Here is a 57,671-nt window from a genome sequence, read left to right on the forward strand (position 1 = left end):
CTTCTATTCTCTTTCTTCTATTCTCTTTCTTCTATTCTCTTTCTTCTATTCTCTTTCTTCTATTCTCTTTCTTCTATTCTCTTTCTTCTATTCTCTTTCTTCTATTCTCTATCCTCCCAAAAAAACTTACTTAAAATTCCCAATCCCTTCATTCAGCCATTGCAAATATTCCTCTACTCCCACATAACTAATCGTAGGTTTTGAAGTATTTAAATTCTTACCTTCCAGATCCGTTATCACATATAAAGGCTGTGTATTCGTTTTATATTTTGAGATCATAAAATCGGTCCATTTATCGCCAACCGTAATAATTTCATCCCCTGAAGCGGTTTTAGTTTGTTCGTTTTTTGGCAATTCTCTTTTATCATCTACATACAGAGAAATCAATACCACATCATTTTTTAATATGGGTAAAATTCTCTCGTCCGACCAGACATTGTTTTCCATTTTGCGACAGTTCACACACGCATAACCCGTAAAATCCAGCATAATGGGCTTGTTTACAGATTTTGCAAAAGCGAGCCCGTCTTCATAATCATGAAAAACCATTATGCCATGTGGCCCTAATTCTGCACCTTTCGGTAATCCTTCTTGTGAACCTGCATTTGAAACACCTGATCCTCCTACACCAAACGGACTTTCACTGTATTGCGGAGGTGGCGGGAATGCACTGATCAATTTCAAAGGCGCTCCCCATAATCCTGGAATCAGATACACCGTAAAAACCAGCGTAAGCAATCCAAGATATAATCTTCCTACAGAAATATGCTGTAGCGGACTATCGTGCGGTAAAGTAATTTTTCCGAATAAATACAGCGTCAGAGCGGCAAATATCGCGATCCAGATCGCTATAAATACTTCTCTTTCCAGGAAATGCAATTGTAAAACTAAATCGGCATTGGATAAGAATTTGAAAGCCAGAGCCAGTTCTAAAAATCCTAAAACCACTTTTACCGTATTCAGCCAGCCACCGGATTTTGGTAATGAATTCAACCAGCCCGGAAACATGGCAAACAACATAAAAGGCAATGCCAAGGCTAATGAAAATCCTAACATTCCGATTACCGGGGCAATTCCGCCATTGGAAGCCGCTTCTACTAATAAAGTTCCGACAATTGGGCCTGTACAGGAAAAAGAAACAATAGCCAGTGCTAAAGCCATAAACAATATTCCTACTAGTCCGCCTCTGTCTGCCTGCTGATCTACTTTGTTCCCCCATGAATTCGGAAGCATGATTTCAAAAGCGCCCAAAAATGAAGTAGCAAAGATGATGAGTATAACAAAAAATATCAGGTTAAACCAGACATCTGTAGACAACGCATTTAAGGCGTCAGCCCCAAATATTTTGGTTACAATTAAACCTAATATTACATAAATAGCAATAATGGAAAGGCCGTAAATAATAGCATTTCGGATTCCCTTTGCCCTGCTTTTACTTTGTTTGGTAAAGAAACTCACCGTCATTGGGATCATCGGAAATACGCAAGGCGTCAACAATGCCGCGAAACCGGACAAAAATGCAATGAAAAATATAGACCATAAACTTCTCTGTGGAGCCGGAGCGGGAATTTCTTCTTTGTCTAATGTCTGCGCAACTTCCGCTTTTGGTTTTTCTGCTGAGGGAGCAACAACTGTGTTCTCTATCGTATCTACAACTAAACCCGGTCTTTTTGTTTCATCCAGTTTCACTCCTGAAACGGTAGCAATAGCATCCATTTTAAATGATGACGGAACGGCAATGGAGAATTTTTTATTGGAATTGATACAAACTTCTTTACAAACCTGAAAGTCAAAATCTACATCAACTGTTTTTAAGTTTGGATTTATGATCGTGATTTCCTGTTCGATATGGGCTTTCCCTTCAAAGAAAGTTTCATTCACACCAAAAATATCATTAAAGGCCGTTTTGGTTTTTCCTTCTTTGGCTTTTCCTACTAAATTATAATTCCCTTTTTGGTTTTTAAACACAATTTCCAAAGGAAGCGGGCCTCCATCCGGCGTAAATTGCGAGTACATATGCCACTCTTTTTCTATCGTTCCGTCAAAAATCAAAACAGCATTGCTTCCTGATTTCTTTTCGATTTTAGCAGTCCATTTTACGGGTTCAAGAATTTGGGCATTACCTTTTGCAAAAGCAAAAATGAAAAATAACAAAAATACAATGGTTTTATTCCAAACATTTTTTGATATAATCGCTTGACGGGATTGATTAAAGTTCATTATTGTAATTCTATTTTAAGTATTCTGTTTGTAGTTTTTTCTATTTTGAAACGTTCATCCTGACGAATTCCGACAACCCAGACAATCTGGTCATCAGAACACAAAATCCAGGTTTTTTCTTTGTCTAAAAGGGATAATTTTTCATCTTTAAAAAGTTTACTTATCTTTTTAGATTTGCCCTGCATGCCAAAAGGATAAAAAACATCTCCTTCATTCCATTTACGTAAAATCAAAGGAAAGCGGATTTTTTCTGCGTCCACAAAGATAGCTTTATTTGAATCTATTGTAATGTCATCTACCTGACAAAGCTTCAATTTTAAGGGAAAATTAACGTCTGAATCATTTGCATTAATCTGATATTCTTCTTTTTCATCCGCTTCCAAAACCGGGCTTAAAATCAACACCTCTCTGTTTTTTAACAACCTGAATTCTTCGGCAAACACTTGTTTTCCGGACTGTCCGTCAACCAAATCATAAATATCATTCCACGCCAAAAATCCAAATTCATTCAGCCATTGGTACAAATACGATTTATAATTGGGCAATTTTTTAAGCTGATTCAAATCGAAATGAATATCCTCACCTTCTTCTTTCGCCACCTGCTGATAAATCATAATCGATGCATCTTCGACCATTTCCTGTGCTTCCTGCAAAAAAGACTGTGTTTTTTGAAACGCGTTCAGAAAATTGGGACTGATCTCTTTTAAAATCGGGACTAAATCATGGCGGATTTTATTCCGAAGATATTTATTGGACGCATTACTGCTGTCTTCTCTCCATTCTATATTATTTTCCGAGGCATATTGGAGAATTTCATCTCTCGAAAAAGGCAAAAGCGGACGAATAATTTTATCATTCTGTTCCGGAATTCCCGTCAGACCATCCAGCCCGGTGCCTCTGGTTAAATTGATAAGGAAAGTTTCCAGATTATCATCGGCATGATGTGCTGTTAAAACATAATCGAAATTATGGGTTTCTAAAAGCTCATAAAACCAGCTGTAGCGCAATTCACGGGCAGCAACCTGAGTAGAGAGTTTATAATCTTTCGCAAAAGCTTCCGTGTCAAACTGAGTGATAAAAACCTTAATATTATTTTCATCGCAATACTGTTGAACAAAGCTTTGGTCATCGAAACTTTCTATTCCGCGAAGTTGAAAATTGCAATGCAAAACAGCTATTTCATAGGGCAATTGCTGTAATAAATGCAACAAAACCATACTGTCCAAGCCTCCGCTAACAGCCAGAAATAGTTTTTTTTCTACCAAAAAGGGAAATCCTGAAACGAGATGATTTTGAAATTTTGAAAACATTCGATAAATGTAAAAAATTAAATTTGATCTATTTTTAAATGAAATGTTAAGCGTTGTATTTTTTTTTGCCACGAATTGCACGAATTTGCGCTAATTATTTATTCCCGCAGATTCTGCAGATTGGGCAGATTTTTTTTAATCCTTTTAATCCTGTAATCTGCGGCAAAAGATCTGCTCAATCTGCTCCAGTAACCATCGGGAGTGGCAAAAAATTCGTGGCAATTCGTGCAATTCGTGGCAACCTTTTACTGCAATACCTCATGCATTGCCTTAGCTTTCAGCAGACATTCTTCGTATTCTTTTTCAGGAACAGACTGGGATGTAATAGCACTTCCTACCGAAAAAGAAATATATTGATTTTCCTGATTGTACAGAATACTCCTGATCACCACATTAAAATCAAAATCGCCGTCCGGTGTAAAATAACCCACGGCACCACTGTATAAGCCACGTTTTGTTTCTTCGAGGTTTTCAATAATTTTCATTACCGAAATTTTTGGTGCGCCTGTCATACTTCCCATTGGGAAAGTCGTTTTTAAAACATCAACAGCTGCATATTGCGGATCTAATTTTGAAGTTACGGTCGAAATCATCTGATGTACCTGCAAAAACGAATAAATTTTGCAGAGTTCCTTCACTTCAACGGAACCTTTTTGAGCCGTATGCGATAAATCATTTCGTACCAGATCGGTAATCATGATATTCTCAGCACGTTCTTTGGCATCGTTTTCCAGATTATGTTTCGATTTTGCATCTTTCGCAGGATCAGAAAAACGTTTTGAGGTTCCTTTTATGGGTTGGGAAATCAGATTGTCCCCTGATTTTTTTATGTAGCGTTCGGGTGACGCAGATAGCAAAAACTGTTTATTATTTTTAAAGAAAACCGAAAATGGTGCCTGCGAAATTGTATTCAGTTTTTGAAATTTCTCCAGTGGATTTATAATCGCATCTTCAGCGAAAAATTCCATACAAAAATTGGCTTCATACATATCACCTACATGAATGTGATCCAGCATTTTCGTCACTTTTCCTATATATGATTCTTTTGAAATTCTTTGTTGAATCAGGATTTTATTTAATGTTTCAAAAGCATCAGACTGACTTTCGATAATTGCTTCAAAATCATCTTCTGCCTCATCATCACAAACAAACAAATATTGAATTTCGAGTTGGTTTCCCTTCAATAAAAATATTTTTTTAGGCTGAAAGAAAAACAAATCCGGAAAATTCAACGCGTCAAAGTTAGCGGATTTTAAATGCTCTACATTGTTTTTCAGATCATAGGCCAAATAGCCCAAAAGCCAGTCTTTTGTATTGGATTGGTATTGTTTTAAATCGTCGAAAGCGTTATGAAAATCGGTTTTTAAAGAAGTAAAAGCATCTACGGCCAGCAGACAATCAAAACTTGAATATTCTTGCGGATAGGAATTACTATCCAGAAAGACAATCTCCCGAAATTGTTGTGCCCAAATTAAAAGCTGCTGTTTAAACTGCTCCGGATCCGCAATATGTTTATGGATTGTAACTCTCAAAAGTGGTATATTTTTAGGCTTCAAAATTACGACAAAAAAAATCCTTCGATAAAATAATCCTCAAAAATTATTGGCACGCTTTTTAGTACACGAGATTAATACCGGTATTAAACTTATTTCGCATTTGATAAAGAATTCTAAAACAAAAAAAGTATTTACAACGTGTAAATCACTTCCTTATTAATCAACCTTTTAACCTTTTATGAAAACAATTACAAAATTAAGCCTGGCCTCATTGGTCGTGATCGCATTACTCTTTTCCTGTAAAAAATCGGATGGCTCTACCGGTGATCAAACTGCGGATTATACTACCGGGACAGCAGACAGTACAGTAGTTTCATCTTCTGCAGCAGTAGAAAAAAAAGACAGCAAACAAAAATTCATCCGAACTGCTGATCTGAAATTTAAAGTTCGAAATGTGGCAAAATCAACTTATGCCATTGAAAATGCTGTTCAGAAATTTGGAGGCTTTGTGACTTATACCAATCTGAAAAGTAACATTCAGGAACAAATTAAAACTAAAATCAGTCAGGACAGCACTTTGGAAACTACAAAATATACGGTAGAAAACAATGTTACCATTCGTGTACCCAACACGCAACTGGACACCGTGATCAAAACCATTGCCAGACAAATTGATTTTCTGGACTTCAGGGTAATCAAAGCCGATGATGTTTCGCTTAAACTTTTATCCAATCAGCTTTCCCAAAAAAGAAGTGCTGTTACCGAAAAAAGAGTTGAGAAAGCCATTGATACCAAAGGCAAAAAAATAAACGATATTATGGAAGCCGAAACTACTTTGGCGAGCCAAAAAGAAGCAAAAGATTCTGCTGTAATTGATCATTTATCGATGCAGGATCAGATTAACTTTAGTACAATCACGCTTCAGCTGTATCAGAACGAAACGATTAAACAAGAAATAACCGCGAGTGAAAAAGACAGTAGTGAATACAAGCCTAATTTAGGAATTCAGGTGATTGATTCTTTAAAGAGCGGCTGGTATATTCTTGAAGCTATTTTTGTGTTTCTGCTGAATCTATGGCCATTTATCTTATTAGGTGTTGCAGGTTGGTTCTTATATCAAAAATATAGTAGAAAATAATCTAAAGTGTTAATAAAGCAGTAATTTAATAAGAAAAAATTCATTATATTTGATATAGGCTTAGATTAATCCCAAAATAGGATTGTATTGATTAAAGAATTCTTAATAAACGACCTAAAAAATAATTTATATTTTATTACAGGATTCAAATTGTGATGTTTATCAGCAAATAATTTATATTTTTTTAACCTAAAATCCTAGTATTATGAAAATTGCTACCATTATTGTCCGAGTTTTGATTGGTCTCTTATTACTTTTTGCTTCTATCAGTTACTTTTTCAACTTAATGCCTGCAGAGCCAATGACTAATGATAATTTCAAAGCTTTTAATGTTGGTTTAATTGCCTCCACTTATTTAATGCCTTTAGCTAAATCAATCGAATTGATATGTGGGTTAGCTTTTGTATCAGGCCGTTATGTAACATTAGCCAACATTTTGATCTTACCCATTACCATCAACATCCTGTTTATCAATTATTTCATGTCACCGGAACATTTACCTATTGCAGGATTACTGTTTTTAGCTAATATATTCCTGATTTACAGATATTGGCATAATTATAAAAGTGTTTTCACTGTATAAATCTTTTTCCATTAAAAATAAAAACCCGACTGATTTTTAAATCGTCGGGTTTGTTTTTTTAGTTTGTTTTGTTGTGTTTTACCCAAACCAGATCTGAAACGGTATAACCTATTTCCCGGGCTTTGATCAGGAAATCGGCTTTTACACTTTCAGGAATCGTGGTTTCCCTGGAAAGAATCCACATGTATTTCAGGCTTTCTCCTGCAACGAGTGCATACTTGTAATTATCCTCAACTGCAATGACATTATAACCTGCATAAAAAGGACCAAAAAATGAGACCTTAAGCATACCAACATTGTCCTTTTTGACAAACTTGGCTTTCCCGATACTCTGTTCCCACTTGTCTTTTTTGACATCATAGCCCCTGTTATCCACTTTTATGGTTCCGTTATCATTCAGAGAATACTCTGCCGTAACATTGTTCAAACCTTTTTCATATTTAAAATCCAATCTCGCAATTTCATACCACTTGCCAAGATATTTTGTTTTGTCAAAATTAGTGACGGCCGCTGCTTTGTCCGGAATAGTAGAACCGCAGGAATAAAGTGCAAACGCAATTCCCGCTCCTAACAAAAGCGGAGCTATATATTTACTTTTCATGATGTTGTCTTTTATATTTCACAAAGCTAACACCACAATCCACAAATCATTTTACAGAATTATTTTTGATTTTTATATATTATAAAGTTACGAATCAATACGTTACAAAACAAAAAAAACCGCCAGAATGTAAATTCCGGCGGTCAGGTATATTTTATGTAAAAATTATACGTGTAATGCTCTGTTGTCTGTTGCGGCTAATGCTGCTTCTTTTACGGCTTCAGCAAAAGTTGGGTGTGCATGACTCATTCTTGAAATATCTTCGGCAGAAGCTTTAAACTCCATTGCAGTAACTGCTTCTGCGATTAAATCTGCTGTACGGGCTCCAATCATGTGAACACCTAAAACCTCATCTGTTTTAGCATCCGCAATAATTTTTACGAATCCGTCTAAATCTCCACTCGCTCTGGCACGGCCTAAAGCTTTAAACGGGAAACTTCCAACTTTATATTCTGTTCCTGAAGCTTTAACCTGCTCTTCCGTTTGTCCAACGGCTGCAACTTCCGGCCAGGTGTAGACAACACCAGGGATTAAGTTATAATCAATATGTGGTTTTTGACCTGCTAAGATTTCAGCAACCATAGTTCCTTCTTCTTCTGCTTTGTGTGCCAGCATTGCTCCACGAACAACATCTCCGATTGCGTAAATGTTAGGAACATTCGTTTGTAAATGATCGTTTACTTCAACTTGACCTCTGTCAGAAATTTTAACTCCGGCTTTGTCAGCGTTTAATCCGTCTGTGTAAGGACGACGACCAACAGATACCAAAGAGTAATCTCCTTCAAGGGTAATTGTTTCTCCTTTTGCATTTTCAGCCTGAACAACAACAGCATCACCGTTTCTTTCTACTGATTTTACTTTGTGGGAAACATAGAACTTCATTCCTTGTTTTTTCAATACTTTAGTCAGTTCTTTAGACAAAGAAGCATCCATTCCCGGAATGATTCTGTCCATAAATTCTACTACGGAAACCTGTGCTCCCAAACGTAAATAGACTTGTCCTAATTCGATACCGATAACGCCTCCTCCAATAATAACTAAGTGTTTTGGAACTTCTTTTAAAGCCAAAGCTTCTGTAGAAGTAATGATTCTTTCTTTATCAATTGTAATGAATGGCAAAGAAGATGGTTTTGAACCTGTTGCAATAACAGTATATTTTGCTTCGATAGTTTCTGAAGTTCCGTCTGCTTTAGCTACTGCAATGTGAGTTGCGTCTACGAATGAACCTAAACCATTAAAAACCGTAATTTTATTTTTATCCATCAGGTAGTTGATTCCACCCACGGTTTGATCTACAACTGCTTGTTTACGGGCAATCATTTTCTCTAAATTGATTTTTACCTCTCCGGAAACTTCAATTCCATGATCGGCAAAATGTGCAATTTCTGCATAATGGTGAGAAGAAGACAATAATGCTTTTGATGGAATACAGCCTACATTAAGGCAGGTTCCTCCTAAAGAGGTGTACTTTTCTACTATTGCTGTTTTGAAACCTAATTGTGCGCAACGAATTGCTGATACATATCCGCCCGGTCCTGAACCTATAATGACTACGTCAAATGAACTCATAGTTTGTCTGTTTTATTTTTAGCGATACAAAATTAAGGAATAAAGTTTTGTTTAAAGTTTAAATCTCAATGTTTTTTGCGTGAAATTTAAGTTGTCGGTTTTACCGCAAAGAGCGTTAAGAAGTTTACGCAAGGTTCGGTAAGTTTTTCTTTTTTAATCTCGCAGATTTAGCAGATAAAGCAGATTTTTGTTATTTGTAAGGTATAGTTTTAGCGTCTCCTTTTAAATGTGACGATTCATGAAAAACCTTTGAAGCTTTGTCTCTCTGAACCTATGAACCAAAAAACTCAGTATCCCAGTTTTTTTCACGCAAAGTCGCAAAGAAGCAAACTTCTGAACCTGAAACTAAAAAACCTTTGAACCTTTGCAACTCTGAACCTTTGCAACTAAAAACTCAGAACCTCAGCAACTCAGCAACTCAGAACCTTAAAAAATCACCGTCGAATTCTTCACTTCACTAATCATAAACATACTTTGTGTACTGCCAATGTGTTGTAAGCTTGTAAGTTTTGTTACGAGGAATTCGCGGTAGGCTTCCATGTCTTTTACCAATACTTTGAGGATGTAGTCATAATCACCGCTTACGTGGTGGCATTCTAAAACTTCATTTAGTTTAATAACTTCGCTTTCGAATTTGGTCAGGAATTCTTTGGTGTGCTGAATGAGTTTTAGATGGCAGAAAACGACAAATCCTTTGTCGATTTTGGTTTTATCAACCAAAGCCACGTAGTTTTTGATAATTCCTTCACGCTCCAATTTTTTAATTCGTTCGTAAACCGCCGTTACCGAGAGATTGAGTTTTAGGGACAATTCTTTGGTTGTCTTTTTACTGTCGGTTTGTAATAAAACGAGGAGTTTTTTATCGGTGGCGTCTAAAGTCATTTTATTGTTTTTTGGAGATGAAAGAAAATCTATTGATTTAGGTTTTACTAATCAAATTTAGATAAATAATCTTTATTTAAAACTATAAATAGTTTTAAAATCTAATTACGAATCACATCATTGATTATTTTTCTGATAAACTGTTATTTTGAACTGTATTTCTTGTGAAAACAAGAGCCCTAGCCCAGATTGAAGAGTAAAGCCCGGAATGAAAAAGGCAAAAGTTTCCTGTTCTAAAAAAGCGACCAGCGGAAGCTCTTTTTGGAACATTAGAAACTTGCATTTTTTATGAGGACTTGAAACGAAAAGCTGGAATAGGTCCTTATCCTTCGACTTCGCTCAGGATGACAATTACAAATTTCAATGGCAATTATAAAAACGATAAATAGAACTCAAAAAAACTATGAAAGACTTTAACCCAGCAGACAAGATTCAGGATTTACAATATTTTGGTGAATTTGGCGGTGTGAATCCGTCGATTTCAGATTCATCGACGTATACTTTTCTTTCGGCTAAAACCATGTTTGATACTTTTGAAGGCAATATGGAAGGCTGTTACCTGTATTCGCGTCATTCTTCGCCCAGTAATTTATATCTGGACCAGGCTTTGGCCGCTATGGAAGGTACGGAGACAGCAAACGTTTCGGCTTCGGGAATGGGTGCCATTACACCTACCTTATTACAGTTGTGCGGCGCGGGAGATCATATCGTTTCGAGCAGAACCATTTATGGCGGAACGTATGCTTTTCTGAAAAATTTTACGCCTCGTTTTGGCATTGAAACCAGTTTTGTGGACATTACAAAATTAGATGTTGTAGAAGCTGCCATTACTCCCAACACAAAAGTGCTGTATTGCGAAACCGTAAGCAACCCGTTATTGGAAGTTGCGGATATTGCCGGGCTGGCCAAAATTGCAAAAAAGCATAATCTGAAATTAGTGGTTGACAATACGTTTTCGCCTTTGTCCGTTTCTCCTGCAAAACTGGGTGCCGATATTGTAATTCATAGTTTGACGAAATACATTAACGGGAGCAGCGATACCGTTGGCGGTGTGACCTGTGCTTCTAAAGAGTTTATCAATTCTTTAAAAAATGTAAACAGCGGTGCAAGCATGCTCTTAGGCCCTACTATGGACAGTCTGCGTTCTGCGAGTGTGATGAAAAATCTTCGTACCCTTCATATCCGTGTGAAACAACACAGCCATAATGCTCATTTCCTGGCGGATCAATTTGAAGCCGACGGGTTAAAAACGGTTTATCCGGGATTAAAAAGTCACCCGAGTCATGAATTGTATAAAACGATGATTAATCCGGAATATGGTTTTGGAGGGATGATGACAATTGATGTGGGCACTCTTGATAAAGCCAATGAATTAATGGAATTGATGCAGGCCAGAAATTTAGGCTACCTGGCGGTGAGTTTAGGCTTTTACAAAACGCTGTTTAGCGCACCGGGAACTTCGACTTCCAGCGAGATTCCACTTGAAGAACAGGCAGAGATGGGACTGACGGATGGTTTAATTCGTTTCTCTATTGGCTTAGACAATGATATTCAGCGTACTTACGAGATGATGAAGGCTTGTATGGTGGAGCTTGGGATTTTGTAATGCTATTTCACAAAGATTCACAAGAGATTTCACAGAGGTTCACTAAAGTTTTTCTTCTACAAGAAACACAAAGTTTTTTTTACGCAGATTTATAGCCGGTTTTCTTTTTGAGTTTCTTAAATAGATTCGTGTAAATCTGCATGAATCAAAAATCCTATTCAATCCTATATTCTGTTTCAAATTAAGAAAGCCGTTCCGAATAATTCCGGAACGGCTTTTTATCATCTAGTTTTGTTCGTAATGCCTGAACGATTGCCAATACTTGTCTTTATAAATATCATAACTTATTTCAGGAGTCTGACTGTACTTTTTGATTATGGTATCTAAAATTTTTGGAGGTTTTCTAAACTCCTTACAGGCAAAAAAGATCTCTCTTTTACCATCTGCTGTTTCTCTTCCAATATTTAAATAACCCTCTAAATCTTTCAGCTCAGCGCTAATTTCATCTTCAATTTCATCTAACAGCTTATAGGTTTCGCGATCAGGCAAACCGCTTTCATCAACAATCTTAAATGGAATTGATATAATAAAAATCCAGGGATGGGAAGCTTTTTTATCCCATTCTAAGATTGTTGTGTTGATTAGTGCTAAAACAATTCCACCCTCATTTCTTTTTCCTTCAAAATTTGCATAACCATCATTTTCAGTATTGTGCCTGATTCCTTCATATTTTTCAACAAATTCTTTTTCCCTCCAGATTAAATAGTCCTTTAATTTTTCTATCGGAATTAATTCTTCCGAAATGCCTTCGTTTCCGACTACTTTCATATTATCTATTAAAGTAACGGCATGCAATTCACCTAAATAATTATCCAGGAAAATATAAACTCCATTGGCTGCCGCAGCTTTTTTATCGGCTGTAAAATCATCATATACAATCGTCAGATCAATTTCATCCGGATAATTTTTATGCAAATTGGGATAAAATTTTAAATTCTTTGCATTAAATTTAAAGCCCTCATAATTGATACTAACATCTTTAATATCTGATGCAGGCTTCAGAGCCGTAAATGTCCAGCCTTCAATTTTAGGGGCGGCATTAATAAACTCTTCAATCACATAAATGTTTTTTATTGCTCCGTCCGGTGTCAGGATCAGTTCAGCAGTTTGATCGTCGAGCATTCCGGTCAGGTAATAAATGCCATCATGAATTTCGTCCAGTTTTGGAGATAGTAATTCAAAGAAATCTTTATGTATAGTATCGCCTTTCTGTACCACTTTAAAAAACTCTTTCTCGTGCTTTAAAAACCAATCCCAGAAATCGCCGTATGATTTTATAGCTTGCTCTTTCTTTCCAAATATATTTTTAAGAAAATTCATGTATTAAAATTAAGTTTAAAATTTACCGTCGGCAAATTAAGGGAAAAATTTGTTGCGGTAATATGCAAGAATATTTTTATATAAAATAATTTTATGTATAAAGGAAAAACCCCGTGCCAAAAAAAAGTTTTAGCCACTCCCGATAGCTATCGGGATAAAGAATTAAAGGGATTAAAAATCGGCGCGAATCTTTTAATCAGTGGTAAAAAAACACCCCAAAAAAAGCCGTTCTGATTGAGATTCAGAACGGCTTTTTACCTAATAACCTTTTACTTCTATTTTTTAGTTTTTTCCAGCCTCTTCAATAAAATTTAATTTACTGTTTTTTCGGCTAAACCCAAAGTAAATACAAAGCCCTATAAGCAACCAAACCGTAAAATAAATCCAGTTCCAGACACTTAATTCAGCCATCATATACAAGCAGCAGATCAAACCTAAAAGCGGAATTAATGATAATTTTTGTCTGAAAGCCCAAACGGTTAATCCGGCCAGAACAAATAAGAAAATCCACATTGGAATTTTGTGTTTGAATAAGCTAAATCCGCTTTCGTATTTTAAGGAGTCATCTATTGGCAAGCCTTTTACAACCTCAGCATATTTCGCATCATCCGACTGATATTGCCCTAACAAATGTTCTAAATCTGATGTTTCGGCAGTTTTATTCTGAACATCAATGCTTTTTAAATAATTGAATACTTTTTCAGAATCGTTTTTATCCAGTGAAGTAATAATGTCCGCTGAACTATTGATTTGAGTTTCGTTTGTAATAAAACTCATGGTGGCTTTTTTATTATATCCAAAAGCAAAAACCAATCCGATGATTAATAAAACCGGCATGATATATTGTGAATTGATATAAGGCGTCTTGAATTTTCCTCTTGGTATCTCCGGTTTATTTTGTAAAACCAAAACCCCCGCGCAAACCAAAACAAAGGCGAATAAAGTTCCGATACTGCATAAATCGGTTACCATAGTAAGGTTTAAAAACAAAGCCGGAACCGCAACCACGAAACCGGTTACGATAGTCGCATAAGAAGGTGTTTTATATTTCGGATGCACTTTTGAAAAACGTTTTGGCAACAATCCGTCACGGCTCATACTCATCCAGATACGCGGCTGTCCCATCTGGAAAACCAGTAAAACACTCGCCATAGCAATTACGGCACTTACGGCGATAATTCCGGACATCCATTTCAGGTCTAATTTTTCGAATACAAAGGCTAACGGATCACCCACATTTAATTGATTATAACTTACCATTCCGGTCAGCACCAAAGCAATGGCAATGTATAAAATCGTACAGATAATAATCGCCCACATCATTCCGCGTGGTAAATCACGCTGTGGATTTTTACATTCTTCTGCCGTTGTAGAAATGGCATCAAAACCTATATAAGCAAAAAATACGGCTGAAACTCCTTTTAGAACCCCACTTACTCCATTTGGTGCAAACGGATCCCAATTGGCCGTGTCTACATAAAATACACCTACCGCAATTACCAAAAGTACAATACAAAGTTTTACCACAACCATGACGTTACTGGCGTTACGGGATTCTTTCATTCCGCGGTAGATCAATGCGGTAATTAAGATAATGATTAATAAAGCAGGAAGATCGGCCACAAAGTGAAACGAACCAAATAATACTGGTGAAGTCGTCCAGGCCGTGTAAGCCGATTGTAAAGCGGGCTCTAAATTTGCGAATGCTTTTCCGCTGTGCATTAAAGCTGTTGCGTTATCAAATCCGTTTGAAGCGGTTAGGTAATCCATCTGAACCCATTGCGGGAGCTGAATACCTCCGCTGGCGAGGAGTCCTGTAAAATAATCACTCCACGATATGGCAACGGTTATGTTTCCGACCGAATATTCCATGATCAGCGCCCAGCCAATAACCCAGGCTATTATTTCTCCAAAAGCTACATACGAATAGGTATAGGCACTTCCTGAAACCGGCACCATCGATGCGAATTCTGCATAGGCAAATGCCGCAAAACTACAGGCAACTGCTGTAAAAAGAAACAAGAAGATTACTGCTGGTCCTCCGTCGGCACTGGCTTTACCGATTGTACTAAAAATTCCTGCTCCAACAATTGCAGCAATACCAAAAGCAGTTAAATCACGTGCTGTTAAGTGTTTTCCTAAAGCATTATGACCGTCTGCCTCGTTTTTTGCAACTTGCTTCAGGATATCCTGTACGGTTTTTTTTCGAAATAAACTTGAAAATGCCATATATGGTTTTACGATTAAAAATTAATATAATTCTAACTTTATGCTTTTATTTTGCAAATAATGCAAATTTTATCCTGAAATCAAATATATAAAACGATTTTGTTTTAGCACGACTTTTTTCAACACAAATTGTTTTAATTTCCGGAACCTGTTTTTTATGGCACGCGGGTTTTACGGATTAAACAGGTTTACGCTGATTGTTTTTGCTGCAGATTAAAACTCCCGCAGATTTTGCAGATTCAGCAGATTAAAATCCGTGTTAATCCGCTTAATCTGCGTCATTCGTGGTTATTCTTTTACCTAACGATCTAACCGATAAAATAGACCAACGCGGGTATATCTTTAGACTTTGCCAAAAAAAATCTGCTAAATCTGCCAAATCTGCGGGAGTATTTTTACATTCACAGACTATAGAGAGTGCTAAAATTTTCTCCCGCAGATTTAGCAGATTTCGCGGATAAAAATCCGTGTTAATCCGTGTTAATCAGTTTGATCAGTGTCATCCGTGGTTATTCTGCTACTTCAGACAGCTTTTCAGAATACTTACCGGATGTTGGGCTTCCCTGCTGGTTCCGTCAAAAATTTGGTGACGGCAGCTGGTTCCGGCTGCTGCAATCTTTACATTTTCGGCAGTGGCACGCACTTTAGGAAACAAAGTGTCCTCGCCCATTTGCATACTGACCTGATAATGCTCTTTTTCGTATCCGAAAGAACCTGCCATTCCACAACAGCCTGAATTATAAATCGTAACTACATTGTTCGTCGGTAAATTCAGCATCGCAAAAGTCGCTTCTACAGAACTTAATGATTTCTGATGACAGTGTCCGTGAATTTTGATTTCTCTTTTTTCTTTCGAAAATAAATCCGGTGTAATCTTACCGTCAATGATTTCTCTTTTAAAGAATTCCTCTATGGTCAAAGCACTCTGAGACAACTTCTCAGCCGCTTCCTTATCATCAGCCAAACGCAGGTATTCATCCCTGAAAGTCAGAATTGCCGATGGTTCGATTCCGATTAACGGTGCTTTTGCGGAAACCAAATCCTTAAAAACACCAACGTTTGTATTGGCAATCTTTTTCGCTTCTTCCAGAAATCCTTTCGACAAATAGGTTCTGCCACTTTCTTCGTGATCCACAACCAAAACTTCATACCCTAACTTTGTCAACAATTCGAAAGCATCAATACCGATAGTAACATCATAATAATTGGTAAATTCATCATTAAATAAATACACCTGCCCGTTCGGGAAATCATGGTTTTGCTTTTTCTGATTGTCGTACCATTTTCTAAAAGTCTTTTTGGCCAGCAACGGAACCTGTCTTTCCGGCGCAATACCCATGCTTTTCTTCACCAGCGGCTGATTCGAAATGAAATTCGTGATCGACGGAAAAATACTTCCCATTTTATTCAGTTTGGCATTGTGCGCAAAAATCTTGTTTCGCGTCGAGAATCCGTTTGCTTTTTGGTATTGGTATAAAAATTCGGCTTTCAGTGTGGCGACGTCTACATTACTTGGACATTCGCTGGCACAGGCTTTACAGCTCACACACAACTCAAAAACTTCGTATAATTCTTTCTGGTCAAATTTGTTTTCTTTCTCCGAATACGTCAGGTATTCACGTAAGGCATTGGCTCTGGCACGCGTGGTTTCTTTTTCGTTTTTTGTCGCACGATAACTCGGACACATCGCTCCTCCTGCCGACGGCAATTTTCGGCAATCACCCGATCCGTTGCATTTTTCGGCTGCACGTAAAATCCCCAAACTGTCTGAGAAATCCTGAAACGTTTTAATATCCGGCTCTTCCCTTCCGGAAACTACACGATGGTTTTCGTCCATTTTTAAGGCATTGACAATCTTGCCAATATTCAAAACCGAATTCGTGTCAAACGCTAATTTGATTCGTTTCAGCAGTTCATAATTCGTTTCGCCAATCATAAACGGAATAAATTCACCGCGCACAATTCCGTCACCGTGTTCCCCGCTTAAAGAACCTCTGTATTTCTTGACCAAAATCGCTACATCGGTCGCAATGGTTCGAAACAATTTTAAGTCCGAAGTTTTCTTCAGGTTCAAAACCGGACGCAAGTGCAATTCTCCTGCACCCGCATGCGCATAATAAATCGCTTCCTGGCCGTGACTTAACATCATTGCCGAAAACTCCGCAATGTATTCCGGCAGGTCGTTTACCTCAACTGCCGTATCTTCAATAGAATCGGCTGCTTTATTATCGCCTACAATACTTCCCAAAAGTCCTAATCCGGCTTTTCTGAGCTCGTTTACTTTATCTATATCGGCTCCGTAAATTTTTACAAGCGCGTAACCAAAATTATTTTTTTCTAAATCAGCCACCAAAGCATTCGCCTGATTTTCGGCATCTTCCGGATCGTTTGATGCCACTTCAAACATCATAATTGCTTTGGGTTCACCCACCAAAAAGAACCTGTTTTTAATGTGTTCGCGATTCGTTTTGGTACAATCCAAAATCGTATCATCTATCATTTCGCAGGTATATAAATGGTGTTTCATGGCGACCACAACCGACTCCAGCGATTCGTGAATGCTGTGGTAATGCGCCACTACCATTATATTATGCGCTGGCGGCAAATCATCCACCTTCAGCGTAACTTCCGTTGTAAAGGCCAGGGTTCCTTCACTTCCGCAAAGGAGTTTTCCGAGATTTATAGTGGGTTCCGTTCCGCCAAATAGATCCGATTTCAGTAAAATATCCACTGCATAACCGGTATTTCTGCGGTGAATTTCAGGTTTCGGAAACTCCTTTACAATTTCTTCCTGTGTTGCTTTTACCGACAATTCGTCGTAAACGCTTTTGTATATTTTATTTTCTAAAGTATCGCCTTTGGTTTTTTCGATAAACTGAGCCGAAGTCATTTCCTTAAAAACCACTTCAGAGCCATCGCTCAGAATCGCTTTAATCTCCACAATTTTATCGCGTGTCACTCCGTATCGGATTGAAGTCGTTCCCGAAGAATTATTCCCAACCATCCCGCCTATCATACAGCGGTTGGAAGTCGAAGTATTAGGTCCGAAAAATACGCCATGCGGTTTCAGGAACAAATTCAGTTCGTCGCGAATCACACCGGGCTGTACCGTAACGGTTTTTTGAATGGGATCGAAATTCAGGATTTTGGTAAAGTTCTTCGAAACATCGACCACAATTCCGTCGCCAACCGTTTGTCCGGCAAGGGATGTTCCGGCTGTTCTGGGCGTTATCGAAAGATCATGCTGCGCTGCAAACCGAATCAGTTTTGTAATATCTGCATTGGTTTTAGGTACGGCAACTGCTTTTGGCTTGATCCGGTATACCGAAGCATCAGTCGAATAAAGCGTTTTATGAAGATCATCGTATAAAAGTGTTCCTTCTAACGACGCTGATAATTGTTCTAAATCCTTAAGTATTGACATTATTTATGACCTGAAAATGAATTACAAAAATAGTTTTTTTTTAGGTTCTTTTAATAGGTACAGAGACGCAAAGGTTCAGAGCTTCAAAGGTTTTTTTACGATTGTCCCCCTGAGCGAAGCCGAAGGGTTGGAATTTGGGATTTTTTTTAGTGGAATTTAACCAAATTGGCACCCTGTGATACCGATCGCTATCGGGATAAGGTTTATGGAACAAAAACCTCAACATACATAAAATACTGAAATTACTTAGCCAATCCATACAAGTATAGAATTGCTATTAAGGAAACAAGGAGAGGTTTTGTTATTGATTATTACATTAGTGAGAAGCTATATAAGCACTCCGTGATAGATTTAACAAAATTCCCATAATAATAAAATCGACAATTATAATTGTACTGATAGTAACTTTTTGCGTTAGTGATATTGAATATTGATTTACCCAATTATAATCTCTTTTCCTGAAAAAAACATTCAAGAGTATTAAAGGTAGTATTATAAAAAGGGCATAATAATTATTCAAATAAAAAAACTGAAGTAAAACAATTTCAATATTAATCATCAAAATTGTTGACATGATTACTATTGGAAATATTTTCCAATAATTTGATTTCTCTTTATAAAAGAAAATATAAATTTTTGAAAAGAAAATAAAAATAAGCTCTATAAATTTAAACATCCATCATTATATTAATTTCAAACTCGGTTCTCCGAAGTATTGTCATATGAAGTCTCCTGACTTCGTATGACAATAAATATTCACAATAATATCTTTAAACTAAAAACATGATAGCTAACAATTTAACAAACAATAACCCCTTAAAATTCCCTATAAAAATAATAGGTTAAAACCACCAAAAGAAAAGATGCAAAACCAAAAACGTCAAGCAAAAAAGAATACTTGCCTAATGAATAACTTTCATCCCTAATTATAATTGCGCCATTTCCTTTTTTACTGAAGTAATAGTAATTAATAAAGTAAAATGTAATAGGTCCAAAAAGAACCAATTTTAAAACATCATAAACAATATCTATTCTGGTTATTATTAACAAAACATTAATAACCGTTATCAAGTTATTGGTTTGGATAAATGATAAATAGCTATATACTGGTATCTCGGGAGCTGCATTTTTTTTCATACTTTGTAGAAAAGATGCATAATAAATGTATTTGTAAATTCTCATGGCACATTTCAATAGCTATGTTCAATGTTGTTAGAATCCCTTATAAAAGAAATAAGATATAACAACGAATATAAATGATGAGTAGGTAAATAAATTGAGAAAATAAGAATATTTACCTAAACAGTAACTTCGATCCTTCATAATTATTGAACCCTTTCCTTTCTTCGTAAAATAATAGTAGTTCACAGCATAAAATAGTGTAGGGCAAATAATTGCAACTAAACGTAAATCATAATTAATTTTTATTCTTGTGATAATTAATATAATATTTACAATAGTTACTAAATTGCTCGTTTGAGTAAAAGACAGAAGACTATATGCATTAAATTCTGGCGTATTATTTTTTTTAGAACTTTGCGAAACTGAATGATAATAGATATACTTATAAATTTTCATAATATTAATCTTTAAAAATTTTACTTTCATACCACCCATTAATTATCGCTCTTTCTCGATAAACTGATGAATTTTCATCAAAAAAGAAACGACAATTATCTAATAACATTCGTTTTAAAATTCGACATAAAAATAATATGTCACAATAAGTAATAGTACAGATGCAATAACATATAAATATAGTAGAAAAGAATATTTACCAATATTATAGGTACTATCTCTAATTATAATTTGTCCATTCCCTTTTTTAGAGAAATAGTAATAGTTAATAAAACAAAATATGATTGGTCCTATAATAGCAACTTTTCTAATATCATGTATATTATTGATATTTAAAACAATAAGTATAATATTAATTATAGTTAGAAAATTATTTGTCTGTATAATTGATAGCATTAAATACACTGGAACTTCAGGATCGTTATTTTTCTTTTGACTTTTAAGAAAAAAATGATAATAAATTAATTTATATATCTTCATAATATTTAATCTTTAAAAATTTGACTTTCATACCACCCATTAATTATCGCTCCTTCTCGATATACTGGTGAATTTTTGCCAAAAAAAGAAACTGTTATCTCTGTATTTTTCATCCAAGGATATTCCATCTCATTATCCATTCTATCCTTGGGCATGAAACATAGCTTATTTAAACATTTATCTACAATAAGTTTCTAAAAGATATTTTGAGCAAACGGGTCCCCAAAACATTGAAGAAATTATAATAACAAAAAAAACAACTGTCAATATAATCGAAATTTTATGACTGCCGAAAAAAACCGGTTTTTCCTTTACAATCTTTCTAGACCTTTTAGACTTACTAAAGTGTAGATAATTAAACAATAAGGCAACTCCCATAATTGGAAACATAAAATATGTAATAATATCATAGCAGAAATATCGCATTGCCAGTATATCACAAACAACACTTATGAAATATCCTTCTCCAAATCCTAAAGCCCATATTGTAGTAGCATGTGGTTCATCTTCCTTTATAACTTTTCTATAAAACAAAAAACAATAATAATATATAACATCCATAAAAAGTCTTTGTAAAAAAATTAGTAACCAAAGTGTTCATCCCTAAAGCGATACCAATATTGGTTTTACACTCTTGATAAATGGTATAAGTTATAACTTTCCCTCCTTTTCATCCAATTATCCAAACTTGTCCAAGTACATTCCCTTTTTTAGCAGTCAATGTCACAGAAGGTTTACAATTTTAACGATATTTATTCCACTCTACTTTACCCATTAAATAGAATGCATAAATCAAATTACTGATTATAAGCAAAATTATCCCAAATACGATCCAGCCTCCAATTCTATTTTTTCTCTTAGAATAATTGGCAAATTCGACATTATATCTTTTCCACCTATCTTTATAATGTATTGTTAAATAATTAAATGCATAAACTATTACAGCCGGTACATAAACAATAGGCATTGAAATGGTTAACTCTATAAAATTCTTTGTATAAATTACATAATATGCACCCAATGATAACAATATCCATGTTTCTAAAGCTAGCATAACAAGACCCGCCTTATATTCTGTAAGAAATTTACCTCCTGACAATTCTGAAGTATATTCTATAGAACGATAAATTTTATAGAAAAAATAATAGTAACTTTTCTTTATAAATTTCATAGTCTTTTAAAATTTCATTTGCACTAGGAAAAGCCTGATAATTTGGGTTTATAGCTCTGTTTGCCAGATATAAACTTTCCTGATCTATTGGTAATCCTACCCTGCCTCCCGGATATCCGGATATCCGGGCGATCGGGTCTGGTTTGTACAATCTTAACGATATTGGCTCCAATCTACCTGACTCATTAAATAAAATGAAAAAATCAAATTACTGATGATAAGCAAAATTATCCCAAATACAATCCAACCGCCAATTCTATTTTTTCTCTTAGAATAATTGGCAAATTCAATATTATATTTTTTCCAATTATCCTTATAGTCTAATGTGAAATAATTAAACGCAAAAACTATTATTGCTGGTATGTATACAATAGGCATTGAAATGGTAAGTTCTATAAATGTCTTCGTGTAAATTGCATAATATGCAGAAATTGAAATTAATACCCATACTTGTAAAGCAAGCATAACAAGACCTGCTTTAGATGATATAAGAGTTTCTCCTCCAAACGAATTTGAAGTATATTCTATAGAACGGTAAATCTTATAGAAAAAATAATAGTAACTTTTCTTTATAAATTTCATGATATTTTTAGTTTCATTGCACCCTGAAAGGCTTAGTAATTCCGATTTATAGCTTTGTTTTTCTCTATATAATCTTTCCTAATCTATTCCTAATCCCACCCAGACTGCCGGATATCGTTTTGGATATCCGGGCGATCGGGTGTGGTTTATACAATTTTAACGATATTGGCTCCAATCTACCTGACTTATTAAATAAAATGAAAAAATAAAATTACTGATGATAAGCAAAATTATCCCAAATACAATCCAGCCTCCAATTCTATTTTTTCTCTTAGAATAATTGGCAAATTCAACATTATATTGTTTCCAATTATCTTTATAGTCTAATGTGAAATAATTAAAAACGTAAATTATTATAGCTGGCACATAAATAATAGGCATTGAAAACGAAAGTTGAATACTTGTTTTGTAAAAATTCTATAATATGCCATGAATGAAAAAAAAACCCATGCTTCCAAAGCAAGTACAACAAGGCTTGCCTTGTGAAATGTAAGAAATTTTCCACCCGATAATTCTGAAGTATATTCTATAGAACGGTAAATCCTATAGAAAAAATAGTAATAACTTTTCTTGATAAATTTCATAATATTCATAGTTTCATTGCCCCCGGAAAGGCCTGATAATTTGGATTAATAGCTCTGTTATCTTGATATAAACTTTCCTGATCTATTGCTAATCCCCCCCAGCCTTTCGGATAAAAAGCATCTATGCCAAAGTAAAGTATTGATGGAATAGCCATCATATTACCTCCATAAGTCCCCATAGCTCCCATATAAGTGTTTAGTATAAATTTTGCTGGATGAACAGCGTTCGGAGAACTTGGATCATCGATATAATTCAATAGGCCAAAACTATCCATAAAAAACCCAGCATAAAAAGAGCCTCTACCTATGCTACCTGCCCATTGCCCCAATTTCGATATCGGAATTGTAGCTTTCGTCATTGGAGCCTCTCTAAACAAACTAAGATTTCTGCCTGTTAACTGGTAATTCTCCAAAAGCCCTCTTCTGATACCTTCAGCATACATTCGCTCTGAGTTTAGACTTCCTTTAACGATTCCTATCGCAGAAGCAGTCCCAAAAGCCCAATTCGCTCGACCGCCAGTTTCGTACCAATTACCTAAATTTAAGTTATTATCACTTACTGGTGCTCCTACAATACTATTGCTAGCTACAAAAGAATGCATATCATTCCCCGATTCTATAGCACTAAATCCCAACACCGGAGGTTTATTATAATTATCCAAATAATTATTGGTCAAATTTGTCGCCACTGCTGAGGCACCCGCTGATGCCCCTGCTGCGCCAATAGTAATGAAAGCCGAAGAATTCCATTTGGCAGGGTTCAACTCGCCTCCACTGGCATAGGCACCCATTATATATCCTGATAAAAGGTAACCCGCAAATACGTTCCAAAATTCACCTGTAGGGTCTGTATATTTTAAAGGATTGTTTAAAACATAGCCGTAACGATTGTAAATCTGGGTATTAAACGGATCCTGAATATTGTTGTCCGGCTGTAAAAAGCAATGTAAATTAGGATCGTAAATACGTCCGTTCATGTTGATGAGACCCACACTTTGTATATGTTCATGTCCGGTGTATTCTCTGTCTAAAACGGTTAAACCTGATAGAGGATTATGTTTTCAGAGCGGTCGTATTAAAAATCTTTAAAAAACAAGATCTAATATTTTTACCATTCTTGATATATATAGCCTGTAAACCCTGTTATTATTACTGATAAAAACAAATAAATATCTGTTAAAAAAGATAATTTCCCTAATGCATATTTTTCATTTTTAAGAATCACTTCTCCTTTTTTCGCACTTACATAATAGTAATAATTTACTACAAATAAAATTACCTGAATAATTAGATATGCCTTTGGAAGATTATAATTTTTAAACCATTTGGTAAAAAATAGAAAAAGATGCATCAAACTAAGTACATTATTTGTCTGCGCAAAAGATATGTAACCAATTACAGGTATTTCCGGCGAAGCATTATACTTAGCACTAGACATATACACGTTATAATATATATATTTATAAACTCTCATAATAATTCTATATTTTTATTAAATTCAATAACCAAAATATCTATATCGATAAGGATGCCATGTATTTCTATACCACTCATCATAAAAATCTCTATTTGAAATCCATCTACCACCTTCCCAGCCAATCGTCCAAGCTAATCCGACAATATTTCCTTTTTTAGCACTTAGTCCAAGTGAAATTGTACTAGACATTGCCTCAACTCCTGATTTACCATAATTACCATTAATAAATTCTTCTCCCGCACCATAATAACTCAAACCTGTACCCAAAATAGATGCACTACTACCTAATTTTGAAACAAATTTTACCGAATTAGCTTCTATCTTAGCAGATTCAACTAGTACACTAGGTATATTAGCACGAGTACCTCCTTTAAAAGATTCAGACCAATATCGTAAAGAACCATTATAATTAACAGCAAATGTACCTTTAGGAGCAGCATTATAAAATTGCATTATAGAAAATTCATTTAGCATACCACTAACACCACCCAGTAAGCTACCAATAGTTGCAAGATCTCCATTCAATCCTGAACTTTTAGTATCCTGATAAGTGTTATTTGGATCATCTTTAAAACTAAAATTATTATCATTCACAAAAGAGTGAATATCATTCCCCGGCCCTACAGCACTAAATCCCAACACCGGAGGTTTATTATAATTATCCAAATAATTATTGGTCAAATTTGTCGCCACTGCTGAGGCTCCCGCTGATGCCCCTGCTGCGCCAATAGTAATAAAAGCCGAAGAATTCCATTTGGCAGGGTTCAACTCGCCTCCGCTGGCATAGGCACCCATTTATACATCCTGATAAAAGGTAACCAAAAAATACGTTTATAAATTCACCTGTCGGATCCGTATATTTTAAAGGGTTATTATTTTATTTAAAATTCCCTATAAAAGTAATAGGTTAATACTGCCAAAGGAAAAGATCCAAAACCAAAAACATCAAGCAAAAAAGAATACTTTCCTAATGAATAAGTTTCATCTTTAATTATAATTCCACCATTACCCTTTTTAGTGAAGAAATAATAATTCAGAAAATATAATAAAATTGGTGCGACAAGAGCAATTTTTCTAACATCGTAATTAATATTAAGTCTTGTAATTAACATAATGATATTAGTAATTGTTATTAGATTACTCGTCTGAATAAAAGACAGCATAGTATATACCGGGATTTCAGGCACTGCATTCTTTTTAGAGCTTTTTATATAAAAAAAGTAATAAATATATTTGTAAATTCTCATATCACTAATTGTCTAGTATCTTACTTGTATACCATTTATTAATCCTAGCTCTATCCTGATAAACAGCTGAGTTTTCACCAAAAAAGAAACTATTATACGCCTCGGTATTTGTTACCCAAGGACCCAGAATATTCCATCCAATTGTCCAACCAATTCCAGCTAAATTTCCACGGGTAGCAGCTATCCTAATTCCCGCAGAGTTTGCAACACCTTCTCGAAATGCTCCATAATAATCCTCTTTGTAAAAATTTTCCACTGCTCCATAATAGCCCAGATACGATCCCGCATAGTTTGCATAACCACCATACTTAGAGGCCAGTTTTAAACCATTAGAACTATTTCTTGCAGCTTGCACAACAGAACTTGGAATACCAGCCTTTGTTCCACCCCTAAAAGTATCTGACCAATATCTTAAAGAACCATTATAATTTACCGCAAACGAACCTGCAGGAGCCGCATTGTGAAATTTAACAATAGATAACTCATTCATTAAACCACTAGCACCACCTAATAAACTACCTATAGTGGCAAGGTCTCCATTCAATCCTGAATTTTTAGTATCCTGATAGGTGTTATTTGGATGATTTTTAAAATTAAAATCATTATTATTATTCACAAAAGAATGCATATCATTCCCTGCCCCTACAGCACTAAATCCCAACACCGGAGGTTTATTATAATTATCCAAATAATTATTGGTCAAATTTGTCGCCACTGCTGAGGCACCCGCTGATGCCCCTGCTGCGCCAATAGTAATAAAAGCCGAAGAATTCCATTTGGCAGGGTTCAGCTCGCCTCCGCTGGCATAGGCACCCATTATATATCCTGACAAAAGGTAACCCGCAAATACGCCCCAAAATTCACCCGTAGGATCCGTATATTTCAAAGGATTGTTTAAAACATAGCCGTAACGATTGTAATTCTGCGTATTAAACGGATCCTGAATATTGTTGTCCGGCTGTAAAAAGCAATGCAGATTAGGATCGTAAATACGGCCGTTCATGTTTATGATCCCCACAGTCTGCAAATGTTCATGACCGGTGTATCCTCTGTCCAAAATCGTTAAACCTGATAGCGGGATACCAGTTCCATTCTGTACTTTTCGTACACCACCCCATGCATCAAACAATCGCTTTTCAACAATTAATCCCGCCTGATTGGTAATGGCCATTATGGAACCCTGATAATCGCGGTGTAAATATAAATAATTTTGATTGCTTCCTCCATCGCTCCTGAATACTACAGGTGCCGTATAACCATCACCGCCGATATACGTGGTAAATTCAACTGCTCCTGTTGTTTTATTTTCCTTAATCTCCATGGTGCCGTCAGCGGAATAGTGTTTTCGGTAAGGTCGCAAGAGTTTATCCTGCACGCCGCCGTAAAACATCGTACTTCGTTCATTATGATCATTGTAATTAAAACTTACTTTCTCCAGACCCACTTCCTCTATTTGCTCGGGACTGTTAAAAGCAGTATACGTAATGATCTGAGCTGGTTTGCCCTGATAATAAGGCAAGGCTTTTGCCGTAAGGTCAACAGACGAGTGCTGATATACTTTTCCGCTGGTCGGATACGTGTAAGCGCCCTGCTCATTTGACGTAATTCTGCCTTTGTCATCATATCCCTGGGCAATTGTACTTTTTTCGTGCCCCATTACATTGTCAATCTGAATAACATTGTATAAAGGAGAACTCGTTTTCTCTATTAATAAAGTTAGATCACTGTATTTTGTAACGGTGTGGCTTATGTTTATTGTTTTCGATGATGTTAAGGTGGCTTTAAAAATTTTAACTTTTTCCAGCGTTACCGGATCTTGTTCCTGGATGTACGCAATAAAAAGATCGGAACCCACAAATTTTCTTAAATCAAAACTCAGCATTAGTTGATCCCCTATAGCTTTACCTGTAAGTAATGTTTTTTTCACGGCAACACCACTATCCGAGATCTCCGCAACAAGACTGCCTCCTGACACACTTAATTTTCCTTTTTCAGTTTGATATCCTTCTGTACTGGGAGTACTAAAGGTACTGTTTAAAAACTGTCCGGTTGTTGTTGTAGCCGTAAGCCGGTCTAACGAATCATAGTTAAAGTCCTCAGGAAAATTAAAAAGACTGTTTTTTCTATTTTTCAAATTTCCGGTTTGAGGATCAAAAGAAGTTTCCAGTTTCAGTACACTTGTTGTTCCTAAACTAAAATCTTTACTGTTGATATAGCCCGTATCATTATATGAATTCGTTACTTTTATGCCATTGCCATAGGTACCGGAAAGCAACGATCCGTTTGGACTGACATTGTCCGGTTGCCATAACACGGTTGCATTATCCCTGATTTGGTAAAGGCTGCCGTTTTTATAGGTTTTTGTAATCGTTTTGGTGCTTGTTTTGCCGGTAGTTGTTGCCGCAGTATAGGTTTCCGTATTTACCCTTCCAAAAGCATCGTAGCCGAAAATTTTAGTAAAGGTGGCATAGGGAGTCTTTTCAATCACTTTGTTGACTCTTTGCCAATTGTCATACAGATACGAATTACTTATCGTTGTACTTCCGTTTTTAAAGTCCGTAAAGGTACTGCCCGTTAATAGTTTTGTAGCCGGATTATAGGCATACGTCGTTTTGGAATTCGTCTTTGGTCCTGCAATTGTTTTCTCTTCCGGCTTTCCGAAGCCATTTAATTTATAATTGGTAATTCCATTGCTGTTCTCCTCTTTAATAAGTTCATTAAAGTCATTGTAAGTATATTTAATAATCCCTGCAGAAGGGTCGTCAAGCTGTATTTTCCTGCCCCATTTATCCTGAAGTATTTTTGTTTTTATACCGTCATAATCGGTTTCTTTCAGGTTACCGTTTGCGTAATAACTATATTTTATTGTACCTCCCGGAGTATCGGTTACCCCAACCACATTTCCAATAGCATCCTTAACTGTCGTTTTTGACTTAGTGCCATCATTTACCGTGGTACGCAAACCGGAATAGGTCATTTTGGTGGTTTTTCCGGTGAACGAAATGTTTTCGGTAACCCTGCCGTAACTATCATATTTAGTTTGGTTCCATTGGCGTGGAACGTTTCCGAAATAGGGTTCGCTTACTTTATACTTTCGATCGTAAATGTCATACATAGCGTATACGAAAGAGAAATTTCCCGCACTGTTTTTACTGCCTTCTCTTACTTTTCTGCCCAAACCGTCAAAGGTTTCCATTGTCGCACTGCCATCTTCTGCAGTTGCCGTAATAATGGTGTTGTCCATAAGTCCTGAATAGGTATAGGTGATTGTTTTACCCAGATAGTTTGTTGCTTTTGTTTTTCGGAACCAGGCATCATACTCATACGTTGCCGTTTGTCCGTACGGATTGGTTTCTACTTGTAGCATACCATTTGGATAGTAGATAAAACTGCTTCGTAAAGACTCCATATCTGTTTTTGCTGTCAGAAACCTGCCCGAAGCGTCATACGCCCAGCTTGCCGTTCTGGAATTGGGTCCTGCCGTAATTTTTTTCGAAATCATATTTCCAAATAAATCATAGCTGTTGTCTTCTGTAATGTAGCTGGTGGTGGCATCAGCCCTTTTCTTAACCTGCGAAAGTAATTGCTGCGCATTATAACCATATACTTCCTCACTTGTTGCCACATCGCCATTGTAAAAGACTGTTTGCTTTTTACTTTTGGGTCTGCCCACAAGGTAAGGACCTGCAGCAGGATCCTGATACGCGATATCAGTTACTGTTTTTTGTACTACAGCAAATGCTGCATCTTTTACTACACTTGTTATTTTTACCGGGTTATTCGAGGCATCATATTCTGTTTCGGTTTCCGTTCGCGTCCCGGCCAGGCCATCAAAATCAGCTGATGCTATATTGATAAGCTTAAACACTTTATTTAGGCTGTAAGGCTTCTTCCGGTCTGTTATACCTAAATTTTGATTGTGATATAAAAGATGCCGGCGTTTCAGCAGAAGGTAATACCATGCCTTCCACGCTGTAATTTTCGACATTCGCCCCTCTTAAAAGAAAATTATTTTTGGAAACAGTTGAAATTATGGAACTCTCCGCACTATACTTATTAGTTCTCATGGTCGCCTGAAAACCTAAAAACCCTAAACCTTCTACATTTAGCATGGCACCATAATATTTAAATTCCTTTTTTGATGGCCCGTTATTGGGATAATCAATTTGCGATACCACCTTAAATTCCGGGCTGTACTGAATACTCAGGTTGGGATAAAGCTGGGCACTGCCCGCTTCATAAACGCCATTTCCGTTTTTTAAAGCACTGTACGTTATATTTTCCTTTACGCCATTGCCTAAAGTAATACTACTTAGTAAATGCTGATCGGAAACATAATTGGCACAGGAAAAAACCGAAATTCTTGCATTTCCTGTATTTTCAGGGGCGCCAATCAGAGCCAATGCTGTTTTTAGAGGATTTTTTTTCTTTACATCAGCCAGTAGCATAAAATTGAATGCATTATCATTCGATGGATCCGTATCTTTGGTATAGGTTTGCAGCATCTTATCAAAACCAAAGGAATTCCAGGAAGCCGCATTTACTCCGGGTCTGTAATACGAATCGATTTTAATTCCGTAATCGTAGTTGTATCGGTAGGCTTGTACATTACGCACGTACCATTTACCTCCGGATTGGTACATTTCCTGAGTGGTATATTTTTCTTTATATTCCGTTCTTTTAGGTTCTAATCGAACAATATCCGACTTGCCGTCATTATTGGAATCCACTGCCATGAAACTTACCGTATACGGATAAACCAGTGCAGGAAAAGATCCGGGTAAAAATTCCTCTATAAAATACTTCCCTGCTGTAGCAATTAATACCTTTTTAAGGGCCACCAATAATATATCACTTTTGCCATCCCCGTTATAATCTCCAATTACAATTGGAAATCTTTGAATTCCTGTTCCTGCTATGGTCGTATTGATATTCGCCGTATGCTGCTGAAAAAAAGTGCTGCCAAGATCTCCCGGCAAGTCCTGTTTCCAGCTAATGATTTCTGCTAATTTACCCTCTATTAAGGTATAGCCTTTAATATCATTGTACGGAGCACCCCTAAAAAGAATTAAATCCATTTTTCCATCGCCGTTAATATCTCCTTGTTCAAGAGTCGAGGAACCGGTAATGACGGCCAATCCGTTAGAAACATTAGGAACCAGATTAAACGTTTTAACCCCAATATCCAGAGAGCCGATATTGGTTACCCAATTTGAAGTGACTCTCCTGTCAAAATTAAAAAATTCAACCTGACTGACACCATTCACTTCATTATGTACGCGAATCACGTCCGTTAAATTATCCCCATCAAAATCACCCGTAAATAATCCGCCGGTATTTTGATTCTCTCCTCTTAGTGCCACTGTTGCACCGGAGTGAAATATTCTTTCATAATCCAATACCACTTTTTTTGAATCGGGGTTATAATTAAAAATCTTATACCTGTAATCTGTTTCACTGTTACTTACATTAAGGGAATAAAATCTCTGGTTTTTAGGGATTTTTAAGTCCTTGTCCAACACATTTATAACTCCTCTTGGAAACTCTTCTGTCGGAAGTCCTAATGACAATAAACCGGTACTGGAAACCTCCTGAACGGAGTAATCATCAGCAATTTCACCCAGGGTAATGCCATTTTTTCTAAGTAACAACTCATTTTCACCGTCTCCGTCAAAATCACCTGACAGGGTTTGCGCAATACCTTCGGTGGTAAATTTATTCAAACCGGTATGGGTCAGTTCCATTGATGGTGTATAGGCCGTTTGATTTTCGGCATAGGAGAAAACGGTAGGGTTGAGACTTTTAGCATTATCCCCTGTTTTTTCCGTAATCGCAGTTAACCTTTCATAGCCAAGCGAGGAACGATCGTAGCTCAGGACATAATTGCGAAAACCAACTCCTGAACTTTTCGTAGTGATACTGCTTAACAACAAATCATCGCGTACTTGCAGTCCGGCAACGATCTGAATTTCCTGTTTGAATTTATTGGTATAAATAAAATTTATTTCATTTGGAGCCGTACCATCATTTCTCGCACCATATTTAATAGAGGCAATATTCAGGGCATTGTTATAATGCGGAAAATAGGAATAACTGATTCTCAGTCCCTGGGCATTCTCCCAGTAGGTAATAGCATAATGAATGGCACCGCGGGAATTAGAATTGTTTCCTCTTTCGTATCCATAATACGCTTTGGAACCGTCCGGATACTCTGCCACAAAAAATTCCGGACCGATATCACGGTTAGACGATGCGACACCATAGGAGGTCACTTTTACATTAGAGTAATTTTCGGTTTCATATACGGTACCGTTTCGGCCGTAAAGTGATTGTTGCCCGTTTTTCACGAGTAAACGCTGACCGTCTAAAGCATAATTATCAGAAATAGTATAAGTAATGGTACCTGCATTGCCATTGTGAAATCGGGTTGACGGGATGCGCGTAATGGTTGAAATACCGCCGATATTCCAGCCGTACCCTGCAGCTCCGTTTCCGGACTGGCTGTTGTACGATAAATTGAGTTGTGGCACCACACCGTTAATTCCGGGTGGTACTTTAATTGGTATGGTATAATTTGCCGCGCCGGATAAAGAAACCGTTAATTGCCCTTCCGTAACACCAACTTCCGTTGATGAAGTCTGGGCATTTACTGCTACCCCAATTAAAAAAACAAGTATAAAATAAAGATTTTTCATAGGGTTAGTTTTTGATGACTTTAATAGATTTTTGAGAACCACTGCTGTAATGAAGTACTACCAGATAGGTTCCATCGGGGTAGTTTTGAAAAGGAAGGCTCTGATCAGTAGCTCCAGGTCCAATCGACCAGGTTCCTAAAACCTGACCTAAAAAAGAAAAAACCTGAACAGAGGTTACGCGATTATTATCCTTCAGTTTCCATTTCAGGTATAAAGTTTCTTTTACCGGATTGGGATGATACGAAATAGACTCTTCTGATAAAAAGGGTAATACCTCTTCCTGAGCCGAAGCTGCGGCTTCTTTTTCCTGATCGATTTTACCCGTTGCCGGGGGACATTTTAAACACAAATACCTTTTGGTCTGATTGCCGGCGGCATCATATTCGAACACAATTTTAGGGGTTTGTGCATGGGAGAATAAGCAAAATAGGAAGGTTAGAAATAGTAGTTCTTTTTTCATTTGTAAGATTTATTTTTATAAAAACTTATTATATCGTACGAAATAAGCTTAAAAATAAAAATAACGCAATACCCACTTTCCGTGATTTTTTCAAACTACCGGAAACTGGGTATTTTTGAATAAACAGGTTATTAAAAGTTGATAGAAGTCAATAAAAGCAATGGTTTGCTTTTATTTTTTTGAAGAGATTCTGGCTATGGGGTGTCATTTCGACGGAGGAGACTCGAGCGATAGCGAACAGACGAAGTAAATCGCATCCGGGTATTCGCTAACAGTGCGTGATTTGCGCATGCGATTCCTCGTGCCTCGGAATGACAAATCCGTGGGGTCACGATGTGTGATCTTTTGCTTGTTGCACATAGCTTGTCATTACGAGGTACGAAGACCCGAGCGACAGCGAACAGACGAAGTAAACCGCATCCAGTATTCGCCAACAGTGCGTGCTGGAAGTGTGTGAAAACGAAAATAAAAACTCACTTTCACACACTTTCTGTGTGAAAACCAAAATAAAAATCAATTTTCACACAACTTCTGTGGGAAACTGAAAAATAAAATCAACTTTCCCACAACTTCTGTGGGAAACTTAAAAATAAAAACAATTTTCCCACAGCAATAAAATACAAACCAAAAAAAAGCCCCGTACGTACGGGGCTTTGTGGTATTTGTAAAATTTAAATCGTACTCCTTTAAGTCGCTTTTGAAGCTCCTACAGCCAGAAAGGCCTGCTGAATCTGCTCGTCTGTAAACGGAGACAACGTCTGTGCCAGATTTCTGCTGGTTCTGATACAGCTTAGCATTTTTTGCCTGAGCTCCTGATCATTGCCGAATTCGGTTTCGAGCATGAACTCGAAAATTTCCTGCAGGTACAAAGGCTGTTTTTTAAAATCTCCCTCAAACCAAAGGTCGGAAAGGAAATGGACTACGGACGGCACCACATCCTGGTGTGATGCTTTTTGATTTTCTTTTTGCATTGTAAAAGAGTTTTAGTTTACTCCCTTGGATATTTTATCAAAAACAAATATATGTATTTTTGATTAAAAAATACGTATTTACTTACAAATTAATATTTACTATCTATTATTTCGGCATAAAACTTTAAACTAAACAACCTGCCTAATTAGCAGGTTATCTATAATTACGTAACAAAGATTACGCGTGATAATAGTTTTTATTTTAAATTATTATCTAACCACGTTTTAATGTGTGCTTGACTTCTTAAATTTGAAGGAACACTTGTTTTAATTGAATTCTCAATAATTGTAAAATTTGCAACTGTAATATTAAAATTTCTTGTCACTATGTACTTATTAATAAAATGCAGTACTTCATAACCTTCATTTCTATTTAGTAATACATCATCTGGATAACCAGTAACTTTTTTACTATCTCCTTCAGTAGTTGTCCAAGAATAATTAAACCTTAAAGAATCTCTTCCAAAATTTGCCATAGTTTTTTGTTTTAAAATTTATAATAAACAAATATAAAAACCTGATTTATAGATTATTTATGGAAAACCATAATTAGTAAACCAACTATAACTTTTATCTGCCAATTATTTCAAAAAAAGCACCACCAGTAAATATGTCGACAGATTTCCTAATATCAAAAACTATTTTTGGATTAAATATTTTTATGTTATGAAAGAAACAAAAAAAGAATTGATAACTAATTTTGAAAAAGAAATGTGGAATTATTTAAAAAGAGAGCTATCTGACTACCCCGAAATTAAAGTAATCAAAAATAAAATTTTTATCACACATAAAGATTCGGAAGCTTTTTCAACACTTAGTTTTCAATACCTGACAAATTCAAATGCCTATGAAATAATTCACTTTGTTGAGCATCCGGTTTTGCAAACAGAAATACACAACATAGCCCCTCCCTATCCGTCAAATCTCTCAAATGCAAATTTTGTTTATAGTATGTCTACAGTTAGTGAAAAAGACGGCTGCATAATATTACCTGTAACCGAAAAAGGTATTGAATATACATGCGAGCTAATTTTATCAAGAATCAAAAATATTTATTTACCCATAATATTCAACTTATTTAATATCAACCTCAAACTTATTGACAATGTCTTAAATAAACCAAAGTATTACTCTTACCCGTTTCTACTAATTCTTATTGCAATGAAAAACAACAACATGAAGCCAGAAGAGATTATAATAACCAAAATTCTAAGTGAGGAAACCCTCGGTTACACAAACAATAAGCAACTAAAAAAAGTTTTTAATCAACAGCAACTGGCGAAGTACATTTGAAAATTGATTACTTTTCCAATGACGGAAGAGAGAGGCCCTTTGTCTTGTCCTAAAATATCAAGTAATTACTATTCATAGTTTTTAATAGTAGAAAGTAATTCTTTTTTGAATTTATAAATTTCATCAAGACTTTGCAAAGGTTGCTTTTCACCATTATCTTTTCCATTATGAAATAACTCTACATATTTGTTAGCAGAATTAAAATGTAACCTACATAATGGTTTTCTGTTATTATCATCTAATAAAATCCCAAAGTAAGATTGTGTGTCTCTAAAAAATATTCTATTAGAAGGAATCGATTCTCTTAAAATTGCTTTGATAATTTGTGAACCTTCTATTTCTTCTTCGGTTGTAATAAATCTTGGCGTTTCAATTTCTTCATCTACAGAAGATAATTTTTGATTTTCTTTTGATGGAATAGTTTCACCAATATTTAATGCATTTTTAAGCCTGAAATTTATAGATTCATTTATAGAGTTAGAAAAAGCTTTCTTTGTGTATTCTTTAAATGCTACTAATCTTGATGCGGTTAATGGTTTATTGAAGAATTTGCTTACCAGAAGCTTTACAATTTCATCAGACGGATTTTGTAATTCTTTTTCAAATTCATTTCTTATTGCTTTTATATATTTTAATGCTTCTGCCGAGTCTAAAATATTTTCTAAATTATAACTGCTTTTAGTAAAGTTTTCAAGAATTTTTAAGCTGGAATCAGAAATATTTGCCAGGTCTAATGTAAAAAAAGGTTTTTCATCCATTATGTTTGGTTTTTCTAAATCAGCATAAAAATTATAAGTATGACCATTAGTTAAAACTCCAAAACGAGATTTTGAAACATGGTAATATCTATGAAGTTGAGAATTATGTGCATCAACATTTTCTTTCCAATGTTTACATTCAATAATTAAAATAGGTTCACCATCTTTTTTAATTACATAATCTATTTTCTCGCCCTTTTTTGTACCAATGTCACATATAAATTCCGGAATTACTTCTGTAGGATTAAAAATATCAAATCCCAAAATTTGAATAAATGGCATTACAAATGCATTTTTAGTAGCTTCTTCGGTGTTAATTTGATCTTTTAGTGAATCAACTCTTTGGTGTAATTGCTCAAGTTTTAGTCTTAAATCTGCTTCCATATTTTAGTATATTGGTGTTTCTATTGGTATCTAAATGTTTATTTGGGTTTATTCAATTCTCTAACATTAGTAAAAATGATTACACAACATCTCACTCGTAAGTGCAATTTTCAAATGTAGACCAGTGAGTTACATTTTTTTTACGGAAAACCTTTTTTAGAAAAATAAATTTATATTCTTCAAATGTATTAATTGACAATTCTAAAACAACCAAGTATTTATACCTGATTATGTCCACAAAAAAAGCCCAACCAAACGATTGAGCTTTCCAATATATAATCAAATAAAATTTACTTCTTCTCCTTCAACAACTTCTCTAATTTCTCTTTCGTTTCCGGAATTGCTTTTAGCGTTAACGCTTTTTTGAAAGTTTCTATCGCTTTTGCTTTATCGCCTTTTTCAAGATATAAATCACCGAGAGAATCATAACAATTGGCACTTTCGGGATAGTTGGTGGTATTGAGTTTAAATAAGGTTTCGGCTTTTGCTAATTGTTTGGCGCCCATCATTTGGTAGCCTAAATTATTAATTTGACTTTCGCCCGGCTTCACGATATACCCCATGTTTTCAGAAACATTTTTATAGTGCGCTACCAATAAGGAATCTAATTTAAAATCAGGATTTTTTAATTCGCTGTCGTAAATTTTAAGTTTGTAGAATTCAAAAATAAAGCGAAGCGCATCGTATTCCCCAATCAAACGAACCGAAGGATGATTGTCCTCTTCATAAAACTTGTATTTAAAACGCAGCTCGTTCTTTTTATTTTTAGACTGTTCTTTGATAAATTCTAAATTACTGCGAATAAGTGCGGTGCTACCGCTTGTATCTTTTTGAACACTTAAAGTGTCAACACCTCTTTCTAATCGGTTTGCCATTGCCATATACAGCGTTTTTCCTTTATAATTTTGCGTTGGCAAAATCGTTTTGGCCTCTTTCACTGCCTGCTGATTGTTCCACCACAACGAAGCATCAAGCGAAACATACGAATTAAATAATTGTGGATGATGCAAAAAAGTATTCATCACCGTCAAACCTCCAAGCGAATGACCCATAAAAGTTTTATAGGTTGTGGTGGGATAATTGGCATCTATATACGGAATCAATTCTTTCTCGACATACGACATAAATTTTTCGCCGCCGCCCACAACATCCGGCAATTCTTTGTCTGTACCGGTTGTTAAATCAACCAATCGGTTTTGGTGCAGGATTCCAACCACAATCATTGGCGGGCAAAGATTTGATTCTTCCATATGTTCTGTAATGCTTACAACGGTATTAAAATTTTCACTTCCGTCTAATACATAAATAACGGGATAACGGCCTCTGTCTTTAATTTTATTTCCTCCGTTACTATTCGGAATATGGATCCAGACTTTGCGTTGCTGTCCCAATATTTTTGAAGAGATGGTTTCTTCAAATCCTGTGTTAAAAGGACTGTTTTCCTGTGCCTGCATGCAAAAAGTCAGCATGAATGCGGCAACAGCATTAAAAAATGTTTTCATAGTTTTTTAAGATTAAGTGTTTGATTGATGATTCAAATCCAGCAAAACAATTTTGATGAATTTCCGGGCAAACTTAACCAATTAATTATAAAAATTTTCTTGATTTTTTAAGCTTTACGGCATTAAGTTCCTTTTTCCGAATTACGGATTTTTAGAAATAAAAAAATCCTTTTTCATTATATTTATAGGCAAATAAATCTGATTTTAGCGTTATCAAAATAAACTGCTTTTCTAAAACTTCATTTTAATGAATAAAAATATAAGTGCGCTGCACGAAATCGCCCAAAAAGAAACCCGAAAAATACTAGGCCTCATGTCCGGAACTTCACTCGACGGACTGGATATTGCGCTTTGCGAAATTTCCGGATCGGGCGAAAATACGGACGTAAAAATTCTCGAATTCGAAACGATCCCGTATACCGAAGACATTAAAACCGAAATCCGTAAAGTGTTTGCGAAGAAAACAGTCGATTTTCAGCACTTCGCTCTACTTAACGAATGGATTGGTCTTTTGCACGCCGGCATGGTCAACGATTGCCTCCAGAAATGGAATATTCCCGCAAACGAAGTCGACCTAATCGCTTCGCACGGGCAAACGGTTTTGCACGCCCCGAAGTTTTTGCATCAGCAGGAAAAATTTCCCAATGCGACTTTGCAGATTGGCGACGGCGATCATATTGCGGTAAAAACGGGTATTATCACGCTGTCTGATTTCAGGCAGAAACATGTGGCTGCGGGTGGCGAAGGGGCGCCTTTGGCAGTTTATGGCGATTATTTGTTGTTCAGCAAAAAAAGCGAAAACCGTATTATGCTCAACATGGGCGGCATTGCCAATTTCACCTATCTTCCCGCTTCCCTCGATGCCGAAGCGGTTTTTGTAACCGATACAGGCACCGCTAATACCTTGATTGATATCTACACCAAACATTATTTCCCCGAAAAAAGTTACGATAAAGATGCCGAAATTGCACAAAGCGGAACGGTAAATCCTGAACTTTTAACCGAATTGAAGAGCAATACTTTCTTCCAAAAAAGCTTCCCGAAAACAATCGGTCAGGAGTTGTTTAATTTTGAATTTGTACAAAATGCTCTTTCGAAAACCAATCTGACGACTATTTCGGCACCGGATTTGCTGGCTACCTTAACGCGGCTGAGTGCCGAAACGATTGCCGAAGCGATTTTGTATGTGGTGGAAAACAGTCCGTATGCACTGGAAGATTTCAAAATTTATATGTCGGGCGGCGGTATTCATAACCCGTTACTGGTGAAATGGCTCGCTGAATTATTGCCTTGCGAATTTCAAAAAAGCGATGATCTGGGTATTCTGAGCGATGCCAAAGAAGCGGTTTTGTTCGCCATTTTAGCCAATGAAACCGTAGCAGGAGGGGATTATAATTTCGGAAACAGCAAAGGGATTCCGTCTGTGACGATGGGGAAAATTTCGTTTCCGGATTAAAAAGATTAAAGCTGTAAAATTTTTATTTTAATCATTATTAGAAAAACAATTCGTGAAAATTAGTGCAATTCGTGGCAAAAAAATCAAAACCGAATTAATTAGTGCAATCACAGCAACAAAAAACACAACTATACCGTTAAAATTATTATTTCTTAATTATTTACGATACTCATCTAAAAAAACTATTTTTGGTTTTTGTTAAAACAGATTACAATGCATAAAAAGACGCCACTACTATTCTCTATACTATTAGTACTGTTTCTTGGAATGAATGTTCATTCGCAGGAAAAAGTAACGCATCCTAAAACTGAATTTAGAGGGGTGTGGATCGCTACCGTAGTAAACATTGACTGGCCGAAAACAAGTACGGACAATGTCGAGAAAGAAAAAGCGGATTTTATCGATATTCTGGAAACATACAAAAAACTACATTTCAATGCCGTAATTGTCCAGATCAGAAGTGTGGGTGATGCTTTTTATGCGTCAGAACTGGCACCGTGGTCGCGTTTCCTGACCGGAAAAGAAGGCCAGGCTCCTGCCCCGTCTTACGATACGCTTGCCTGGATGATTGATCAGGCGCACATGAGAGGTTTTGAATTTCATGCCTGGATGAACCCGTACCGTGCGACTTTCGATTTAAACAAAAACCTTTTGAGCCCGAATCACGATATCTTCAAACATCCGGAATGGATGATCGAATACGGCGGAAAATTATATTACGATCCTGCCCTGCCTGAAGTTCAGGAACATCTGACCAAAGTGGTCAAAGAGGTAGTCGACAAATACGATATCGACGCCATTCATTTTGATGATTATTTCTATCCGTACGCCGTACCCGGAAAAGTTTTTAATGATACGGCTTCTTTCAAAAAATATGGCTCAGGTTTAAGTCTTGCCGACTGGAGACGCGCGAATGTGAGCAATTTTGTACACAGCATTTCGACTACGATCAAAGCCAGCAAACCGTGGGTACAATTCGGAATCAGTCCGTTTGGCGTTTGGCGTAACAAGTCGGTGGACCCGAAAGGTTCTGATACCCAATCAACGGCCAACTATGACGATCTTTACGCCGATCCGGTTTTATGGATGGACCAAAAATGGATCGACTATATTATGCCGCAATTGTATTGGAGCATGAATAATCCGAGAGCTTCATATTCGAAACTCGTAAAATGGTGGGCTGAAAACTCCAACAATACCGCGGTTTATATTGGCCACGCTTCTTATAAAATACGAGGCGATGGTGATAAAAGCTGGAATTTTTCGTCTGAAATCCCAACGCAGATCGATTACGCCAGAAGCTTTAAAAAAGTAGGCGGAAGTGCTTATTTCAGTGCCAAATGGTTTATGAACAAAAACTTTGATATTGTACGTCTGCTCGAAGAAAACCAATACAAATATCCGGCATTGCCACCGGCAGTTCCGAATTTAAAGCGCATTGTGATTGATATCCCGACGGTAACCGAATTTGCCAAAGACAGTTCGTTTTACACCTTTACGATCAAAGTACCGCTGAATACAAAAGTGCGTTATATGGTGGTATACGGAGCCGATCATATTTCGAAAATCAACACGAACGATGCCACGCAAATAATTGACAAAATAAGAGTTAACGAAATGAATGATTCTATTACCTTTTCGATCCTTACTCAAAAAATGAATGCGTATAAAGCTTGCGCTGTAACATTTATTGATTATTTTGCAAACGAAAGTACCCCGACTACGATCGACTTAAAAAAGACATTTAAAATATATTCACCTGCTCAGCCCGATGAAAACAGATAATAAACCCTGGTTTTGGATTCCGCTTTTAAATTTTGCGTCTGGACTTCCTTACGCCGTCATTATTTCCGTTTCGGTTATCATGTACAAAAAACTTGGAATTTCTAACAAAGACATTGGTCTTTATACCAGTTTATTATATCTGCCCTGGGTAATCAAGCCATTGTGGAGTCCGTTTATTGAATTAGTCGGAACTAAACGAAAATGGTTTTTGTCCATGCAATTGCTTATTTCGATTGCTTTTTTATTAGTCGGTTTTACAATTCCGGCAAACGGTTTTTTCATGATGACTTTAGCCATCTTTTGGGTGGCCGCTTTTGCTTCGGCTTCTAATGATATTGCCAGCGATGGGTTTTATTTATTGGTTTTACCCGAAGACAAACAATCTTTTTTTATTGGTATCAGAAGTACTTTTTACAGACTCGCCATGCTGGCCGGAAACGGATTAATTGTTCTATTGGCAGGATATCTGGAACATAAATACAGCGACAATACCAAAGCCTGGTCGTATACGATGATTGCTGTTGGCTTGTTAATGACTTTTATAACGGTATACAATTTTTTCTCAACACCAAGAACAGAAATAAACGCAGGCGAAAAACCTGTAGCTGCCAATAAACAAAGTTTTGCAAGCATTTTTGCAAGTTTCTTCAGAAAAAAACAAATCATAATTGTCCTTTCTTTTATCTTATTATTCAGATTAGGAGAATCGCAATTAATTAAAATGCTGACGCCTTTCTTAGTAGATCCAATTAAATACGAGTTGGTTGAAACGGGATTAGACGAAGGGCAGGCAAAGGCATTAGAATTATACAATTCAAAGGTGAAGAACGGAGAAAAATTATCCGATTCAGAATTACAATTCCTTTATGCTAAACTGCCTGTTTTAGTGGAAATGAGAGATCAGAAGAAGCAATTAAAAGAAGTAGAAAATAAAGATAAGGAAGAATACAAAAATGCCAATAAGGCCAGAATTGACTTTGTAAATCTATTAATTACTAATAAAGGAAACCAAAAAACAATCAAAAAAGGCGGCATGGGACTTGAAACCGAAGACATCGGCTTGATTTATGGAACTTTTGGATTAATTGCTTTAACCCTAGGCGGAATTCTTGGGGGAATTGCCATTTCAAAACAAGGCCTGACAAAATGGATGCTTCCCATGATCTTAACCATGCATTTACCCATAATTGGTTTTATCCTGCTGGCGCATTTTCATCCGGCTTCTATTTATTATATTTATGCCGTTGTGATCGTCGAACAATTTGGATACGGTTTTGGTTTTGCAGCTTTTATGATGTATTTGATTTATGTGGCTGAAGGAGAATCTAAAACCGCACATTATGCTCTTGCAACCGGATTTATGGCTATGGGAATGATGTTGCCCGGAATGGTTAGCGGTTATATTCAGGAATATTTAGGGTATGGAAATTTCTTTATTTGGGTATTTCTGGCTACAATTCCAGGTATTATTTTATCACGTTTTTTAATTTTCCCGAAAGACTTTGGGAAAGAATATCAAGAAGTTTAACCCCAAATCAAACATCTTACCTATGGAAATCAATGAGAATTTGCAGGCCGAACGAAATCTGAAAGGAGCTGAGTTCGAGAAAACAGGAAACCTTGAAAAAGCAGTTGAATTGTATGAAGAGAATGTCGCTGAAAACTTTAAAGGAAATCATCCTTACGACAGATTGGCTACGATCTACAAAAACCAAAACGACATCGAAAACGAAATCCGGGTTTTAGAAAAAGCAATTATTGTTTTTGAAGAAATCACCATCGAAGACCGACTGGAAGGACTGCCAAAACTCTTTCGATTTAAAAACCGACTGGAAAAAGCCGTACAAACCCAAACCCAGCTTGCCAAACTTGCCAGACAAAAGAAAAGCAAACTCAAATAATAAAACTTTACAGCATTCGATCATGACCAGCCTGAAACGCACCAATTCTGATGATCCTGATTTTATAACTCTGGTCGCTTTATTAGACCAGGACTTAAAAATCAGGGACGGGGAAGAACATACCTTTTACAATCAGTTTAATAAAATTGACAAAATAAAACATGTCGTTGTATTTTATGAAAATGATATGGCTGTAGGCTGTGGCGCTTTTAGGGAAAAAGAAAGTGATACGGTTGAAATCAAACGCATGTATGTGCATCCGGAACATCGCAAAAAAGGAATCGCTTCTCAGGTTCTGAAAGCTTTGGAACTTTGGGCAGACGAAATTAACTATCCGTATACGATTTTGGAAACCGGAAAAAAACAGCCCGAAGCCATTGCGCTGTATCAAAAATCCGGTTATACCCTGATTCCGAATTATCCTCCCTATGAAAACGTTGAAAACAGTGTTTGCATGAAAAAGACTTTATACTAATGAAAATGACAGCCGAAGCACTAAAACAAAAGGTGGGACAATTCTTTTTTCCCGCTGTTTTTATCAACGATACCGAAGAAAACATTCAGGAAACCGAACGTTTAATACAAGAACACCATATTGGCGGACTGACCTTTTTTCACAGCCGTGCCAGTGCTGCAACGAATTACGAAAGCAAGAAAAAAGTAGTTTTTAATGATGACAGCTACGAGAAAATCAAAGCGTTAATCATCCGTTATCAAAAATCAGCCGCTACCCCGCTTTTAATCAGCATTGATGCCGAATGGGGCCTGGCAATGCGTATCGAAAAAACACCGCAATATCCGTACGCAATAACCCTTGGTGCTTTACCTGAAAACAAAAAGGATCTGGTGTATGAAGTCGGAAAACAAATTGGTTCCGACTTAAAAGCGGCTGGAATTCATTATAACCTGTCGCCTTTGGCTGATATCAATAACAATCCGAATAACCCTGTGATTGGCTATCGCTCTTTTGGTGAAAACAAAGAAAAAGTAGCCGATTTTGCTGTGGCGTATTTAAAAGGATTGTCTGATGCCGGAATTTTAGGCTGCCTGAAACACTTTCCCGGACACGGAAATACCAATGTAGATTCGCATTTGGGATTGCCGGTTTTAAAGGAAAGCTTAGCAGAATTATTAGACAACGAATTGTATCCTTTCATTAAAGGAATCGAAAATAAAGTCGACTCGATTATGATTGGACATCTGGCGGTTCCAAGCTTAAATGACGGAAAAGATACGTCGGCTACTTTGTCAAAACCTATTATCGAAACCCTTTTGCGCGAACAATTAGGCTATGATGGTTTGGTAATTTCCGATGCCTTAAATATGCACAGTGTTTCTAAATTGTACGCAACAAAAGGTCAACTGGAATGGGAAGCCTTCAATGCCGGAAATGATATTTTGTGTTTCGCCGAAAATGTTCCCGAAGGAATCGAAGCGATCCTGAAAAATGCTTCTCCCGAACGTATCGAGGAGAGTTACCACAGAATTATGAAATGCAAGGACAAGGTGGGAATCCTTACCGATAAAGCATTTACATCAGGAGATCTGGATTTTGAAAAAACGGCAGCTTTAAACTTTGAAATTGCCCAAAACACCATCACCAAAATCATCGATAATTCAAATACAGTACTGGCTTTTGAAGCACATAAAAATAAGCAGCTGGCCAAATTGAGTTTGTATAAGCCTGTCGAAAATACTTTCTTCAAAACCTTACATGCAAAATTAGATACTCCTGAATTTGCTTTTGAAAATGTAGAAGACTCCAGTATTCCGGAAATTAAAAAAGCACTGGCAAATTTCGAAACTATTATTATTTCCTTATTTGTTCCGAAGGCAAAACCAATGAATGATTTCGAAATACATACTGAAGTTTTAGATTTACTTTCACAGCTGCTGCAAACCAAAAAATGTATCGTTTATGTTTTCGGAAATCCGTACGTTTTACCTGTAATCCCGAATCTGAAAAAGGCTTCAGGACTTGTACAGGCCTACCAGGATTTTGAAGAATTTCAAAAAGTGGCAGGAATTCAATTTCTTGAAAATGGAAATTGCAACGGAACTCTTCCTGTAAATATTGACATTCAATAACTTACAAACGTCCTTTCTTTAAGTATAACAAAAAGTTATCACTAAATAAATATTAATAATTACACCCTATTGTAAGTAGCCTTACTTATACCCTACTTTTGCACCAAATAAATTTTTAACTTAAAACGAAAAATATGTCTTTAGTAGGAAAAAAATTCCCAAGTATTGCAGTAGATGCTATCTCAGAAATGGGTGACAACTTAAAAATCAATATTTTTGAAGAAGCAGTAAACAACAATAAAAAAGTACTTTTATTTTGGTACCCAAAAGATTTTACTTTTGTATGTCCAACTGAATTACACGCTTTCCAGGCTGCATTGCCAGAATTTGAAAAAAGAAATACTATCGTAATCGGAGCTTCATGTGATACAAACGAAGTACACTTTGCATGGTTAAACACTCCAAAAAACAACGGTGGAATCGAAGGTGTTACTTACCCGATCCTTGCTGATACTAACCGTAACTTATCTAACATTTTAGGGATTTTAGATATCGAATCTACAGAATACAGCGAAGAGACTGACTCTGTAATTGTTGAAGGTTCAAACGTAACTTACAGAGCTACTTACCTAATTGACGAAACTGGAAAAATCTTCCACGAAAGTGTTAACGATATGCCATTAGGACGTAACGTAAACGAATATTTACGTATGGTTGATGCTTATACACACATTCAGGTTAAAGGAGAAGTTTGTCCTGCAAACTGGGAAGCCGGTAAAGAAGCTATGAGCGCAGACAGAATCAGTACTGCTGAGTATTTAAGTGCAAACTAATTCTTCTTAAAGGTTCTAAGATACTAAGATGCTAAGGTTCTGAGATTTTTTCTCAAAGCCTTAGTAACTTAAATCTTACTTCCGAAAAATATTCAAAAGAGACTGAGAAAAAGAAGAAGCTAAAAACCTTAGCCTCTCAGAACCTCAGTACCTCAGAACCTTAAAAAACAAAAACATGTTAATCGACTTAAACGAAGATACGTTAGCAGATTTAGTTGCTAAAAACGAAAAAGTAGTAGTACAATATTCAGCTTCATGGTGTGGAAATTGCCGTATTATGAAACCAAAATTCAAAAAATTAGCCACAGAAAATGAAGCTATCACTTTTGTTTTGGTTGATGCTGAAAATGCTCCGGAATCCAGAAAATTAGCCAATGTAAGCAACCTGCCTACTTTCGCCACTTTCGTAAACGGAAAATTAGTGGGTGAAACACAAACCAATAAACAAGAAGTTTTAATCGATTTAGTTAACGCAATTGCTTAATCGTAGATTGTTAGACTTGCTTAGATTTTCAGACTACTTAGATTCTCTAAATCTTAGTTTCAAAATCTAGTGAAGTCCAAAAATCTAAGCAACTCTAAGAAGTCTAAGCAAGTCTAAAAATCTAAGAAGTCTAAATATGAAATTACCCGTAATAAAGCAATTAACGCAGTTTATCGAAGAAAACGATCAGGATTACATCATCGAAACTATTGAAGTTTTAGAAGCTATGACTGAGATTCCGTCTTTAAAAGATGAAGAATTAGATGTAATTGGCGAATTAATTTCAAATATGTATGGTGCACTTGAAGTACATAAAATGGTCGTTCAGGGCACTGATAAAAAAGAAGCTTTAAATGCGTTCATGAAACGTGTTTTAGGTTCGATCGATAAATAATCGGCCTCTCTCCTGAGAATAAAAAAACATGACTAAAGAAAGCGTTTCTAATTTAAGAAGCGCTTTTTTTTATGCCGTTTTTTAGAGGTTTTCAGTTTGCAGTCTCTCCCGATAGCTATCGGGATCAGTCGCAGTTTACAGTCACAGTTTGCAATCTCAGTTTACAGTCGCAGTTTACAGTCGCAGTTTGCAGTTTACGTCTTGCATCTCATATCTTGCATCTCACATCTCACATCTCACATCTCAAAACTCAAAACTCACATTTCCCAGCCTACATTTCACCAACAATTAATAATCTTAAGACTCTCCTAATTGTTCCGATAAGCGACAACAAATACTTTTAGATTCAAATATTAATCCTTACTTTTGAACCTCATTAAATTAAACAAAAATCATGGCTTCAATAACATTAGGCGGAAATCCCGTTCATACCTCAGGTGAATTACCAGCAGTTGGATCACAACTAGCTGATTTCAAATTAGTACAAAATGATTTATCAGTGGCTTCATTAAGCAATTTCGCCGGTAAAAAATTAGTTTTAAATATTTTCCCAAGTGTAGATACAGGAACTTGTGCCACTTCTGTTAGAAAATTCAACGAAAGTGCCGGTAATTTAGAAAACACAACTGTTTTGTGTATTTCAAGAGACTTGCCATTTGCCCAAAAACGTTTTTGCGGAGCGGAAGGATTAGAAAATGTAGTGAACTTATCTGACTTTCAGGAAGGAAGTTTTGGTAAAGCAAACGGATTAGAAATCCTTGACGGACCTCTTGCAGGTTTACATTCAAGAGCCATCATTGTGGTTGATGCTAACGGAAAAATCACTCATACAGAACAAGTTGCTGAAATTGCAAACGAGCCAAATTACGAAGCAGCTTTAGCAGCATTATAATAACTGAAATGGAGTTTCAAAAAGACAATACTTTTGTTAAAGGCCGACTTAAAAGCGTAACCTACGCTTTTAAGGGAGCTGTAAAACTAATCAGTACCGAACATAGTGTTATGGTACAATTTTCACTGGGAATACTAATGACTATTGCCGGTTTCTACTTTCATATTTCTCATGAGGAATGGCTTTTCCAAACCCTTGCAATTGGTTTGGTACTAAGCATAGAAGGGCTAAACACAGCCGTTGAAAAAGTAGCCGATTTTATTCATCCCAATTATCATGAAAGAATCGGATTTATTAAAGATATTGCTGCCGGAGCGGTATTTTTTGCCGCAATGACCGCAATCGCAATAGGTTTGATCATTTATATTCCAAAATTTGTATAGGCAATACTAAACGCAAGAATGGCAAAAACAACCAAAAAAGAAACTTTAGACAAAAAAAATACGGCAAAAACCGAAACCTCAAGATCCTGGAAACCAAATAAGCAACAACGCTTTGTTTTAGGCTGTCTTCTGGTATTATTTTCTATTGCACTATTAGTGGCATTCATTTCCTTTTACATCAACGGACAATCTGACCAAAGTGCTGTCAGCCAACTCGGCGACCGTACGGAGGTAGTACAAAACTGGCTCGGAAAATTCGGGGCTTTTTTATCCGATCTGATCGTTTATAAAGGTTTTGGATTGGCGGCTTTTATATTTGTGCGACTCTTTTTCCTTACCGGAATGTTTTTGGCATTGGAACTATCCCTCAGAAAACTAAAAAATATTTGGTTCTGGGACCTTTTTGCTATTATTATCGTTTCTGTTTTATTTGGGTTCTTTGCTACTTCTGCACCTGAACTGGGCGGAACCATTGGCTATGAACTTAATTTATTTTCACAGGATTATATCGGAAAAACCGGGACTTTACTGGTCTTGCTTTTTGGACTAATCGTATACCTGATCTTCAAAATAAAATTATCTCCTGAAAAGATCCAGTCTTATTTTGATTCGACCAAAAACGAAATCAAGTCTGAATTAAGCGCTCTTAAAACGCAGCCACAAGTGGAAAGCGCTTACAATTTAGAAGAATTTGCCGTTGAAGAACCGGATGAGGAATTAGACAACATTCACTTAAAGACAGAAGATACTCAATTCGAAATCAACAAAGAAGCTTTAAAACCCACTATTTCAAATTCATCAGAAATTGATTTAAATCCGATTTTAAAGCCACTTCAGATGAATATAAATCCAGTAACACAAACTCCGGTACATACCGAAGAATTTGTTGTTGAAAAACCGGAGGAAGAAGATATTATCGAGGAAAATCTTGCTTCCCGCCTGGTAGCTGATTTTGGCCTTTTTGATCCTACCCTGGATTTATCGAATTATAAATTCCCAACGATTGATTTATTAAAAGAATATTCAACAGGCGGAATTACCATCAATCAGGAAGAACTTGAAGAAAATAAAAACAAAATTGTAGATACCCTTCGTAACTACAAAATTGAAATTGCACAAATCAAGGCAACCGTTGGTCCATCGGTAACTTTATACGAAATCGTACCGGAAGCCGGAATTCGAATTTCTAAAATCAAAAGTTTAGAGGATGATATTGCGCTGTCATTATCGGCATTAGGAATTCGTATTATTGCGCCAATTCCAGGAAAAGGAACTATCGGTATTGAGGTTCCGAACAAAAACCCGACTATGGTTTCGATGAAAAGTGTCATTGGATCGGCTAAATTTCAGGAAGCTGAAATGGAGCTGCCTATTGCTTTAGGAAAAACCATTTCTAACGAAACTTTTGTTGTCGATTTAGCCAAAATGCCCCACTTACTGATGGCCGGAGCTACCGGACAAGGAAAATCGGTTGGACTTAATGCGGTATTAACTTCGCTTTTATACAAAAAACACCCTGCAGAAGTAAAATTCGTTTTGGTGGATCCGAAAAAAGTAGAGCTTACTTTATTCAACAAAATAGAAAGACATTATTTAGCGAAACTTCCCGATACGGAAGATGCTATTATTACCGACAATGCCAAAGTGGTCAACACGCTGAATTCCCTTTGTGTTGAAATGGACAATCGTTATTCGCTACTGAAAGATGCGATGGTTCGTAATATTAAGGAATACAACGAAAAATTCAAATCCCGAAAATTAAATCCGGAAGCGGGACACCGTTTTTTACCATACATTGTGCTGGTAGTCGATGAGTTTGCCGATTTGATTATGACTGCCGGAAAAGAAGTCGAAATTCCGATTGCCCGTCTGGCTCAGCTGGCGCGTGCTATTGGTATTCACTTAATTATTGCCACACAAAGACCATCCGTAAACGTAATTACAGGTTTGATCAAGGCTAACTTTCCAGCCAGAATTGCTTTTAGGGTAACTTCTAAAATTGACTCGAGAACGATTCTTGACACACAAGGAGCCGATCAGTTAATTGGACGCGGAGATTTACTATATACCAACGGAAATGATGTAGTTCGTGTTCAGTGTGCTTTTATCGATACACCGGAGGTAGAAAAAATTACGGATTTTATTGGCGGACAAAAAGCATATGCCACCGCTTATTTGCTTCCTGAGTTCGTTGGGGAAGAAACTGGCATCAATCTTGATATGGATATTTCCGAAAGAGATACTTTATTTAGAGAAGCTGCCGAAATTATTGTCAACGCACAACAAGGTTCAGCTTCATTATTGCAAAGAAAATTAAAATTAGGGTACAACAGAGCAGGTCGTTTGATTGATCAGCTGGAAGCTGCCGGGATTGTAGGACCGTTTGAAGGCAGTAAAGCCCGAAGTGTAAACATCTTAGATTTAAGTGCTCTTGATCAATTTTTTAATAATGAACAAAATTAACCCCATCATGAAAGCAAAAATTCAGGAAATCAACAACAATTCTATCACTAACATGACTAAAAAGTTTTTTCAAATAGCAGTTCTATTGCTTTTGAGTTTCACTTCTATTCAGGCTCAGGATAAGAAAGCCAAGGATTTATTGAATCAGGTAACAGCCAAAATAAAAAGTTACGACAACATTGCAATCGATTTTAAATATTCCCTGAACAATGCCAAAGAGAATATTAATCAGGACAGTAAAGGAAATGTAATTATGAAAGGCAATCAGTTTGTCTTAAATTTCATGGGCGTTACTAAAATTTTTGACGGGCAAAAAACATACACTATCGTTCCTGAGGACGAAGAAGTTACCATTTCGAAAGTAAACGAAAAAGATGATGCTGCGATTACGCCTTCAAAAATGCTTACTTTCTTTAATTCCGGATACAAATACAATATGGATATTGTTCAAAATGTGAAAGGAAGAAAAATTCAGTATATTAAATTAGCTCCTACCAATACTAAAGACCAGAGAAAAGAGATTCTTTTAGGTATTGATGTACAGACAAAACACATCTACAATTTAATTGAAACCGGAAAAAATGGAACAAAAACCACTTTAACCGTTAATTCTTTTAAAACCAACCAGCCTTTATCAAAAAATCAATTTACATTTGTAGCGAGCAAATATCCAAAATACTACATCAATAAATTAGACTAATTCAAGGTTGAAAATTTTAGACAAATACTTACTAAAAACTTTTCTGATTACATTTACTACGGTATTTGTAATCCTTTTTTTTATATTCATTCTTCAAACCGTCTGGCTTTTTATCTCAGAACTTGCAGGTAAAGACCTTGATTTGATACTGGTTGTAAAATTCCTCTTATTCTCGATGCCCCGAATAATACCTTTGGTTTTACCGCTGTCGGTTTTACTGGCTTCTATTATGACTTTTGGTAACCTGGCTGAGAATTACGAATTTGCTGCTATGAAATCTTCCGGAATATCACTGCAAAGGGCGATGCGGGTTTTAATAATCTTTATATGCGTACTAAGTATCGTGGCCTTTTGGTTTGCCAATAATGTAATTCCTTACGCCGAATATAAATTTGTAAACTTCCGAAAAAATATAGCGCAGGCCAAACCTGCAATGGCAATTGCGGAAGGCCAGTTTAATGATGTCGGCACTTACAATATTAAAGTAAACAAAAAGTCCGGTGAAAATGGTAATATTCTGACCGGAGTCACCATCCATGAAAAAGCGAATAGTTTCGGCGAGAACAAAACCGTAATCAAAGCAAAAAACGGAGAATTGATTAGTAATGAAAAGTCCAGTATTTTAAAACTGGTTTTAAATGACGGTTATTATTATCAGGATGTAACGCCAAAAAAATACGAGGACCGTGCTAAATTGCCTTTCGTAAAGGGAAAATTCAAAAAACAGATTATCAATATAGATTTATCAGAGTTAAACAAAACAGATGATGATAGTCCCGAAAGCGTCGGCAGCACCAATGGTATGCTTAACGTTAACGAATTACGCTATACCTTAGATTCCCTGAACAAAAATCTAAACAATGAAATCATCTCTTTTTCGGAAAATATCAATCAACGGGTTGGAATTAAAACTGCTCCCAAAGCAATAAAACCCGAAAAAAAGAAAAAAGCGATTCCTAACGACATTTTATCGTTATATACCAACAAACAAAAGTCGGATATTATAAAAATGGCGAGCAGCACCATTACCAGCAACATCTACTCTATTGACTCAACTCAGAAAGAACTAAAGGACAAACAGAGGGAAATCAATAAACATTTAACTGCACTATACGAGAAATTCGTTATTGCTTTTGCCTGTTTCTTAATGTTTTTTATTGGTGCACCACTTGGCGCTATTATACGAAAAGGCGGACTTGGCTTACCAATTGTATTTGCTGTTTTGATTTTTATCACTTTTCACTTCATTAATACTTTTGGAAAAAGACTTTCACAAGAAGGCGGAATGAGTCCTTTTATGGGATCCTGGATGTCTTCCTTTATCTTATTGCCATTAGCCGTGTTACTTACGTATCGGGCTACAAATGATAACGGATTAATCAATTTTGATGCGATTACAACTCCGATATCACAACTATTTCAAAAAATTTCCGAACGGTTTTTCCCTGTTCAAAACAAACAATAACTATGTCAACAACAAAAATACAATTGAATACCATTGAAGAAGCTATAGAAGATATTCGTCAAGGTAAAGTAATCATTGTAGTCGATGATGAAGATCGTGAAAATGAAGGTGATTTTTTGGCTGCAGCCGAAAAAGTAACTCCGGAAATGATCAATTTTATGGCCACACACGGGCGTGGATTAATTTGCACACCGCTGACTGAAAGCCGTTGTAAAGAACTTGATTTACGTGCCATGGTAAGCAATAATACAGATCATATGGAAACTGCTTTTACGGTTTCTGTAGATTTGAAAGGAAATGGCGTTACTACGGGAATCTCTGCTGCTGACCGATCTAAAACCGTACAAGCTTTGGTTGATGCCAATACAAAACCACATGACTTAGCACGTCCCGGACATATTTTTCCCTTAGTGGCAAAACAAGGTGGTGTTTTAAGAAGAACCGGACATACGGAAGCCGCAATTGACTTTGCAAGATTAGCCGGTTTTAAATCTGCCGGTGTTATCTGTGAAATCCTCAATGAGGACGGAACAATGGCCCGTTTACCTCAGCTCATAAAAGTGGCGAAAAAATTTGATTTGAAATTAGTTTCGATTGAAGATTTAGTCGCTTACAGAATGCAGCATGATAGCCTGATCGTTAAAAAAGAAGATTTTGATATCGAAACCCGTTTTGGAACTTTTAGATTAAGAGCTTACGAACAAACTACAAACAAACAAATACATATTGCCTTAACGAAAGGAACCTGGAATCTTGGAGAACCCATCTTAACGAGAATAAATTCTTCACAGGTTAATAATGATTTATTAGGTACTTTAACCAATAATGCAGAACAGCAGCTGGATGATATGTTTAAAGCGATCAGTGAAAACGGAAAGGGAGCTGTTATATTCATTAATCAGGATATGCAGGCCATAAATCTGTTAAACAGAATTGCGGAGCTTAAAACGTTACAGTCGCAAGGCACAATGAAAGCACCAAAAGTGATCATTGACAGCAAAGATTATGGAATTGGAGCTCAGATTCTTCATGATATTGATATCTCTAAAATCAGGTTAATATCGAATACGGAACAAACCAAACGTGTCGGAATGATTGGTTATGGTCTTGAAATCATTGAATACGTAAGCTATTAATACATGGGAACATTAGAGGAAAGAATTACAAAATCGGAAACTCGTATTTTTAAAGCTGTTTTTCCGAGTACAACAAATCATTACGATACTTTGTTTGGAGGTACTGCTCTTCATCTCATGGATGAAGTGGCTTTTATTTGTGCCACGAGATTCAGCCGAAAAAAAGTGGTAACGATATCAACCGGTCAAATTGATTTTAAAAAAGCAATTCCAGCCGGAACGCTAATCGAATTAGTGGCAAAAGTAGTTAGTGTGGGAAGAACAAGCTGTAAAATTCACGTTGATATTTTCATGGAACAAATGTATTCCGAGCTTCGTGAAACGGTAGTTTCAGGAACTTTTTCGTTCGTTGCTGTTGATGAAAACAAAAAACCGGTACCTGTTTTAGACTAAACGCTTTATTTAACGTAAAATTGTTTTTAAAATAATTACTGATTATGAAGGACTTAAAAATTAATTTAAAATAATCCGTAAAAAAGCTCCCAAAAAGTTTTTATAATCGAAAAAGCACACTATATTTGCACTCGCAATCAGCAAATGATCGCAACATACTGGAGAAATGGCAGAGCGGTCGAATGCGGCAGTCTTGAAAACTGTTGACTGTAACAGGTCCGGGGGTTCGAATCCCTCTTTCTCCGCTGAAAACGCGAGCCCCAATAATCATTGGGGCTCGCAGTGCTTTTAGAGGAAGCCAAAAACTCCGGAACCCTCAATTCAAAAAAATCTTAATCCTTCAAAAACCCAATAAAATCAGGCTCTAATAAATTTATATCTTCATTTACAATAATCATAGTATACAAATTTATAAAACCTAAGTGCACCTATTAGTGCACTTTTTTTTCGTTTAAAAATAAAGTTTTTTACTACAAAAAAACTAAGATCATTTAATAAGGGCTTCCTTAAAAATTTCCGGAGAGTTTTGTTATTCTTATTTAATTTTACATATTAATTTTAAAAAGAATGAGTTATGCTAAAAATTTATTTTTATTTAAAATCAGAAAGAGTTAATGGAAGAGATGAATCTTGTATTTGCGCTCGTATACACTACAAACAGGAATCAATATCTGTATCCACTGGTAAATATATTTCGAAAGAGAGGTGGAATTTTACTAATAAACTACGAAATGTCCTTAAACTGGAAAAAGAAAAAGTCATTCGCCGCAGCCTTGATCTATTTCACCTTACCATCGAGAAAAAATTTAATGAACTAATTCAGCACAATACAGACATTTCATTATTAAATCTTAGAGATGAATTAAAAGGAAAGAGAATAATTAAAGAAAACGGAATTTCAATTATTGAAGTTTTGGAAATGCATATTGAATATTTTAGAAAAAAAGTTTCAATTGCAGAAAGATCTCAGGCAACTTTGCAAAAGTATGAACGCTCCAAAGAATTATTAATGATTTTTACGCTAAAAGAATATGATAACGTTGATTTTGCATGGAGTAAAATCGATAGCCCTTTTATATTTAATTTAGAATCATATTTGAAATATGAAAGCAACTTTAAAGGAAGAATAGGGATCAAAAACAATTCTGTCGTGAAGTATATGAGAATGTACAAAACAGCCTTTAATTATGCTGTTAAAATGGGTAAGTTGGACAGAAATCCTTTCGACATCTACGAGGGCAAATTAAACATCAAAAATGCTGTTTATTTAACTCCTGAAGAATTAAAAACAATAGAGACTAAAAAATTCGGAAATGAAAGATTAGAAAAAGTTAAAGACATTTTTCTTTTTTGCTGCTATACTGGATATGCGCCAATAGATGCTTGCTCTCTAACAGTGAACAATCTGGTTACTGACAATAACAATGACCAGTGGATTCAAACCAACAGAGCCAAAACTTCCATCAGGTCCAATGTTCCTATTCTTCCTCCAGTTCAAAAAATAATTAAAAAATATAAAGACCAACAAACCGGATTAATACCTCAACTATCCAATCAAAAAATGAATGAGTATTTAAAGGAAATTGCAATTTTGTGCAAAATTGATAAAAATCTTACTTGGTATGCAGCCAGACATACCTTTGCCACGACAGTAACTTTAGGAAATGGGGTACGAATAGAAAATGTGTCTTCGATGATGGGACATACAAATATTTTACAAACTCAGCATTATGCAAAAGTTTTGGATTCAAATGTGAAAGAAGACATGAATAAATTAATCGAAAAATATAAGAATTGATAAATAGAAGGATAATAATTAATGCATTCTAATTCATTATATAAATTTCTGTTTTCCAATAATATATTTTGTACTGCTTCATTATATACTCCTTTATAAATTCCCAATATTTACCTTTCAGACAATCTTGCCTCTACTTATACAGTAAATGAGCTGTTATTCCAAGTTCCTTGGCTAGTTTTGTAAAATATTATCTCTTTCATAAATTAATTGGACGGCTTTCTACTTAAAGTTGCGGTCATAAGTTTACGTTTCTCTCATGCTCTAAAGTTAAGATCTAGCCTTAACTAAAACTCCCTACGAAGTCAGTACATCCAATAATGTTAAAACTAAAATTCGTAAATTATGGAAAACCGTAAAAACAACATTTCTTTTAAGTCGAACTTTAGGCAAATAATTAAAAATGCAAATTTAGATAGAACAAACTGTTATTATAATTTCAAATTAAATTTATGCTAAAAAGAACTATTTTAATTGAAAACAAATTTTCCATAACGGCAAAAAATAATCAGCTGTTACTAAAATCAGAAATGAAAGAGAGTTCTATCCCAATTGAAGATATCGGCTTTCTTGTTCTCGATCATAATGAAATCTACCTCAGCATTCCTGCTATGAATTTACTTGTTGATAACAATACTTCTATTGTTATATGTGGAAAGAATCATCTTCCTAATGGAATGCTGTTAAACCTGAACAGCCATCACATTCAACAGGAAATATTCAAAAATCAGATTGAAGCTTCTATACCATTAAAAAAGCAATTATGGCAACAAACAATAATTGAAAAAATTAAAAACCAAGGGCAGTTACTCGAAAAAATAACTGATTCCAAAAATAGTTTTGTATTTCTTGCCAGTAAAGTATTAAGTGGAGATTCATCTAATATGGAAGGAGTTGCAGCACAACAATACTGGAAATATTTTCCTCAGCCAAATCTAGAATTTGATGGAATAAAACGAGAAAGATATGGCGACTATCCTAATAATTTCTTGAATTATGGATATGCGATTTTAAGAGCCGCAACTGCAAGAGCTCTTTCCGGAAGTGGCCTATTGAATACATTAGGAATTCACCATAAAAGTAAATACAATGCTTTTGCACTTGCTGATGATATCATGGAACCGTTTCGCCCCATTGTGGATGAAAAAGTCTTTGAAATTATGCAGCGTTTTGATGAACAAGAATTAAACACCGTTATTAAGGCTGAATTATTACAAATATTAACTAGAACGGTATATTTTAAAGATGAGAAAAGTCCTTTAATGATAGCTTTACAAAAGACTGCAAGTTCTCTCCAACAATGCTTCACAGGAAATCGAAAAAAAATTAAATATCCTGCATTATGGAGCTTAACGGATATCGAATAATGTGGCTATTTGTTTTTTTTGATCTCCCCACAGAAACAAAAAAAGACAGACGAAATGCATCTGGATTTAGAAACAATTTATTAAAAGATGGATTTTCGATGATGCAATATTCTGTTTATGTACGCCACTGCGCAAGTAGTGAAAGTGCCGACGTTCATGAAAAAAGAATCCACAAACTACTACCACCTTTAGGAAAAGTAAGTGTACTTCGAATAACCGATAAGCAATTTGGTAATATCTTAAATTTTTGGGGAAAAGCAGCCTTACCATCAGCACCTCAACCTACGCAACTAGAATTATTTTAGTACTAATCTATTTAATTATTAGTAACGTTTCAATGTCCAAAACCTCATTTACTAAACCCTACGATTGAAAAAATGCCACAATTATGGGTTATCAAACCATAAAAGAGGCATTTTTCTGAACGATATTCACATCTAAATCCTTATATATCAGAAGGAAACAAGCCAACTAATATCGTGTTTTCTAATCTTTAATCAAACCACAACTAAGTTTGATTTGGTCCTTACGCTAATCGGAATATCGTGTTTTCTAATCTTTAATCAAACCACAACGGCGCTGCAGGCGTTGGTAAGACCTACAGCAATATCGTGTTTTCTAATCTTTAATCAA

General features: G+C 35.9%; 47 protein-coding genes, 1 tRNA gene and 1 CRISPR repeat array (1 of these 49 only partly in view). Of the genes, 24 read left to right on the forward strand and 24 right to left on the reverse strand.

The window, feature by feature from the left end; genetic code table 11:
• Positions 1-126 precede the first annotated feature (126 nt).
• The 3 genes from EV142_RS12200 to EV142_RS12210 all read right to left on the reverse strand — a co-directional run bounded on the left by EV142_RS12200 (position 127) and on the right by EV142_RS12210 (position 5,062).
• Complete coding sequence (locus EV142_RS12200) at positions 127-2,220, reverse strand: protein-disulfide reductase DsbD family protein (RefSeq protein WP_132036097.1); 2,094 nt, start codon at positions 2,218-2,220, stop codon at positions 127-129.
• Entirely contained in the window at positions 2,220-3,530 is a 1,311-nt protein-coding gene (tilS, locus tag EV142_RS12205) for a tRNA lysidine(34) synthetase TilS (RefSeq protein WP_132036099.1), read from the reverse strand. Before tilS ends, EV142_RS12200 begins: the two co-directional genes overlap by 1 nt.
• 245 nt (positions 3,531-3,775) lie before the next feature.
• Entirely contained in the window at positions 3,776-5,062 is a 1,287-nt protein-coding gene (locus tag EV142_RS12210; protein ID WP_132036101.1) for an anthranilate synthase component I family protein, read from the reverse strand.
• 202 nt (positions 5,063-5,264) lie between these two features.
• Between EV142_RS12210 and EV142_RS12215 the strand changes: the two genes are divergently transcribed.
• On the forward strand, positions 5,265-6,164 hold the full coding sequence (locus EV142_RS12215) for a DUF4349 domain-containing protein (RefSeq protein ID WP_132036103.1): 900 nt from the start codon (positions 5,265-5,267) through the stop codon (positions 6,162-6,164).
• Between the two features lie 205 nt (positions 6,165-6,369).
• Positions 6,370-6,747 (forward strand): DoxX family membrane protein, encoded by a 378-nt coding sequence (locus tag EV142_RS12220; protein WP_132036105.1) that lies wholly within the window; start codon positions 6,370-6,372, stop codon positions 6,745-6,747.
• A gap of 58 nt (positions 6,748-6,805) precedes the next feature.
• On the opposite strand, the gene EV142_RS12225 is transcribed toward EV142_RS12220, so the two are convergent.
• From EV142_RS12225 to EV142_RS12235, 3 genes are all read right to left on the reverse strand, one after another.
• Positions 6,806-7,348, reverse strand: coding sequence for a lipocalin family protein (locus EV142_RS12225; protein WP_132036107.1), 543 nt, complete (start codon positions 7,346-7,348; stop codon positions 6,806-6,808).
• Positions 7,349-7,513: 165 nt separating this feature from the next.
• Positions 7,514-8,917 carry a dihydrolipoyl dehydrogenase gene (gene lpdA, locus EV142_RS12230; protein ID WP_132036109.1) on the reverse strand — a complete coding sequence of 468 codons (1,404 nt, stop codon included), beginning with the start codon at positions 8,915-8,917 and terminating at the stop codon, positions 7,514-7,516.
• A gap of 426 nt (positions 8,918-9,343) precedes the next feature.
• The gene (locus EV142_RS12235; RefSeq protein WP_042566586.1) at positions 9,344-9,799 is read right to left on the reverse strand and encodes an Lrp/AsnC family transcriptional regulator; all 456 of its coding nucleotides are present in this window, start codon (positions 9,797-9,799) and stop codon (positions 9,344-9,346) included.
• Between the two features lie 403 nt (positions 9,800-10,202).
• On the opposite strand from EV142_RS12235, the gene EV142_RS12240 reads away from it, so the two are divergent.
• Positions 10,203-11,405, forward strand: coding sequence for an aminotransferase class I/II-fold pyridoxal phosphate-dependent enzyme (locus EV142_RS12240; protein ID WP_132036111.1), 1,203 nt, complete (start codon positions 10,203-10,205; stop codon positions 11,403-11,405).
• Positions 11,406-11,630: 225 nt separating this feature from the next.
• Here the strand turns inward: EV142_RS12240 and EV142_RS12245 are convergent, their stop codons facing one another.
• The 16 genes from EV142_RS12245 to EV142_RS12320 form a co-directional block, all read right to left on the reverse strand.
• Positions 11,631-12,725 carry a DUF695 domain-containing protein gene (locus tag EV142_RS12245; RefSeq protein WP_132036113.1) on the reverse strand — a complete coding sequence of 365 codons (1,095 nt, stop codon included), beginning with the start codon at positions 12,723-12,725 and terminating at the stop codon, positions 11,631-11,633.
• A gap of 282 nt (positions 12,726-13,007) precedes the next feature.
• Positions 13,008-14,954, reverse strand: a complete 1,947-nt coding sequence (locus tag EV142_RS12250; RefSeq protein WP_132036114.1) for an amino acid permease — start codon at positions 14,952-14,954, stop codon at positions 13,008-13,010.
• 517 nt (positions 14,955-15,471) lie between these two features.
• Positions 15,472-18,378, reverse strand: coding sequence for an FAD-binding and (Fe-S)-binding domain-containing protein (locus EV142_RS12255; RefSeq protein WP_132036116.1), 2,907 nt, complete (start codon positions 18,376-18,378; stop codon positions 15,472-15,474).
• An 816-nt stretch (positions 18,379-19,194) separates the two neighbouring features.
• Complete coding sequence (locus EV142_RS12260; RefSeq protein ID WP_132036118.1) at positions 19,195-19,515, reverse strand: hypothetical protein; 321 nt, start codon at positions 19,513-19,515, stop codon at positions 19,195-19,197.
• Positions 19,516-21,178: 1,663 nt separating this feature from the next.
• Entirely contained in the window at positions 21,179-21,607 is a 429-nt protein-coding gene (locus EV142_RS12270; RefSeq protein ID WP_132036120.1) for a hypothetical protein, read from the reverse strand.
• Complete coding sequence (locus tag EV142_RS24045; protein ID WP_134092220.1) at positions 21,567-21,758, reverse strand: hypothetical protein; 192 nt, start codon at positions 21,756-21,758, stop codon at positions 21,567-21,569. The genes EV142_RS12270 and EV142_RS24045 overlap by 41 nt, the downstream gene beginning before the upstream one ends.
• A 2-nt stretch (positions 21,759-21,760) precedes the next feature.
• Positions 21,761-22,189 carry a hypothetical protein gene (locus EV142_RS12275; protein ID WP_132036122.1) on the reverse strand — a complete coding sequence of 143 codons (429 nt, stop codon included), beginning with the start codon at positions 22,187-22,189 and terminating at the stop codon, positions 21,761-21,763.
• A 589-nt stretch (positions 22,190-22,778) separates the two neighbouring features.
• Complete coding sequence (locus tag EV142_RS12280) at positions 22,779-23,750, reverse strand: RHS repeat-associated core domain-containing protein (protein ID WP_132036280.1); 972 nt, start codon at positions 23,748-23,750, stop codon at positions 22,779-22,781.
• Between the two features lie 131 nt (positions 23,751-23,881).
• Positions 23,882-24,247 carry a hypothetical protein gene (locus EV142_RS12285; protein ID WP_132036124.1) on the reverse strand — a complete coding sequence of 122 codons (366 nt, stop codon included), beginning with the start codon at positions 24,245-24,247 and terminating at the stop codon, positions 23,882-23,884.
• Between the two features lie 24 nt (positions 24,248-24,271).
• A complete protein-coding gene (locus EV142_RS12290; protein ID WP_132036126.1) occupies positions 24,272-25,045 on the reverse strand; it encodes a hypothetical protein in 774 nt (257 codons plus the stop codon).
• Between the two features lie 86 nt (positions 25,046-25,131).
• Positions 25,132-25,497 carry a hypothetical protein gene (locus EV142_RS12295; protein ID WP_132036128.1) on the reverse strand — a complete coding sequence of 122 codons (366 nt, stop codon included), beginning with the start codon at positions 25,495-25,497 and terminating at the stop codon, positions 25,132-25,134.
• A gap of 4 nt (positions 25,498-25,501) precedes the next feature.
• Positions 25,502-29,485, reverse strand: coding sequence for an RHS repeat-associated core domain-containing protein (locus EV142_RS12300; RefSeq protein WP_132036130.1), 3,984 nt, complete (start codon positions 29,483-29,485; stop codon positions 25,502-25,504).
• On the reverse strand, positions 29,367-32,192 hold the full coding sequence (locus tag EV142_RS12305; protein ID WP_132036132.1) for a SpvB/TcaC N-terminal domain-containing protein: 2,826 nt from the start codon (positions 32,190-32,192) through the stop codon (positions 29,367-29,369). Before EV142_RS12305 ends, EV142_RS12300 begins: the two co-directional genes overlap by 119 nt.
• 4 nt (positions 32,193-32,196) lie before the next feature.
• On the reverse strand, positions 32,197-32,652 hold the full coding sequence (locus EV142_RS12310) for a T9SS type A sorting domain-containing protein (protein WP_132036134.1): 456 nt from the start codon (positions 32,650-32,652) through the stop codon (positions 32,197-32,199).
• Positions 32,653-33,338: 686 nt separating this feature from the next.
• Positions 33,339-33,623: a hypothetical protein gene (locus tag EV142_RS12315; RefSeq protein ID WP_132036136.1), complete on the reverse strand. Its 285-nt coding sequence runs from the start codon at positions 33,621-33,623 to the stop codon at positions 33,339-33,341.
• A 197-nt stretch (positions 33,624-33,820) separates the two neighbouring features.
• On the reverse strand, positions 33,821-34,099 hold the full coding sequence (locus tag EV142_RS12320; protein ID WP_132036138.1) for a hypothetical protein: 279 nt from the start codon (positions 34,097-34,099) through the stop codon (positions 33,821-33,823).
• Between the two features lie 190 nt (positions 34,100-34,289).
• Between EV142_RS12320 and EV142_RS12325 the strand changes: the two genes are divergently transcribed.
• The gene (locus EV142_RS12325) at positions 34,290-34,916 is read left to right on the forward strand and encodes a hypothetical protein (protein ID WP_132036140.1); all 627 of its coding nucleotides are present in this window, start codon (positions 34,290-34,292) and stop codon (positions 34,914-34,916) included.
• Between the two features lie 68 nt (positions 34,917-34,984).
• On the opposite strand, the gene EV142_RS12330 is transcribed toward EV142_RS12325, so the two are convergent.
• Positions 34,985-36,058: a type I restriction endonuclease gene (locus EV142_RS12330; RefSeq protein WP_132036142.1), complete on the reverse strand. Its 1,074-nt coding sequence runs from the start codon at positions 36,056-36,058 to the stop codon at positions 34,985-34,987.
• A gap of 290 nt (positions 36,059-36,348) precedes the next feature.
• Entirely contained in the window at positions 36,349-37,560 is a 1,212-nt protein-coding gene (locus EV142_RS12335; RefSeq protein WP_132036144.1) for an alpha/beta hydrolase-fold protein, read from the reverse strand.
• A 247-nt stretch (positions 37,561-37,807) separates the two neighbouring features.
• On the opposite strand from EV142_RS12335, the gene EV142_RS12340 reads away from it, so the two are divergent.
• The 20 genes from EV142_RS12340 to cas2 all read left to right on the forward strand — a co-directional run bounded on the left by EV142_RS12340 (position 37,808) and on the right by cas2 (position 57,343).
• A complete protein-coding gene (locus EV142_RS12340; protein WP_132036146.1) occupies positions 37,808-39,016 on the forward strand; it encodes an anhydro-N-acetylmuramic acid kinase in 1,209 nt (402 codons plus the stop codon).
• A 213-nt stretch (positions 39,017-39,229) separates the two neighbouring features.
• On the forward strand, positions 39,230-40,801 hold the full coding sequence (locus EV142_RS12345; RefSeq protein WP_132036148.1) for a glycoside hydrolase family 10 protein: 1,572 nt from the start codon (positions 39,230-39,232) through the stop codon (positions 40,799-40,801).
• Complete coding sequence (locus tag EV142_RS12350; RefSeq protein ID WP_132036150.1) at positions 40,788-42,329, forward strand: MFS transporter; 1,542 nt, start codon at positions 40,788-40,790, stop codon at positions 42,327-42,329. The genes EV142_RS12345 and EV142_RS12350 overlap by 14 nt, the downstream gene beginning before the upstream one ends.
• Before the next feature lie 22 nt (positions 42,330-42,351).
• A complete protein-coding gene (locus EV142_RS12355) occupies positions 42,352-42,702 on the forward strand; it encodes a hypothetical protein (protein WP_132036151.1) in 351 nt (116 codons plus the stop codon).
• Positions 42,703-42,724: 22 nt separating this feature from the next.
• Positions 42,725-43,177, forward strand: coding sequence for a GNAT family N-acetyltransferase (locus tag EV142_RS12360; RefSeq protein WP_132036281.1), 453 nt, complete (start codon positions 42,725-42,727; stop codon positions 43,175-43,177).
• A complete protein-coding gene (locus EV142_RS12365; RefSeq protein WP_132036153.1) occupies positions 43,177-44,790 on the forward strand; it encodes a glycoside hydrolase family 3 protein in 1,614 nt (537 codons plus the stop codon). The genes EV142_RS12360 and EV142_RS12365 overlap by 1 nt, the downstream gene beginning before the upstream one ends.
• Positions 44,791-44,924: 134 nt before the next feature.
• The gene (locus tag EV142_RS12370) at positions 44,925-45,563 is read left to right on the forward strand and encodes a peroxiredoxin (protein WP_132036155.1); all 639 of its coding nucleotides are present in this window, start codon (positions 44,925-44,927) and stop codon (positions 45,561-45,563) included.
• A 175-nt stretch (positions 45,564-45,738) separates the two neighbouring features.
• Positions 45,739-46,047 (forward strand): thioredoxin family protein, encoded by a 309-nt coding sequence (locus EV142_RS12375; protein ID WP_072964537.1) that lies wholly within the window; start codon positions 45,739-45,741, stop codon positions 46,045-46,047.
• A 136-nt stretch (positions 46,048-46,183) separates the two neighbouring features.
• A complete protein-coding gene (locus EV142_RS12380) occupies positions 46,184-46,441 on the forward strand; it encodes a DUF6952 family protein (protein WP_017495510.1) in 258 nt (85 codons plus the stop codon).
• Between the two features lie 394 nt (positions 46,442-46,835).
• Positions 46,836-47,333: a thiol peroxidase gene (gene tpx / locus EV142_RS12385; RefSeq protein WP_132036157.1), complete on the forward strand. Its 498-nt coding sequence runs from the start codon at positions 46,836-46,838 to the stop codon at positions 47,331-47,333.
• Positions 47,334-47,341: 8 nt separating this feature from the next.
• Positions 47,342-47,716: a diacylglycerol kinase family protein gene (locus EV142_RS12390; RefSeq protein ID WP_132036159.1), complete on the forward strand. Its 375-nt coding sequence runs from the start codon at positions 47,342-47,344 to the stop codon at positions 47,714-47,716.
• An 18-nt stretch (positions 47,717-47,734) separates the two neighbouring features.
• A complete protein-coding gene (locus EV142_RS12395; protein WP_132036160.1) occupies positions 47,735-50,179 on the forward strand; it encodes a DNA translocase FtsK in 2,445 nt (814 codons plus the stop codon).
• Positions 50,180-50,186: 7 nt separating this feature from the next.
• On the forward strand, positions 50,187-50,879 hold the full coding sequence (locus tag EV142_RS12400; RefSeq protein ID WP_132036162.1) for a LolA family protein: 693 nt from the start codon (positions 50,187-50,189) through the stop codon (positions 50,877-50,879).
• Positions 50,880-50,886: 7 nt separating this feature from the next.
• Positions 50,887-52,344 carry an LptF/LptG family permease gene (locus EV142_RS12405; RefSeq protein ID WP_132036164.1) on the forward strand — a complete coding sequence of 486 codons (1,458 nt, stop codon included), beginning with the start codon at positions 50,887-50,889 and terminating at the stop codon, positions 52,342-52,344.
• Between the two features lie 2 nt (positions 52,345-52,346).
• Positions 52,347-53,480 (forward strand): 3,4-dihydroxy-2-butanone-4-phosphate synthase, encoded by a 1,134-nt coding sequence (gene ribB / locus EV142_RS12410; protein ID WP_132036166.1) that lies wholly within the window; start codon positions 52,347-52,349, stop codon positions 53,478-53,480.
• Positions 53,481-53,483: 3 nt separating this feature from the next.
• Positions 53,484-53,873 carry an acyl-CoA thioesterase gene (locus tag EV142_RS12415; RefSeq protein WP_132036168.1) on the forward strand — a complete coding sequence of 130 codons (390 nt, stop codon included), beginning with the start codon at positions 53,484-53,486 and terminating at the stop codon, positions 53,871-53,873.
• A gap of 160 nt (positions 53,874-54,033) precedes the next feature.
• Positions 54,034-54,118 (forward strand) — tRNA-Ser (locus EV142_RS12420).
• 329 nt (positions 54,119-54,447) lie between these two features.
• Complete coding sequence (locus EV142_RS12425; RefSeq protein WP_132036170.1) at positions 54,448-55,671, forward strand: site-specific integrase; 1,224 nt, start codon at positions 54,448-54,450, stop codon at positions 55,669-55,671.
• 452 nt (positions 55,672-56,123) lie between these two features.
• Positions 56,124-57,038, forward strand: coding sequence for a type II CRISPR-associated endonuclease Cas1 (gene cas1 / locus EV142_RS12430; protein ID WP_132036172.1), 915 nt, complete (start codon positions 56,124-56,126; stop codon positions 57,036-57,038).
• Positions 57,038-57,343 (forward strand): CRISPR-associated endonuclease Cas2, encoded by a 306-nt coding sequence (gene cas2, locus EV142_RS12435; RefSeq protein WP_233565985.1) that lies wholly within the window; start codon positions 57,038-57,040, stop codon positions 57,341-57,343. The genes cas1 and cas2 overlap by 1 nt, the downstream gene beginning before the upstream one ends.
• A 168-nt stretch (positions 57,344-57,511) precedes the next feature.
• Positions 57,512-57,671: a CRISPR direct-repeat array (repeat unit 36 nt; unit sequence AATATCGTGTTTTCTAATCTTTAATCAAACCACAAC); it runs 1,856 nt beyond the window's last position.

This window comes from Flavobacterium circumlabens (assembly GCF_004345565.1).
In the GTDB taxonomy this organism is placed as follows: Bacteria; Bacteroidota; Bacteroidia; order Flavobacteriales; family Flavobacteriaceae; genus Flavobacterium; species Flavobacterium circumlabens.

What these genes read in the sequence shown, in the direction of transcription:
- EV142_RS12200 (WP_132036097.1), bottom strand. Translation starts at nt 2,220, where the DNA reads ATGAACTTTAATCAATCCCGTCAAGCGATTATATCAAAAAATGTTTGG.
- tilS (WP_132036099.1), bottom strand. Translation starts at nt 3,530, where the DNA reads ATGTTTTCAAAATTTCAAAATCATCTCGTTTCAGGATTTCCCTTTTTG.
- EV142_RS12215 (WP_132036103.1), top strand. Translation starts at nt 5,265, where the DNA reads ATGAAAACAATTACAAAATTAAGCCTGGCCTCATTGGTCGTGATCGCA.
- EV142_RS12220 (WP_132036105.1), top strand. Translation starts at nt 6,370, where the DNA reads ATGAAAATTGCTACCATTATTGTCCGAGTTTTGATTGGTCTCTTATTA.
- EV142_RS12225 (WP_132036107.1), bottom strand. Translation starts at nt 7,348, where the DNA reads ATGAAAAGTAAATATATAGCTCCGCTTTTGTTAGGAGCGGGAATTGCG.
- lpdA (WP_132036109.1), bottom strand. Translation starts at nt 8,917, where the DNA reads ATGAGTTCATTTGACGTAGTCATTATAGGTTCAGGACCGGGCGGATAT.
- EV142_RS12235 (WP_042566586.1), bottom strand. Translation starts at nt 9,799, where the DNA reads ATGACTTTAGACGCCACCGATAAAAAACTCCTCGTTTTATTACAAACC.
- EV142_RS12240 (WP_132036111.1), top strand. Translation starts at nt 10,203, where the DNA reads ATGAAAGACTTTAACCCAGCAGACAAGATTCAGGATTTACAATATTTT.
- EV142_RS12245 (WP_132036113.1), bottom strand. Translation starts at nt 12,725, where the DNA reads ATGAATTTTCTTAAAAATATATTTGGAAAGAAAGAGCAAGCTATAAAA.
- EV142_RS12250 (WP_132036114.1), bottom strand. Translation starts at nt 14,954, where the DNA reads ATGGCATTTTCAAGTTTATTTCGAAAAAAAACCGTACAGGATATCCTG.
- EV142_RS12255 (WP_132036116.1), bottom strand. Translation starts at nt 18,378, where the DNA reads ATGTCAATACTTAAGGATTTAGAACAATTATCAGCGTCGTTAGAAGGA.
- EV142_RS12260 (WP_132036118.1), bottom strand. Translation starts at nt 19,515, where the DNA reads ATGAAAAAAAATGCAGCTCCCGAGATACCAGTATATAGCTATTTATCA.
- EV142_RS12270 (WP_132036120.1), bottom strand. Translation starts at nt 21,607, where the DNA reads ATGAAATTTATAAAGAAAAGTTACTATTATTTTTTCTATAAAATTTAT.
- EV142_RS12275 (WP_132036122.1), bottom strand. Translation starts at nt 22,189, where the DNA reads ATGAAATTTATAAAGAAAAGTTACTATTATTTTTTCTATAAGATTTAC.
- EV142_RS12280 (WP_132036280.1), bottom strand. Translation starts at nt 23,750, where the DNA reads ATGAACGGACGTATTTACGATCCTAATTTACATTGCTTTTTACAGCCG.
- EV142_RS12285 (WP_132036124.1), bottom strand. Translation starts at nt 24,247, where the DNA reads ATGAGAGTTTATAAATATATATATTATAACGTGTATATGTCTAGTGCT.
- EV142_RS12290 (WP_132036126.1), bottom strand. Translation starts at nt 25,045, where the DNA reads ATGGGTGCCTATGCCAGCGGAGGCGAGTTGAACCCTGCCAAATGGAAT.
- EV142_RS12295 (WP_132036128.1), bottom strand. Translation starts at nt 25,497, where the DNA reads ATGAGAATTTACAAATATATTTATTACTTTTTTTATATAAAAAGCTCT.
- EV142_RS12300 (WP_132036130.1), bottom strand. Translation starts at nt 29,485, where the DNA reads ATGTCGAAAATTACAGCGTGGAAGGCATGGTATTACCTTCTGCTGAAA.
- EV142_RS12305 (WP_132036132.1), bottom strand. Translation starts at nt 32,192, where the DNA reads ATGAAAAATCTTTATTTTATACTTGTTTTTTTAATTGGGGTAGCAGTA.
- EV142_RS12310 (WP_132036134.1), bottom strand. Translation starts at nt 32,652, where the DNA reads ATGAAAAAAGAACTACTATTTCTAACCTTCCTATTTTGCTTATTCTCC.
- EV142_RS12315 (WP_132036136.1), bottom strand. Translation starts at nt 33,623, where the DNA reads ATGCAAAAAGAAAATCAAAAAGCATCACACCAGGATGTGGTGCCGTCC.
- EV142_RS12320 (WP_132036138.1), bottom strand. Translation starts at nt 34,099, where the DNA reads ATGGCAAATTTTGGAAGAGATTCTTTAAGGTTTAATTATTCTTGGACA.
- EV142_RS12325 (WP_132036140.1), top strand. Translation starts at nt 34,290, where the DNA reads ATGAAAGAAACAAAAAAAGAATTGATAACTAATTTTGAAAAAGAAATG.
- EV142_RS12330 (WP_132036142.1), bottom strand. Translation starts at nt 36,058, where the DNA reads ATGGAAGCAGATTTAAGACTAAAACTTGAGCAATTACACCAAAGAGTT.
- EV142_RS12335 (WP_132036144.1), bottom strand. Translation starts at nt 37,560, where the DNA reads ATGAAAACATTTTTTAATGCTGTTGCCGCATTCATGCTGACTTTTTGC.
- EV142_RS12340 (WP_132036146.1), top strand. Translation starts at nt 37,808, where the DNA reads ATGAATAAAAATATAAGTGCGCTGCACGAAATCGCCCAAAAAGAAACC.
- EV142_RS12345 (WP_132036148.1), top strand. Translation starts at nt 39,230, where the DNA reads ATGCATAAAAAGACGCCACTACTATTCTCTATACTATTAGTACTGTTT.
- EV142_RS12350 (WP_132036150.1), top strand. Translation starts at nt 40,788, where the DNA reads ATGAAAACAGATAATAAACCCTGGTTTTGGATTCCGCTTTTAAATTTT.
- EV142_RS12355 (WP_132036151.1), top strand. Translation starts at nt 42,352, where the DNA reads ATGGAAATCAATGAGAATTTGCAGGCCGAACGAAATCTGAAAGGAGCT.
- EV142_RS12360 (WP_132036281.1), top strand. Translation starts at nt 42,725, where the DNA reads ATGACCAGCCTGAAACGCACCAATTCTGATGATCCTGATTTTATAACT.
- EV142_RS12365 (WP_132036153.1), top strand. Translation starts at nt 43,177, where the DNA reads ATGAAAATGACAGCCGAAGCACTAAAACAAAAGGTGGGACAATTCTTT.
- EV142_RS12370 (WP_132036155.1), top strand. Translation starts at nt 44,925, where the DNA reads ATGTCTTTAGTAGGAAAAAAATTCCCAAGTATTGCAGTAGATGCTATC.
- EV142_RS12375 (WP_072964537.1), top strand. Translation starts at nt 45,739, where the DNA reads ATGTTAATCGACTTAAACGAAGATACGTTAGCAGATTTAGTTGCTAAA.
- EV142_RS12380 (WP_017495510.1), top strand. Translation starts at nt 46,184, where the DNA reads ATGAAATTACCCGTAATAAAGCAATTAACGCAGTTTATCGAAGAAAAC.
- tpx (WP_132036157.1), top strand. Translation starts at nt 46,836, where the DNA reads ATGGCTTCAATAACATTAGGCGGAAATCCCGTTCATACCTCAGGTGAA.
- EV142_RS12390 (WP_132036159.1), top strand. Translation starts at nt 47,342, where the DNA reads ATGGAGTTTCAAAAAGACAATACTTTTGTTAAAGGCCGACTTAAAAGC.
- EV142_RS12395 (WP_132036160.1), top strand. Translation starts at nt 47,735, where the DNA reads ATGGCAAAAACAACCAAAAAAGAAACTTTAGACAAAAAAAATACGGCA.
- EV142_RS12400 (WP_132036162.1), top strand. Translation starts at nt 50,187, where the DNA reads ATGAAAGCAAAAATTCAGGAAATCAACAACAATTCTATCACTAACATG.
- ribB (WP_132036166.1), top strand. Translation starts at nt 52,347, where the DNA reads ATGTCAACAACAAAAATACAATTGAATACCATTGAAGAAGCTATAGAA.
- EV142_RS12415 (WP_132036168.1), top strand. Translation starts at nt 53,484, where the DNA reads ATGGGAACATTAGAGGAAAGAATTACAAAATCGGAAACTCGTATTTTT.
- EV142_RS12425 (WP_132036170.1), top strand. Translation starts at nt 54,448, where the DNA reads ATGCTAAAAATTTATTTTTATTTAAAATCAGAAAGAGTTAATGGAAGA.
- cas1 (WP_132036172.1), top strand. Translation starts at nt 56,124, where the DNA reads ATGCTAAAAAGAACTATTTTAATTGAAAACAAATTTTCCATAACGGCA.
- cas2 (WP_233565985.1), top strand. Translation starts at nt 57,038, where the DNA reads ATGTGGCTATTTGTTTTTTTTGATCTCCCCACAGAAACAAAAAAAGAC.